The organism is Glaciecola sp. 33A (assembly GCF_002836745.1).
In the GTDB taxonomy this organism is placed as follows: Bacteria; Pseudomonadota; Gammaproteobacteria; order Enterobacterales; family Alteromonadaceae; genus Glaciecola.
Genome location: NZ_PJAR01000036.1, coordinates 115,343 through 173,013, shown reverse-complemented (window position 1 = coordinate 173,013; position 57,671 = coordinate 115,343). Strand labels below are relative to the sequence as shown.

The following is a 57,671-nucleotide window of genomic DNA, read 5'->3' as shown; positions in this document are numbered from 1 at the left end:
TAATTCTGCGGGTGCTTTAATAATATTTTTAGACGATTGTTGATATATTTCAACAGGTTCGCTACCACAAGCACTAAGCAGGAAAACGCCAGCTAAAACAGATAGGTAATTACGCATTAGGTTTACCTCCTGTGATATTGATTTGAATTCGAACGCTCATACCAGGCAACAAATTAATGTCGGGTGCCGTGGTAAACTTAACAATGGCAGGAAAGTATGAACTTTTACTCCACTGCGCGCGTTTTTCAGATTGACTTGAAATAGCCTCAATATAGCCTTCGAATGATTTATTAGGGTAAGCGTCAACTATTAACTCCACCTTTGTTTTGTCCTTTAATCCGACCGCATCAATTTCATGCACCCAAGTTTCAATTTGAAAGTCGGTTGTTGCTTGCACATCCATGACTTTCCAGCTTGGTTGTAGGTTATTGCCCGCGGTTATTTTTTGTTGGGTCCACGGGTGCATTGCATACGTAATAGGTCCCGATATTGTTGCTGTGACATTCATTTTTGCGAGTACCTCTTCAAGATAAGCAATCTCTTCTCTTACCTTCTGAATATCAATGTTTTTCTTTTGGATTTCTGTCTCACGTTCTTGTGCGGCCCGTCGCAGGGCTTCCTCGGCTTTTACTTGTTCTAGCATCGCACGCTGCAGAGCTAAGTCATATTGACCTTTTTCATATTGACTCACATCAGAAGCGGGCACAGAAGCCTCAATTTGTGCTTTTTCAACTCGCATTATGGCTAATGTCAAGCTACCTTGAGCGTCGGTAAATTTGCGATCTTGCTCCATTCTCATTTGCTCTAGCTCAAGCACTTGACGTTCTAGTGACTCTATATTCTGATCAAGTCTACTTTGTTCGTTAGAGCCATCAAATACAGCAATTGTATCGCCTTCTTTTACTATCGCACCTTCTTCTTCCATCCATTGAATTTGAATTTGCCAACGACTCGATTGTGGCGCATTAATAACTTGTTTAGCTGATGAGCTGACTTGACCCGTTAATAGCAAATCGCTTTGCGCTTGAACCGTTACTGACAGCAAAGCTAAACTCAATAATTGAGCTATGCGCATTACTGTTAACTTAGTAAAATATATTTTCATAAAACCGACCATCAGAAGTGACTCCTTTCAGTATTGATATAATTTCTCAGATTAACTTATTATTTTACCGTCTTTCATGCGTATTGTTCGCTGGGCATAAGCCGCAATATCATTTTCATGCGTTACCATCACAATAGTTTGTCCGCCCTCATGCAGTTCAGTCAATAAATGCATGATTTCTTTTGAGGTTTGACTATCCAAGTTTCCGGTTGGTTCGTCGGCCAAAATAACACTTGGTTTGTTGATGAGTGCTCGTGCAATAGCTACGCGCTGGCGTTGTCCGCCTGACATTTCATATGGTTTATGGTTTTTCCGATGGCTAAGGCCAACGCGCTCGATTAAGTCAAGTGCTCGGCTATTTGCCTCTTCAGCATTGATCGATGAATAACGAAGGGGTAATTTGACATTTTCGATAACATCGAGTTTGGGTAATAAGTGGAAAGTTTGAAAAATGAAACCAATATGTTCGTTTCGAATCCGTGAAAGCTCATTGTCGGTTAAGCTGGCGACATCTTTACCATCAAGTAAATATTTGCCAGAAGTAGGGGTATCCAGACATCCTAGGACATTCATTAATGTCGATTTTCCGCTGCCAGAGCTGCCCATGACAGCGACGAATTCGTTTTGTTTAATGGTTAAAGAAACATCGTCTATTGCAGTGACAATTTCTTCTCCATTTTTGAATTGTTTTTTTATCGAATGAATTTCAATCATAGTGTTATAACACTTCCCTGTGCGGCTTGTTTTTATGTGACTCACTGCTATAAGCTTTTTTAATTATATAGCATACCTTTAAACGCAGCTAATAGGTACGTAGGGAAGTAAAATAGTGATTAGTTTTTAATGTAAAGATAACAATTAGCCCAGTTTTGGGCTCAATGAGAACAGTACGCGGCATACTTATATACAGCTTGCCCTATTGACGGCATTACAGGGCTTTATAAATTATGAGATATTAGCGTGTTTAAGCACGTGGTGGGGAGATAACCGTTATTCACTTGGTGAGCGTATTTTAAGCCAACCTTTATTGCTGTCATCTCGCCTATTCTGCAATCGACTGAGGCGACAGCAGGTAAAACATCGGTAGCATTTTTCAACGGCATCGGCGTTTAAGGCCATTTTATCCTTAGCCAATAAGTCGCGCTCCCAAGGTTGGACGCCTAAATTGGCACAACCACCTAATTGTAATGAGCAGTGAGTCTACTGCGCAAAACCTCAGTGAACCTTAGGTGAATTTTATCTGACGTGTATTGTGTTTAATTGATGCTGCGTTTCCAGTTCAAATAGAATGACTGAGCATCAAAACTCTAAAGTATGAAACTAGCTGCGTGATAAGTATGCTATTAGTCCAAATATGGCAAAGAATGCAGGTTGATGAACAAGATAAATCACCAGGCTATGTTTACCTGGCAATGCTAACCATGTGTTTTTTTCGATATGTTTCAGCGGATCATTTTGCAAAAATGCGGTCGAAGCAAACCAAATACCAATGAACACCACGCCTATCCAAGGAAACAGACTGACATAGTCGTTTGAATATGAGGGCAGGTAACTGCGGATATAATTGAATGGCCAAATGGCAGATACCCAGCCGATGTTATAGGTGGCAATTATGCAGAGTCCAATAAGCAGGGATATGCGGGGTTTATTTGCAAACATAATGCAAAGCAGGCTGGCAACAGCAATGAAATGCAACACACCAAAATAAATATAGTTTTCAGGCACCATTAACAATGAAACCAAACTGATAGCCAAAGCACTGGCAAAAATTTGAATAAGTCGCTTAGTAAATTTTTTCCAATTGATGGCACGTTGATATGATAAATGCAGCGATGCGCCTAAACAGATGAAGAACGAGCTAAGGATAATGTGCCGAAAAGTTCGCCATCCTTCGCCATCGGGTATGTCCCAGTCAACATAACCGAAAAATTTGAGGTCATATATAAAATGAAATACGACCATAAGAACAATGGCGACTGTACGTAAAACGTCAATACTGAAAATTCGATTATTCAATGAGCTAACACTCCATCTCTAAAACAAATCTTAGGGTATGATCAGTTCAGTTACCATTCAACCCCGCTACAAAGCCTAATTTCGATTTGAGTTGGCGCGGATCCTCAAACCGTTTAACTCCCATAAAAGCTGGGCCAATGCCAAAAAAGCTCGCGGTTAGAGTATATGTCAATAGCCGGTTGAATTTCAGGTATGCATTGATATCGATAGGTTAACCTAAATTCACCTTGCCGTTTCTCATTTGTGTCATCGCCCCAGTTTCAAGGTCAAATAGTGCCTCCCAATAATAGTGACGTACTCAGAAATACCGCGTCCGTATGCAATGCGTTGTAGTAATTCGCTACCATCGTCATTTTTCCTTGAGCTGAAACGACATTCGAATCCACGCTCAAAAGGGAGCATATAGGGGTCATAAACCTTATCGACGGATTCAGATGCATCGCTTTAGAAGAGTAATACCGTCCTTGTCGGGTAAGCCTAAATTGAGGATCATTATTGAAAATTCGTTACTAGCAAACGAACCTAAGGCACTTTGGGCTTTGGCATGTGAGTAATAGCATAACCGTTGTGTTGCAACGATTTACCTAACTCTTCGGCTAGTCGGGTAATATCTTCAACTAGTAGTAGTCTCATACGCTGAATTTATAAGTGGGTTATGTCTGATTTTATAACAGAATACTTAAGTTATGCTTAAGCTTTTATGGTGGGTGTTGAGTGCAACGATTTTTACACAAAAAAAAGCTGGGCAATGCACCCAGCTCGAAAAACCTCTTAAACAACTTTCGTTGAATAAACAGGCAGGAACTCTTTAATTAGTCTGCGGCACAACAAAACCATCTAATAAGATAAGTTGCGGTGCATCACCTTCCATATCGCCATCCACTGCGAATGCAGTATATATTTCACCCGCGACTAACGATAAAGTACCGGTTTCAATTGCTTCAGTTTTTGTACCTGTAGGAGTTACAGTAACAACATAATCTCCAGCTGCTAGCTGCACGTAGCCAGTCTCCGCTAATGCACCAGTTGCATAAGGTACGTCAGAAAATGCAGGTGAGACGTCCGCAATTTCGCCGTCGGCTGTAACGTATATATCAACGTTAGGTGTCGCTTGTGACGCGTGAAAAATGCGCACTTGAGCTGCTGTTGCGATTTTTCTTGGGGTATCAATAATTAAATCTAAATCAATGTCCGCAAGGGTATTATTAGCTATTGCGGTGTAGCGCATACCAGCTGTTAACGTAATGGCAGCGTCATCAATTACAACGATGCTGTTATCAGCGTCAGCTGCGACATCAATAAGGTAGTCACCAGCAGCAACTTCTATGTAGCTTGTTGCGCCTTTAAAAGGGGCACCATCAAATAAAGTTAACGCGTTATTCGCAATAATGTCTACTGCTGGTGCGTCCGCAACAGCGTGCACAGCGCGAATTTCAGCTGGCGTGTCCTTGTCTAATATGGTTGCAGAACCCGCACCCGTAGCGACTACAAGAGATACCGGAGACCCACCAGTTACCACATTTTGTGTGGCCGAAATTAATAAGTCAGATCCGTCTGCTAGTGACAACGAACCAGAGTCAAACACAACAGTTGTTGAGCCCGCTGGTGTAATTCTAATTTGGTAATCGCCCGCAGGTACTTCAACCTGACCGGTAAATTGTTTATAAACGAGGGTAGCAAGCGGTTGCTCTGTTGATAACAACGTGTTCGGCGCAGTGACGTATACATCCACTTCGGGCGCATTTGGAGCCGCATGTACAACTTGCGCTCGCACGTTTCCAGCGGTCACTGGGGTGAGTGTGTTTTCGACCACTAAAGCCTCTAGTGTGCCTTGACCAACTGAACCGATGGCTAAAATAGTATACGTTTGACTACCGACTAAGACCGGCGAAAATGTCAACACATTTGCGTCATCGCCCGGTAAGTTAGCCTCTACAGAAATTTCATAAGTGTTAGGTGCAATTGGAAACCAAGCAGTGGCGTCTTGATAATCAAGGTCTTGTTTTTGACCTATCGGTGTGCCACCTATAATAATATCGACGGTTGGGGCATCAGGAGAAGCGTGTACGACGCGGACGTTGGCGCTAGTCGCTATTTCAACCGGTTCGATAGCCTTATCGTCATCGCTGTCTAGCCAACAGCCTGACAACAAAAATGCTGAACAAATGACAGGCAGCAGCAGTTTACTTTGTGGTGTAATTTTCATGATCGTTCCTTTTTCATTGTAAGATATTGCGTTTTTTAAAAGCAATTTTGTTCACTACACAAATATATACTGCAAATGTTTTTGATCGGTTTAGCCCAAATTACTGTTTTTAAGTTAAACTTTTGTAATAAAACATTTCATGAATTTTACGCGAGGTCACCATTAACTACTTTCGAACCATCAAGCCGTCCAACAAAGACTTATTTTTCTTACCTTTAGGTGGGACAGGAGAAATAGGCATGAATATGAATTTATACGGGCATAATAATAAATGGCTGATGGTTGATTGTGGCGTTACCTTCAGATCCCCCCTAGATAGAATAGATGATCAAAACCCATCTGCTAAATTGTTTGATATGATTGCACCTGATCCTGTCTTTATTGAAAATAGACAAGAGAGTTTGTGTGGCATTATTATCACTCATGCGCACGAGGACCATGTGGGTGCTTTGCCCGCATTATGGAATAAATTTAAATGTCCGATTTACACAACAAAGTTTACTGCCGAAGTACTGCGCCGAAAACTATATATGACCGACATTGCCGAATTAGTTAAGATTATTGTTGTTGAGCCGGGCAGTACAATTGATATCGGACCATTTACCATAACATGGCTGTCAATAACTCACTCATTACCTGACGCGCAGGCATTATTTATTCAAACTGCAGTTGGCTCTATTTTCCATACCGCTGATTGGAAAATAGATTTTAATCCAATAACCGACCAGCCTTTTGATGCAGCACCCTTTAAACAACTTGCTAAGTTGAAGCCAACGGCAATGGTGTGTGACTCGACTAATGCCTTGCGTCCAGGGTACTCCTTGTCGGAAGGTGATTGTGAACTGGGATTACTGCGAACGGTTCAACAGTGTCAAGGACGCGCTATTGTTACTTGTTTTGGCAGCAATGTCGCTCGCCTGATTAGTTTGGCAAGAGTCGCCGCAAAAACAGGCCGATACATGACTCTATTGGGGCGCTCACTCGAAAATATGTACAGCATTGCCCGCAGCACCGGTTATTGGCCTGATGAATTGAAAATTTCGCATCGTCGAGATATTGGTTATTTACCAAAACACGAAGTACTCATTGTTGCTACTGGTAGTCAAGGAGAGAGCAGAGCAGCATTGGGTAGGCTAGCTGGGGACAATCACCCAGATTGCGAAGTAGAATCAGGTGACACCGTGATTTTTAGCTCAATTACCATCCCGGGGAATGAAAAAGCAGTTGATAAAATGGTAGAAAACTTAAAAACAAAAGGACTTATTGTCATCCAATCAGCACTATCTAAACACACAATACATGCATCGGGTCACCCAAATGAGCGCGACTTACGTGATATGTATGAGTGGGTCTCGCCTAAGGTTGCTATTCCGGTACATGGCGAACCCAAACATTTGCAAGCGAATGCGTTAATCGCCCAAAAACAAGGTGTTCAAAAGCAGCTTGTGGGATTAAATGGCGACCTATTCCAATTAGCACCGTCTATTAAGATAATTAAGAATGCAGTTAAAGTGGGCCGAATAGACATAACTGAAGTGAATAAATCAATTAAACCTTGATACTGTATTATGCTTATAGCATGCCTTAGCTGCAGGCTAAATGTTAAGTTGAACCTGTCTGTGGTTAACTATGCACTCATCAAAAATGGAGTAAAGCCATCATGAGTATTGATACGTATGCTTATTCAGCCAACGTCAATAATCGCTGTATAAAGCCCTTAAGTAATGACCTCATTGTGGCTGAGTTAACAGGTATTTTATGTGCAAAAAATATCAAAGCCGATCCGAAAAAAAATGCGCATTTTAGAAAAGGATGGCGCTCTGGCGGCGGCAGTGCCTTGGCTGTTATATTTCCAGAAACACTATTGCAGTTATGGCAAAGTCTGCAAGTTTGCGTTAAAGCCAACACTATTATTGTGATGCAAGCGGCCAATACCGGATTAACTGAAGGTTCGACACCGAGTGGCAACGACTATGACCGCCCAGTTATTGTGATCAACACATTAGCCATTGATAAACTCTTTTTGATTAATGCAGGTGAGCAAGTTGTCAGCCTTCCGGGGGCTACATTACATCAGCTAGAAAAACAGCTAGGAAGCATAGGTCGTGCTCCTCATTCGATTATAGGATCATCTTGTTTAGGTGCATCTATTGTTGGTGGTGTAGCAAATAATTCAGGCGGAGCTTTAGTGAAACGCGGCCCCGCCTTTACGGAACTTTCGATTTATGCGCAAGTAGATGAACAGGGCGAACTGATACTAGTTAACCACTTAGGAATTGAACTTGGCGATTCTCCAGAAGCTATATTGACAAATTTGCAACACGGGGAGTTTGCAACTACTGCGGTTGCTCAAAGTGATAAAATGGCGTCCGATAAAGAGTATATGGAGCGTATCAGAGATGTCGAAGCCGACACACCTAGTCGCTTCAATGCGGATAAAAGAAGGCTGCATGAGTCAAGCGGCTGCGCAGGGAAGCTGGCAGTATTTGCGGTCCGTTTAGACACTTATCCGGTTGCAGAACGCGAACAAACGTTTTACGTAGGAACAAACAACACCAAGGAATTAGCCCAACTCAGGAAATTGATGTTATCACGCTTAACCAATCTGCCCGAAGTAGGCGAATACATGCATCGAGATACTTTTGATATTTCACAAAAATATGGCAAAGATACTTTTTTAAGTGTTCTGCATTTAGGAACCGATCAATTACCTCGTCTATTTTCTATTAAGGGACGTATTGATGCTGCGCTGAACAAAGTGAGCTGGTTGCCAAAGGCAATAACAGACAAATGTATGCAGGCTTTTAGTCGTTTTTTCCCTGAGCATATTCCACCGCGTTTACTCCAGTATCGTAAAGATTATGAACATCACCTTATTCTCAAAATGAGTAATGAAGGGATCGCAGAAGCACACAGTTTCTTGTCAGATTTTTTCAGTAAATCGACAACAGGTAGCTTCATTGTATGTGATGAAAATGAAGCAAAACGTGCTTATTTGCATCGTTTTGCGGCAGCAGGAGCAGCTTTGCGATATCACACTTTGTTTGCAAAGAACGTGGGCGATATTTTGGCGCTGGATATTGCTTTGCCGAGAAACGAAATTGACTGGCTTGAAAAATTACCTGAGGAATTGAATAAGCAGATTGATAAGAAACTCTACTACGGTCACTTTTTTTGCTATGTATTTCATCAAGATTACATTTTGAAAAAAGGAGTCGATGCGCAAAAATTGAAGACACAAATGTTAGCTCTTTTGAATAGTCGAGGCGCCAAATATCCAGCAGAACATAATGTTGGACATCTATATTCAGCAGAGCCAGATTTAAAAGCCTTTTACGAATCACTCGATCCAACAAATACCTTTAATCCAGGGGTAGGTAAAATGCAAAAAACTAAACGCAACTGCGCCTGCGGCTTTTAAGCAATGGCATACAATTTATAATGAGTGTCATTTGGTAATATGACGAGAATTCAGTAATGACATCAAGCGCTGTCAAAATAAATAGAAAGGGATGTCTTTTAAATATGACAAGGCACGGTATTTAATATAATTTGTATGGCTGGCTAATAAAAATCACCGCGTCGATTGAGCCTATTTGTAATGTTGACGCCAGCATTAGGCGATCCAAAGACAATGAACACGTATAGATGCAGATTATAAGCGCGTGCTTGGGTACATTTAACCTTTACCCCTCATTCAGCAATAAGCGGAACTTACCTTTCTTTTTTGGTCCTTTTATTTTCATCTGTTTTTTTTCTTTTTCTAACTTTACTCAAGGCGCATCAAAACCTGTGTTAGATAATCCTCGTCTATCACACCTGAATACGTCGGATGGCGTGAGTCAAAATACGATTCACGACCTGCATATCGATTCATATGGTTTTTTATGGATTGCAAATGAAGAAGGTCTGAATCGTTATGATGGCCACCGCGTAATTCAAATACCAGGTATCCACGGTGAATTTTTAAGTAACCCCGTATACGATATTTACGAAGATAGCCGCAGTAATCTCTGGATCAGTTCAGGCACAAGCGGAGTACTCAGACTCAATCCGCAAACCAAAGAGTCAGAAAATATTGTCTCGGCGCGCTATTTAGACGATCCTGAATGGATACAATATGCTGAATATATAACCGAAGCCGAACGCGGGAATATTGTCATTGCTTTGAATCATCAAGTCGACTTGTATCGTTATGAAACGGGTCGAGTGGCCACGCTATTTTTACTCAATGAGGTTGATATTGCGCGCAGCGTTGTGATCCGAACAGCCTATAAAAGTGGCGATATGTTACTTGTCGGTACCTCAAGAGGATTAATCGCTAAAAATTTACTCACAGGTAAAATCAGTACTCTTGAATTTTTGCCGACAGAATTGCAAGACGATGTAAACAGCCAAAACGTAAAGCAATTGATAGAAATGCCCAATGGGCAATTGTGGATAGGCACTGTCAAGGGGCTCTATCAAATGTCACTTGCGGCCTTAAAAAAATTTGTTATTAGTGATTGGTCCGCCCCGTTATCAAGCACTATCGATTCGCAAGAAAACATATGGAGCTTACGCTTTTTCGACGACGATTCTATTTACGTAGGAACTGAGCGCGGTTTATTTAAAACAGATATGTCTGCTTCACCTCTCTTATTTATGTTTGAGCCACAGCAAAATATTGAAGATATTTCAGATAAAAGTGTCAAATCTATCGCCACCGATAAAAATGGCAACGTTTGGATTGGTACACAATTCAATGGCGCTATGTTCTGGTCTCCAAAAAGTACTTCTTTTACGTCAATATCAAACAGCATTAACACCAAGCCTGAAAATAGATTAAGCCACAATAATGTTCTTTCGTTATACCAAGAAGATAAAAATACACTTTGGATAGGCACAACGAATGGGCTAAATAAAATAAATTTAAATACAAGTTTAACAGAGCAGTTTCTGGTCTCGAATTCTGAAGTGACTAATGATAGACAATCCTATATTGAGCAGATATTTAGCATCAATAAAAACGAGTTGTGGATAGCAACCGGTGCCGGTTTGCGGGTTTTCGATAGCATGACCAGTAAAATCAAGGACTTTACTAACTTTAAGCCTGAGCAACAGCAACTATTTGAAAGTGACTCATATGGTTTAGTACAAGGGGGTCGATCGATTATTTGGTCATTATCTGATGATGGCTTGATTAAATTTGATTCGCTAAACTGGACTGCGCAACTGTTTACATTTAACGAATTAGGGCTTAACGGTAACACCATACACATGATAATTGGTTACGATATTCGCACATCAAGTGTATTGCTAAGCGCCGCCGGAAGCCTTGTTGGCTTTAATACGGACTCCTTGAAAGTCAGTGTTTTACATTCTATTAAAAAAGAGGGTGATTCACTTAGTATGTGGCCAAGCAGTTGGTTAAGAGATTCAAAAAATAATTTTTGGGTATCTTATCCCGGTAAAGCGCTGTATCAACTGAATGGTGATAACTTTGAGCAGATTAATGAATTCAATTCAGCTAAGGCATTGTCGACCAATCTTATTTACGGGCTTGCACTAGATGCTAGGGAACATCTTTGGTTCAGCTCGCACTCCGGGCTGCATAAATTTAATCCGCAGAATATAGATTTATTTACATACAAGTACATGCAGGGAGTGTCCTCAACAGAATTTAATGAAGGTGCATTTACCACTCTATCGGATGGTCGCTTAGCCTATGGTTCAACAAAAGGAGTGACGCTATTTGACCCCATAAAAGTGTCTTCTTTGTATAATGAAAAACACAGGGCACCAGTTATTACAGAAATCGAACTATCGTCTAGAAAACTTTATCTTCCTTACACCACACTCAATAATAGGGAAATTGTGCTAAAGCATGATGATATGGGGTTAATTGTGCATTTCTCATCTTTAAACTTCAGTATTGTTGAGTCAGACCGTTTTAATTATAGGTTGGTAAGCAACGATAAGGTAATTAATTTTCCGGGTACGGTTTCAAACAAAATAGAAATTTCGATGCTTGAGTCAGGAAGTCATGTATTGGAAATATACGAGCTAGGTGACAACATAGATGCGTCACAAATCGCAAAACTATATATTCGAGTTGAATATGCGCCGTTTTGGTCTCCCTTCGCTATCGCAGTTTACGCTATTTTAGTATTCTCAGGACTGCTATGGTTTGTCATTAGGCGCAATCGAATTCAAGCTGTTTTAGCTTCAGCTAATGACCAGATTAGTCTCTATAATAATAGGTTAACCAGTGCCCTTAAGGCCAGTAATTCTGATATATGGGAGTGGTCTTCTGTAAGTAAGATAATACATACTTCGCGCCTCCAAAATGAATTAGGCTATGCGGTTGATGGCAATGCTGTTGAATTTGAAAAGCATCTATCATTAATTCATGAGGTTGACAGGCTCCAATATCTGTCAGCATGGAGACAGTTTATTCGGCGTGAGGACGAGCAATTCGACAATACTTATCGCATGAAACACGCTAACGGCGATTATCTGTGGTTCAGAGATGCAGGTAGTATTTCTAGTCCAGAAAATGAGGCGATTACTGTCACCGGCACGTATACGAATGTGACTGAAAATATAGCCTCAAAAGAGCGTTTAAAGTTTTTTGGGGATGCATTTAAACACACACGTGATTGGGTCATTATTTTTGGTAGGAATAAGCAGCCTTTAGGCGCTAATCCTAGTTTTTATAGAGCCTTTGGAATTAGTGAGCAAACTGAGTTCAAATCTCAATTGACACATATCATGGAGCAACAAGAAGGAATGAAACGTAAATTCATTTCCAAACTAGCCACCTTGAAACCGGGAGAGCACTGGAAAGCTGAATTGGAGTTTGTCGTTGCTGATAGTAAAATTACAACCCTCACTGATGTTAATGCAATTGCCAGTGAGAATGATCATAGATTAATAGAATATTATTTAATTATAATGACTGACATAACAGAACAAAAAGAAGCGCAAAATAGTTTAATTAAAATAGCTAATTATGATGTGCTCACAGGGCTTATTAACCGCACTTTATTGATTGAAAAGCTAAAAAGCGCAATATTGTATGCAAAAAGACACAGTACTAGTTTATCGCTTGTGTTTATTGATTTGGACCGATTTAAACCTATCAATGATACCTTTGGCCATGCAGCAGGTGACAAGGTTATTGTCGAAATAGCCCAACGAATAAAGCATAAACTTCGTGACAACGATATTGTTTCTCGATTGGGTGGGGATGAGTTCGTTGTGGTACTTGAGGAGACGCAAGATCGACAAAGCGTCAACAATGTAGTGCAAGACCTACTCAAGCTGTTAGAGCAACCTATCTATTTAGGCAGCCACTCTGTTAGCGTTTCTGGAAGCGCTGGTATCGCGATGTATCCGGTTGATGCAATCGATGCAGAAAGTCTATTGAGAAACGCTGATGTCGCGATGTACAGCGCTAAAGAGTCAGGGAAAAATGGTTACCAGCACTTTACACCAGCAATGAATGAAAAAGTGCAGCAAGCTATGTTGTTACAGAATAAACTCAAAGTTGGCGTCGCCAGCAATGAGTTTGAAAACTATTATCAACCGATTGTTGATACTAAAAACAAAAAAACGGTTGGTTTTGAGATGCTAATGCGCTGGCAGAGTGATAATCAATTTATTTCGCCAGTGACGTTTATTCCTATAGCCGAGCAAATTGGTTTAATCGTTGAAATGACAATTCAGGCAATCGAACGCGGCCTAGCTGACGTTGCAAAGTGGTATGAGCAAGGTTTTGATGGTTATATGGCGATAAATTTATCAGCTAAACAATTCTCTACTCGTCCTGATTTTGAAAAGATTCTACAGTTACTGAAAGACTATGCCTTGCCTGCATCTTGTTTACGCTTTGAAATCACCGAAGGTTTGTTAGTTGACAATAATCACCACACTTTGGACTATATGCATGAAATGAGAGCCTTAGGCTTTAAAATATCATTGGATGATTTTGGTACGGGCTATTCCAGTTTGCGCTACTTAAAAGATTTTCCAATAGACGTATTGAAAATTGATAAATCTTTTGTAGATGATATTGGCATTGATAAAGGCACTGAGTCTATTATTGAGTCGACTCTCATTATGACTAAAATGTTGAATATGGATACTGTGGCTGAAGGCATCGAAACAAAACAGCAAGTCGATTATTTCAGCAAGACCGATTGCCATTTCTTACAAGGTTTTTATTTTTCCAAACCTGTCAGTCATGGTCAATGTTTCAAATTGTTACAAAAAGACTGGTCATACAAGTTCTCTTCACAATTAGAAACTGTCCAATCTACCGTAAAGATATGATTTTGTTATATTAAGCTCTAATTTACATCGGCATTCATGTTTGTAACAAAACAACTATTCGTAAAAAATTGATAATAACGAATGTAAAAATCGGTTGTATATTCCTAATAATCACGCATTATTATATCTATGTGAATAACTTGTAAATGACTGGATGGATTATGCCAACAGATACTGCCAATTTGATTCCTCAAGAAAGTGTGGTTTCACCTTTAACAATGCTCTACAAATGGGAAAAAGAACAGCCCGACATTCTCTACATGACTCAGCCGAAAGGTGACAATCAACTCACTTTTACTTGGAGTGAGACAGCACAAGAAGCACGTAAAGTTGCGGCTGCTTTGTTGGCAAAAAATTATCCAAAGGGTAGTCGTATTGCCATATTGTCTAAAAATTGCGCGCACTGGATGATTGTTGACTTAGGAATTATGATGGCGGGCCATATTTCTGTGCCGATTTTTTCGACAGCAGGACAAGAAACTATCAGTTATGTACTTGAACACGCTGGTTGTCCGCTTGTTTTTGTCGGTAAACTAGACAATACCGAAGCGCAAGAAATGGCTGTGCCTTCCAGTATCGAAAAAATAGGCTTTCCTTATCCAGGAGCTGTTGGTCAATCATGGGAAGAGTTCACTGATATTGAACCGTTAAGTGAAAGTCCGCTTCCGGACATGAACGAAATTATGACAGTCATATATACTTCTGGTAGCACAGGACAACCAAAAGGGGTTGTTCACACTTACCAAACTATTTGTTGGGCAGCCTGCAACTCATTAAGTGCGTTATCGGTAAATCAAGACGATAGAATTGTAAGTTATCTGCCTCTTGCTCATATCACTGAACGAGTATTAGTTGAGTTAGCTAGCTTTTACGCTCGTATGCAAATACGCTTCGTAGAATCATTGGTCACGTTTACCAGAGATGTGAAAGCGTGTCAGCCCACGTTGTTTATTTCTGTGCCACGTTTGTGGACTAAATTTCAATTAGGTGTATTAGCCAAATTGCCACAAAAAAAGTTGAGTTTCTTACTTAATATTCCTTTTGTAGGCAAAAAAATTGCCAAAAAGATCCGTAGCGAAATGGGCTTAGGTTCAGCGAGATTGTTGGCGTCGGGTTCTGCTCCTTTGGCACCTGCAACTATTGAGTGGTTTCATACCATTGGTATAGATATTTGTGAAGGCTGGGGAATGACTGAGAATTGTGCTTATGGCACGAGTAGCGTGCCCTTTAGAACCGAAAAAATAGGGAGTATAGGAAAAGCTTACGACGGTGTGGAATTAAGAATTGCTGAGGATGGTGAGATCCAAGTAAGCTCGCCATGCAACATGGTTGGTTACTATAAAGAACCAGAGAAGACAGCGGGTGTGTTTACCAACGACGGTTTTTTACGTACCGGTGACAAAGGCGTTATTGACGCTGAAGGTTATGTGAAAATTACCGGTCGATTAAAAGACATTTTTAAGACAGCAAAGGGTAAGTATGTCGCGCCTGCTCCAATTGAAGCAAAGTTAATGGAAAATCCAATTGTAGAGCAAGTTTGTGTTACCGGGACTAACCTACCTCAGCCGATTGCTTTACTAGTGCTCTCTGAGCAAGCAAGGGAACATAATAAGACGGGTATTGTTGAGAGCTTGCGAAATACGCTTACTAAGGTCAATAACAGTCTTGAAAGTCACCAAAAATTGGACAGAATTATTATATTTAATGAAGAATGGTCGATTGAAAATGATTTACTAACGCCAACGCTAAAAGTCAAGCGACATATAATAGAAGAGAAATTCAAGTCTATAATTTTAGCAAGCCACATAAAAGACATCGTTTGGAACGATTAGTTTTGTAGGTATTGTGTAAACCAAGGTCGCGAAAGCTACCTTTTTTTAATGTGTTACATAGCCCGCGGATTTTCGAACTCTCTATGCTTGGCAGCGCCATGGCTACTTCCTATGTAAGTAGCCATTTTTATTTCTGACGACAAAAAGACTTAATCCGGATATCTTTTTTCTAGTTGCTGATAAATAGCATCTGCATAGGCATTTAACTGATTGTCAGTTTCTTCTAGTACTTCCACTAAATGTTCATTGTCTTCCTTACCGTGCCAAATTTTAATATATGTGCCCTCTTTATAGCCATGATCCTGCCGGAAGAAGTTCAAAATATTTTTACCAACATATTGTGAAAATAAGGCGCTTGAATCCATTTCAGCTTGTTCCACAATTTTTAGAAACAATGCCACGTCAAAACGTTTAGCAACGCACAAGCCCGCCATGAGTTCTAAATTTTCAACCAACGTTGCCTGACTAAAATTAATCTTGTTACCATCAAATACCACCGCTATATGCGATCCTAAAAGTGCTTTCTCAATGGCGTTTGCTGTCGCGCTAATGTTTCCTTCATGCTGAATAATTAGGTGAGACAGGGCAAAGTGCCATATATCCACTAACTCCATTTGTACTTGAGGAAGATCTAATTTTTGTGCCTTCCACCATTTCCATCCATGATGTTCAATGGCTTCTACTGATTCGATCATTGCGGCTCTTAGATAGCTATAACCGGCGTTTAACCATTGCGGATTGACCTTTTTGTTCATGCCATTTTGGAGGTTAAGCATGGTGTTAAGTTGAGTACTTGTTAACATCAATCTTCCTTTCAATTTTAGTTAAGTTGAGAACCCAATAATAGGGCCGCAGATTTATAGGACAATATTGTAGCTGTTTCATGCCGACTTTAATACTGCATTTGAATAGCGCACAAGCCGAGCACTAATATAGTGCATAAAATAACATTTATGCACTGGAAGGCATCATTGAGGTGATGGTGACAAGGTGTAACTATTTTATACTTTTGATTTTATTGACTAAAATAAGTTGGCAATGATTTTGCTACATAATTGGTGTTGTGTGTGTTCATTAAACATCCTTTGTATTATTAGTGTGATGCGTTGGCATGGAACACCTTTTGCTCGGTAGACAATGTCCTTTGTCTACCGAGTTTTTTCTACCTCTTTTTATAGCAATATTTATCACGTCACAGTGTTAAGGATTGCTAATTCATGTCATAGTATAAACATCTTCTGTTGAACAATAATAAGAAAAATTAGTCTTGCTAACACTCTATCCTTCAAACAAATTAGAGCATTTAAGTTATCTGCTACAGGCTGTTATGAGTAACAGCGAACAAGCAATTTTGCAAGCGAAAACAGTGTTAGTAGAAAGCACGGGTATGCAGCATTGGCTCAATTTACAGTTGGCTGAGCATGCGGGTATTGCAATGAATATAGACTATCCGATGCCAACGCGTTTTGTGTGGCAACTTTGTCGCGATATTCTTGGTCATGACAAGGTACCAATGCAGTCTACATATAAGCGCGAGGTCATGCTGTGGCGCATTGAAAGGTTACTCAGCTCAGATGCATTTGAACAGCAAAATTTTGAAGCGGCACTGACTGACTACTGGCAACAAGAAAGCAACACAACAGCCGAGTATAAGCGAGTCAACATCAGTAGATTGATTGCTGACACACTTGAGCAATATCTTATGTTTAGGCCAAGTTGGTTGCTTGCATGGGAGAAGGGGGAGTCAGTATTAACGCCATCCCAATCTAAAGGACGCAGTGGTCAAGAAGATGTTAGTTGGCAACAGCAAAATACAGTTGCCCTAAAACATGAAGCTTGGCAGCGCTGGATTTGGTGCGAGCTAGCAAAAGAAGAACCAAATCATCCGGTTAGACTTCAGCTATTAGCGTTAGAGCAACTAGACAAGAAAAGCCATCTGTTGCCAAGCGAAGTTTACTTCTTTGCGATAAACACAATGGCACCGCAAACGCTCGCATTCTTCAATCAAATAGCACAGTACACTCAAATTCACTTTTTTCACTTGAATCCGTGCGTAGATTATTGGGGCGATGCCGTTTCAGACAGAACATTAGCAAAGCAACTACAACAGGGCAAAATTGATGCTTGGGTTGAACAACAAGCGATTAACCCATTGCTGAGAAACTTGGGACAGCAAGGTAAAGATCTATTCAATCTATTATCGCAATCGTCGCATTATGAAATAAGTGCATTTGATGCCGATTATCCACAGCGACATTTAACACCGACCTTATTACATAAAATTCAACGCGATATTTTACAAGGGGAGACCGTTGAAGCGTCTCACTCGGTAGACGCAACAACGTCGTCCGAGGCCTTGCAGGATCATTCGTTGGTCGTGCGTTCATGTCACAGTGCATTGCGAGAAGTGCAAGTACTGCATGACTATTTGTTACAGCAGTTTAGTACAGACGATAACCTTAGCCCGCGCGATGTGCTCGTTATGTGTCCGGCAATTGAAAACTATTCACCTTACATAGAAGCTGTATTTGGTAAAAGTATCACGGAGCTTAATGACGTTGATAAACAACGTATTCCATGTTCGATTGCTGACCGTAATCCATTGGATGCAGACCCGTTAGTTGCTGCGTTTATGCAGTTGATGTCGCTGCCTGACAGCCGCTTTAGTGTGACTGAGTTTTTGAGTTTTGTGCACCTTCCAGCGGTGATGAAAAAATATAACATCAACACATCAGAACTCGATCTTTTTGCTTATTGGGTGCAGCAGTCGAATATTCATTGGGGATTGGATGCTGAGCATAAATCGTCCATATTGGGCATTGATAAAGCCAATGACGTGTTTACTTGGCACTGGGGCATGAGTCGTTTGTTAGAGGGGTTCAGCCATGCAGACACCGACCTCTTGATTGATGATAAATTATTAGCTTTAAATGAAGTCGAGGGGCAGCTTAGCGTCACTTTTGGCAAATTGCTGCACTTGCTGGAGAAGTTGGCTAACTATGGCGATTCTCTTAAGCGTTCGCGTACTATGGATGAATGGAAAGTGTTTCTGTTTGCGATGAGAGATAGTTTATTTGATGCAAGTTCTGTCGAGCAATACGCTTCGCAAACTATCACAACCACATTAGGCCAATTTTTTGAACATTATCAAATGTCATTTTCTGACAATCTGGGTGTATCTGCAATTGTCGACATACAGGCAGATAATGCCGGTTCGGCGAATAGAAAATGGAGTTACCAAACGCTTCGCCAAGCACTGCAAAATGCATTTACCTCACCGGACAGTCAAAATCAGTTTATGACCGGGCAAGTGACTTTTTGTTCGATGATGCCAATGCGTAGTATACCGTTTAAAATTATTGCAGTTTTAGGCTTGAACGATGGTGAATTCCCTCGGCAATCGACCTTTGTTGATATGGATTTGGTTAATCATTTAGGGCGCCAAGTTGGCGATAGGTCACGCAGAGGTGATGACAGATATTTGTTTTTGGAAGCCATTTTGTCAGCCCGAACTGCATTATATCTTAGCTACCAAGGCCGAGGTATACGAGATAATAAAAGCAGAGAGTCAAGTTTGGTGTTAAGCGAATTTTTAGCTTACTTAAAAAAATACCATCAATTTGATCAAGTCAGCCAGCAACCATTGCATCCTTTCAGTATTAATGGCTTTTTGTCGCAACAAAATAGCAATCAACATTTGTCACCAAAAGTACAACAAAACTTTGATAAGGGTTGGTATAGATTGATGGCCAGCTTGAATTCGGTAAATAATGCGCCGCCTGCTATCGCTCCAGCTCCAGTCCAGCAGGTAAAGCATGACCATGAAGTGTCAACAATACAGGCAACTATGGATGGACTTCCGCAACAGGAATTGATTACAAATCAAAGCCCGCAATTAGGCGTTAAACAAAAAGTGAGACTGGCTGATTTGGTCAGATTTTTCAAAAAGCCTGTCGAATTTTTTGCAAATAATAGCCAAGGCCTCTGGCTGGATGATATTGAATCAAGATTATCCGATACTGAACCCTTCATTGAAAATGGACTAGATGTTTATTTAATGAAGTCTGATTTTATTGATTGTTTGCTAGAATGCGAGAAAGCTGGTTTCCCACAAGAACAAAAACAAGACGTGTTGAATACAATGAAAACGGGCTTGATGTTATCAGGCAAGTTTCCTGATTATCCTAATTCTGAGGCACTCATTGATGAAAACGCCGAGCACAGCCAAAAACTGGTTAAGGAGCTGTCTAAGTATGTATCAGAGGAAGTCCTCAGTGGGCAGTTGAGTATGTCGAATACGTTGATTGATTTTCATTTTGATTTATCAAATTTGCGCGGCGCAGTTGACTATAGCCTAACGGGTAATAGCAGTCGTCATCTTATAGGTACATGGATCAAGCATCTTATTGTGTGCGCATTGACTAAGCCACTCACTTCATCTAACAACGAGGTGGCTGATGAAACTGACGTTGTTGAGCCCAATTTAAGCAGTTATACAATTTGCATTATTAAAACTCCACAGTCAAAGGTAGTGTCGATAAAAACAGAAGAATTTACCTTTATTGAACAAGAGCAGGCACGTGCTTATTTGTCTAATTTGTTGGATATTTTCAATCGTGGCAATGCAAGCCCTTTGCTCATTGCGCCTGACCTTGCTGACAAACTAATGTCGGGTATACAATCTGATCCCGATTTCATACCCGACATTGCATGCGCTGACGCGTACTATCAACATCCTGAAATTGCAAACATATGGTCGACGTTTTTTGATGCAGGAAATTTTCCTTCACAGTTTGTAATCGATAAATATTTTACGCATTATTTTCCCCATTATGTTGAAACAGACAGACAAACTATACGCGACTTGTTATCTATTTATCAGCCTTTAAAAAAACACATGAGCATTAAAAGCAGCAAAAAGGCGAGGACATAATTTATGTTACAACTTGATCCTCTTAACCTTGAATTGCATAGTCGCCATTTAATAGAAGCGAGTGCAGGGACTGGTAAAACATTTAACATCACGCGTTTATACGCGCGCTTAATCCTTGAAAAAAAATTGTCAGTACAAGAAATTTTGGTAATGACCTATACGCGAGCGGCCACTGAGGAAATAAAGGGTCGAGTCGCCACATTTTTGCTGGAAATTCATGATGAGTGGCATGCGGATAAACAATCGCATTTCACACAAACGCTAATCAGTAGAGTGGGTCTTGAGGAAGGTGATGCGTTGCTAACCGCGGCACTTTTATCACTCGATGAAGCCTCTATATTTACCATACATGGTTTTTGTCAACGGGTATTACAACAATTTGCTGTCTCGTTAAAGGCCGATTTAGAACTGGAGTTAGTCACCGATCCTACGGAACTGCTGTTACAAGGTGTGCAAGACTATTTAAGAGTAGCGACCAAAAATACAGCCAGTTTTGCCCTGTTATCCACAAAGAATTGGCATATCCCTGATAACTTCTTTAACGAATTTAGGTCAGCAATTTCTTCAGATCTAGCACTGACTCAGGTGACAATGGCTCAAGTCCAGGCAGATGAAAGTGCAAACTTAAGACGTCAACTGTATGCGCAAGTGGATGTTATTAAACAGCTATTTAAGCACTTGCAACAAAACCAAACTGCGGTGTTCGAGGCTGCCGTTTTCGGTCATAAGGATGAGAGCAAACGCACACAAGAGTGGCATCTGATCATGGCTTGGTTTGAGACGTTACTAGGGTACATAACGCTCAATGAGGGTGTGAATATTAATGCCACTGCTCCCAAACTACCATTGCAGCAAGATGCTGGCTATGTAGATGATAAGCATGTCGACTTGCTGCAAGTTTTAAGTGTGCCACCAGAAATGGGTGATTTTATTAATGGCAATCGCTTCCGATCCTCACCTGAGGCTAAAGTCATCTTGGAGCCACTAAAAGCACTTAGAGCTGAGATTAAAAAATGGCTTGAACAAAGCGCAAAGCAATTAGAAAAGAATGCGCAATTGACAGCAGTGCTTGGGGTTGTGAAAGAGGGAGTCTACGCTATTCGTGAGCGGGTTGAGATGGCAAAGAAGAAGGCACATGTTGTGTTATTTGACGATCTCATTAGTGTATTTTCAAATGCCCTGCAAACTCAGGATGCAAATTTACTTGACTCAATCCGACGTCAATTTCCGGTTGCATTAGTGGATGAATTTCAAGATACCGACCGTCATCAATATCAAATACTCGACCAACTTTATCCGAAGGCAGACAAAAATAGTTTGTTATTGATGATAGGTGATCCAAAACAGGCGATTTATGGGTTTAGAGGCGGTGACATTTTTGTTTATCTTGCCGCTAAGCAAGACGCCGACCATGTGTGGTTGATGGACACTAACTGGCGTTCTAGTGCACAAATGGTGACGGGTTATAATCGGCTGTTTTGGGGGCATTCATTGTTGAAAGAGCAATCCCGCCCGGTGTTTGGTTTTGACATTGAGTATGAGGTCATAAAATCCACAGCACTGTCAAAAGCCGCCAGTGCACCTTTGTTTGACCCTTTAGTTGCAAGAACCGCAATGACCTATATGTTATCTTCGGATGGCGCTAAAACCTCAAGTGGTAATGACAATATCAAGAGGAAAAAGGTTGAGTTAGAACAACAAGTATTAGATTGGAGCTCACTTGAAATAATGCGCTTGCTGGTCGATGCTAAAATTGGTGACAACAAGGTTGTCCCAGCCGATATTGCGGTATTAGTAAAAGACAGGATAGAGGCAACGCTGGTTAAAAACAGTTTGGCTGCGGTTGGCTTAACGTCAGTTTATTTAAGTGATAAAACGCCACTGTTTTCAAGCTCTCAAGCGACGGAGTTGTATAGAGTATTGGATGCGATTTTACATAGTACAAACAGATCAACCTTGGTTGCGGGCGTGAATAGCTCGTTGTTGAGTCGGGTTATTGTTAAACACATGTCACCGCAGGATCAGCAAAAAAAATTGCTTGAATTACATGGCGACTTAGCGCACCCCGAATGGGAAAAACTGGTCGTTAGTTGTTTTGAATTTAAAGAAAAGTGGGCGCAACTTGGCATTTTTAGTCTTTTGTTGACACTAATAAAAGAAAACTATGAGCCACAAACTTCACCGGAGCGAAGTGTAACAAACATGATGCATTTGGCTGAGGCGATGGCTAAAAATGCTGTTCTCAATAAGTTACCCGAACAGCAACTGGCTTGGTTGAGCCACCAGATATTTGATCACGTTGCGGATGAAGAAGTGCAATTGCGTCTTGAGAGTGATGCCAATTTAATAAAAATAGTGACGCAACATGGTTCAAAAGGGTTAGAGTATCCTATTGTGTTCGTTCCTTTTGGGAATAAATATAAAGACCCACGTAAAAGAAAAAGAAGTACCATTCAACATTTCAAATACCAAGATATGCAAAATGCACAATCGATTTATCAATTAGGTGCAACGCACGCGAGCTTGGATGAATATGCGAAGCAAGAGCATGCTGAAAAAATGCGCTTAATCTATGTCGCGGTGACTCGAGCAGAGTATCGTTGTTACTTGGGGATAGTAAACGACATTAGTAATAGTGAGTCAGCGCTAAATTTAGCCTTAGGCATTCCCAATGAAAGCCTGAACGATTGTAAATCTGAAGTCCCTGCTCATTTACAGGTGATGGATTGGCTGACTACGCATGTGTTTGAAACCAACGATGCAGTATCTGCGAATGGCGCTTTGCACAGCAGTAGCTGTGCTGTGAATGTTGATATAAGCCCCGTTATGTCAAGTACTTATCAAGCGCCTGCTGAAATTCCGGTGCCCGTTTTTGTGGACGCAAAATTAGCTAAACGGTCGGCATGGATAATCAGCTCATTTTCAAATTTGTCGCGCTTTCACAAAAGCGATAATAACAGTTATTACGATGTAGCATCGCCGAATCAAATTTCCTTGCATGCAATTGAAACAGAGAATGAACATAAGATTGTTAGTATTGAGACGAGAACAGATGAGCTGCTAGATCAGGCCTCAGCGCAAACATCACACAATACCAGTGAAAATTTGTTGGCCATCAGGTATCAACTCGAAAAAGGTGCGGATACCGGAAACCTGTTGCATGATATTTTAGAGCAAGTTGATTTTCATTCACCTGATTGGGGAAGTGCTTCAACTGTCGCATTATCAAAGTATAAGGTCTTGCAAGAAAAAGAGATTGTGGCGCTTTTTGAGTGGCTAGATTGCTGTCTAAAGACGCCGCTTATTAATGACTTCTGTTTGGCAGACTTAGCCGTTAAGCATACGTTACGCGAAGCCGAATTTTACTTCCCAATGCCGCACTTAAAAGTGAGGCACGTGGCAAAAGTACTGCAACAATACCGCCAGCACTTGAGAAAGAATAGAGGTTTGTCTGCGCTAAATATATCGATGGCTGATATTCCTGAGCTCAGCGGGATGATGCATGGGTTTATTGACCTCATATTTGAGTATGACGGCAAGTACTTTGTTGCTGACTATAAATCGACTCATTTGGGCGATTCCGCGAGGCACTACAGCACTGAGAAATTGCATGAAAACAATCAACAGCATTTGTATGACTTACAATACTTACTGTACTCATTGGCCCTGCACAAGTATTTAAAGCAGCAGCTTGGCGACTATTCTTTTGAAACCCATTTTGGCGGCGTTTTTTATTTATATTTGCGTGGTATGTCACCTGACAATCAACTTGCCGATGGATCTAGCGGCGTGTTTTTTGATAAAGTAGACAAGCAGTATATAGACTTGCTCGAAAACCTGTTTGAGCCAACTAAGGCAGAGGGTTAAAAGCATGTTGTTTTCTCTGCCTTCATCAATAGCAAAACAGACCGGTTATTCGTCGTGCTCTGATTGTTTGCTAGCGTTGCATGATATTCAATCCATCGATTACTATTTTGCTAACAATGCAATTATCAAACGGCTTGAGGTTGATGCCGAAAATGATTTTTTCAACGATCAAAAATCACTTGAGCAACTCTTTCATGTGCTATTGGCACTCTCATATTTTCAAAGGCAAGGGCACAGTTGCCTCGACATTGCTGCGATCGCAGAAAAGACCTGCTGGTCAGAGGCAGATGTTACTCAATATGGTTCAAGTTTTAACCAACAGGGTGCCAAACTTAAAGCCGGTTTTGTGTTTGTAAGCGCGGCAAAGCTCAGTGATGTTATTCAACGTTTTGAGACCATTTCTCCGTCAAGAAACGACATACAATGGGATGAACCGAATTTATATAGTGGACGATATGCAAACTACGAAAATGAAGTCGCTGATTTTTTTAAACAACAACAAACACAGTTCTTAGTTGATTCTGAACCTGCGTTTAGGAGCCTAAAACAATGCGCTGATGAACTTTGGCCAACGCTATTCCCGGCTAAAGCGGGTCAGGGTATTGACTGGCAGCAGGTATCTGCAGCCAATGGGCTTATTTCGCAAACCTCAATTATCAGCGGTGGCGCAGGGACAGGTAAAACCTACACTGTTGCTCGACTATTATTATCTTGGCTGTACACACAAAAGAAGGATTCATCAACTCGGGTGAAGTTGATGCTAGCCGCCCCAACAGGAAAGGCGGCACAACGCTTAAATGAATCTATTTTGGTTGAATTTACGCAATTACTTAATTCGAATAAAGAAAACCAAGTGATGACATTGATTACTGACTTAATGCCGATGATCCAAGCAAAAACAATTCATCGTCTACTTGGCTTAGGGATGTATGGTATCGAGCCAAAGTACAACCACAAAAAACAATTAGATTGTGATTTTTTGGTGATAGATGAAGTGTCTATGATTGATTTAGCCATGATGGCTAAGTTGTTACGTGCACTTCCTAAAACTGCAAAATTAGTCTTAATTGGAGATGCAAATCAGCTTCCGTCGGTGGAGAGTGGTGGATTATTAAAGGACTTGGTTAATCAAACTGCTTGGCAGGATGCTGCAATACTAGGCGACTATTCGGGGATTTATAGTCAATCACATAAGCAATTACTAAGTGAATTACTGCCTGGTTTTGCGACGAACATTCGTCAGAATAAGATGAATGCGGACGAGCATAGTGAACTTGAAGCGAATAGTTGCGCAAGTACGAACGCGAATAATGGAAATTCAATCTACTGTAATCACGTTACATTTTTACAAAAAAGCATGCGTTCGCAAAATGAAATAACGCAACTGGCACAGAATATACTGCTGGGCCAGTTGGCGCCTTTTGCAGAACTGTTGTCGGGCGCTAAAATTGATAGTGAAGCGTCTAATTTTGATAATAAGCAAACAACAGCGCAATTATCACTGCCAATAACAGAGCCAGAAACGCCGGTTATTACCTGGCATGAAGATGCTTACACGCAGGCAGGGACGTTAAAAAACACATTATTAGAGCAAATTGCGCAGCGTTATGCGTGTATATTTGAAAGTCGTGATGTCGATCAGGCGATCCAGCGATTAAAGCAATACAGACTGTTGTCTGCGACTAAAAAAGGTCGCCTGGGCACAGAGTTTATGAATACTCAAATTGAACAACAACTAAGAAAACGTTTTTCACACATTGATGTTGGACAAATGTATCGTGGCATGCCAATCATGATTGTTCAAAACGATTACCGTTTACATTTATTCAACGGTGATATTGGTGTTATTTGGAGCAATGAAGACGGTCAATTGAGGGCATGCTTCCCAGATCCCGATATGCCTGAAACTCACCAGTCATTCAGTTTTATTTCGCTACCTGCGTTTGAATTAGTTTATGCAATGACAATTCATAAAACTCAGGGCTCGGAGTTTGAGCACGTTGATATTTTACTTCCCAATATAGTGGCCAACAACGCGATGCTTCATAGTAGCCAGCATTTGAGCCGAGAATTACTTTATACCGGAGTCACTAGAGCAAAACAAAGTATTGGTATTATAGCTAGCTTGCCGGTGCTTAACGATTGCATAGGAAAAACATCAACACGATTTAGTGGCTTAAAACGAAAGTTGACTAGCTAAATTTGGATACTAATTTAGCCGTCTAATTAAATTCCTAGCGTTTTATTTTTACCACCACAGGGCTCTTAGTGTCAGGTACAATGGAAAAGGTAAGAATTTGTTTAGAGTTATTTAAGTCAGTATTAACGGTGTGCACTTTTACGGTTTTAGAAAAGAATAATTGGTTTTTGTTAACGCGCATAAAGTGCTGGGCATCAAAATAGTGTTGTTGGTTTAAACAAGCTAACTTAGTCAATGACGAGCGTTCAATCCAACCGATTTGTTGGCTTGGAGCAACAATACTATTTTGTAAAGTGGCGATATCTTCTCTAAAGGTAAGACTAGCGCCAAACACGGGTAGATCTGATAATGTTATCTCTGTTACTTCGTCTGCAACCAAAGATAAGATTTTGTATTTTGACTTTTCTTCTAAGTTGCCATTAGCTTCAGAGTGAGGCATAGTTTCTTTCCCTTAGACACCTGTGATTTTACTTCTAAGCATACGCAGTTGGGCTTGCGACAACGCATCTTAGTTGTGAGAGTAAATAAAAAGGTGTTGTTAGCGTCATAAGTGAGATCAAATTCTAGGTTAAATATTTATCTTTGCTGATGATTCAGATCAAGCAATGTGCACACAAAATAACAAAAATAACAAAAATATAGAAATTATAGAAATTATAGAAATTATAAGGAGTGGTGACAAATGAGTTTGACGAAGTGCATGAGTTCTGTCTTTGTTTTAGTTTTGCTATGCTTATCACAAGTAGTTCAGGCGCAAGATAAAGAAGACTTTTTACAGGCTAAACAAGCAATGTCTGGCTTTGTAGAAATTGTATATTCTAATAGTGACGACAAAGTTTACTTGGCATTAGATGTTGCTCAACTTAATCAAAAAATGCTATTTCAAAGTAGCTTACCGCACGGCATTGGTTCAAATGATATTGGACTAGACCGAGGTCAGTTAGGAGACACTCGTCTAGTTGAGTTCCAACGTTTTGGTAACAAAATATTATTGAAGCAACTTAATACCGATTATCGCGCAAGTTCAAGCAACGTTGCCGAACGTAACAGTATTGATGAAGCTTTTGCTGATTCAGTTATCGCTGGGTTTGAAGTTGCACATGAAAGCGCTGGTAAAATCTATATTGATTACACCGCTTTTTTGTTATCCGACGTGCATGGTATTACCGAGCAGTTAAGTCAAACCGGACAGGGTAGTTATTTAATAGATAGCGCTCGTTCTGGCATTTATTTACCCAAAACAAAGGCATTTGCGCGTAATACTGAACTTGAAGCACTAGTTACCTTTGCCGGTACGCCAAAAGGTCGATACATTCGACAAGTAACGCCTGATGCAAAAAGTGTTTCTGTACATCTACATCATTCGTTTCTCGCTTTACCTGACGATGGCTATAAACCACGCGTTTTCCATCCTTATTCCGGATTTTTGAAACACAGTTTTCATGATTACTCAGCACCCTTGGATGCTGAAATCGAACAGAAGTTTATTCCACGCCACCGTTTGTCAAAAATGAATCCTAATGCAGAGATAAGTGAACCGGTAAAGCCGATTATTTATTATTTAGACCCGGGTATCCCAGAGCCAGTTATGAGCGCATTAAAAGAAGGTGCGTTATGGTGGGATCAAGCATTTGCTGCTGCCGGTTATAAGAATGCATTTCAAGTCAAAGTACTGCCTGAAGATGCCGATCCGATGGACGCGCGCTATAACGTGATCCAATGGGTTCACAGAGCGACGCGAGGTTGGTCTTACGGTAGTTCGGTTATTGATCCGCGGACAGGTGAAATCATAAAAGGGCATGTGACGTTAGGTTCGTTGCGAGTAAGACAAGATTTCTTAATTGCACTTGGTATGACGAGTCCTTTTGATGACCAAAGTACAGGAAAAGCCAATACAAATTCACAGTTAGCGATGGCGTTGGACCGTATTAGGCAATTATCGGCGCATGAAGTTGGTCATACCTTAGGCATCGCACATAACTTCGCCGCAAGTGAAAATAATCGTGCGTCGGTGATGGACTATCCACATCCACTTATCAGTTTGGAAAATGGTGAAATTTCGCTCGAAAATGCATACGACAAAGGGATCGGTGATTGGGATAAGTATGTCATTGCTTATGGGTATCAGGATCTTGCTGATGCCGATGAAAAGAAAGCGTTAAGCGCATTAATTTCGCAAGCAAGGAAGAGTGGCTTTTTATATAAATCAGATCCTGATACTAGAATTAGCGAAAGAGCATCAAGTGATGGTCATTTATGGGATAACGGTAAGAGCCCAGTTGACGAATTTGCAAGGATAAGTGCGGTCCGAAAGTTTGCCTTATCGCGCTTCGGTGCTAATTCATTGCCAGTCGGTGCCGACTTGTCTTCGCTTGAGGAGCGTCTCGTCCCGATATATTATTCACACAGATATCAGTTGGATGCACTAGTAAAACAAGTGTCCGGCGTTATCTATGAATATGAGCAAAAAGAGCTAAACGCACCACTCAAAGGCAGTGCGTTTGTCGCTGGAGAAACGCAACTTAAAGCAGCCGAAATGGTTGTCAATGCAGCGTCAGCGGATTATCTAGCAATACAGCCAGCGCTAGCAAAACTGATTAACCCCAAAGCTTATGGTAGCAGTCGAAACAGAGAAAGTACCAATGGTAGAATGGGGATTGTGTTTGACCCAGTCAGCGCAGCTGAGGCAGCATCAGCTTATGCTATCACTACTTTGTTGGAGCCAATAAGGTTAAACCGATTGGCGTATCAACATTCTTTGGATACGCGGATTCCAAGTGCTCAAAAAGTGCTTAACGTGGTATTTGAGACGTTAGTGAAGACGAGCTCTGAGGGTATTTTGGAACAACGTATTAAGCACGTTGCGCTAAATGTTTTCTTTGATGTTTTGAATGCCGATGAATTGTCACCCGAAGTTAAGTTAGCGATGCTAGGCGAATTATTACAGTATCAGAGTTGGTTAGCCGAGAAAGACAAAAGTGCTCAAGGCAAGGTATTACTGAAGTACATTGAGCATTATTGGACGTCGAACGAATGGTTGGGAAGTTTTGCGGTTAAGCAATTGCCACCGGGTTCTCCCATTTAGTGGTTTTGAGCACTCAAATAACTCGGCTGTAGCGCATATTATGCGCGTGCTGAGATAAGTGTTGATCAAAGCTCATACAGATATTGCGAACCAAAAGCCTGCCGCGGTCTGCAATTCTGATATGAGTGTCATTCATTGAAATTAGCCCGTCACGCTCAAATCCACTTAAATCTGCAATCGATTTAGCAAAGTAATCATCAAAATCAATTCCAAATTGTTCGGATATTTCTTTTTTACTAAGCTGAAAATTACACATTAAGGAGTGAATGACGGCTCTGCGTGCTTTATCATCAAAATTTAATACTAGGCCTTTTATTAAAGCTGATTGTTTGTTTTCAATTGCCTCGTAATACGTTTTTAGATCTTTGGTGTTTTGCGCATATATGTTCTCAATGCTGCTGATTGAAGACACACCTAAGCCCAACAGCGCATTATGTTGTTTTGGCGTATAGCCCTGAAAATTTCGATGCAGGTGACCCGCGTTTAAGGCTTTACTTAATTCGTCATTAGGTTTTGCAAAATGGTCCATGCCGATAAACACATAACCTGCTTTGGTTAAAAACTCGATACCGAGGCGTAATAAATCAAATTTTGCATGTGCGCTAGGTAACCATTCATCTTTAATTTTTCGCTGTGCCGGGAACTGCTGAGGCATATGTGCATAACTAAAAAGCGAGATTCGATCAGGGTCAATTTCGACGACTTTTTGCAAGGTCGTTAAAAAGGTATCAAAGGTTTGCATAGGTAAGCCATAAATCAAATCTAAATTGATTGATGAAAAGCTAAACTCTTTAGCCCGAGTCACCAATGCGTTAATGAATTCAGTACTTTGTACACGATTTATTTTTACTTGCACTTCTCTATTGGTGTCTTGAACGCCAATACTTAAACGGTTGAAGCCAACGGCAGCTAAATCATCTACGTAACTCAATTTAATCTCGCGAGGATCAATTTCTATACTGGCTTCGACATCTGCATTGAAACGAAAGTTATCCTGTAAGTGCGCCATCAGTCTGGCCAATTGCTGTTTGTCTAAGAAACTGGGAGTACCGCCACCCAAATGTAATTGGCTTATTTTATAGTTAGTAAATTGCGCACCACGGTGGCTAATTTCTTTAAACAGAAATTCAAGATATTTGTCGGCCCTATCCTTTTGGCGGGTCACTATTTTATTGCAGCCACAGTAATAACAAAGAGAATGACAAAAGGGAATATGTAAGTATAGGGATAAATGCTGAGCGCTTTTACTGTTAGATTTTTGCTTAATCTGAAACTCAAAATCGGCATCAGTAAATTCGTCATGAAATGACAATGCGGTAGGATAAGACGTATATCTTGGTCCTGCTGTATTGTATTTATTCAGTACTTTTTTATCGAAATACTTAAGATCTGCCATATTATCTCCTACATTATTAATTGATTGATGCAAGATTATAGGTCAAGACTGTTAGTATGAAGTTGATCTCAAACAGGTTTCCATACAATTCATGAATAACCCTATATCACAACAATCAATTACCCTTATGCTACCAAAGAACATAACATTTTGTTTACACTTAAAAGGAACAATACATGGCTCAATTATATCTCGTTCGTCACGGTCAGGCGTCCTTTGGCGCAGCAGACTATGACAAGTTGAGTGACATCGGACATAAACAGTCGTTGTTATTAGGACAGTACTTTGCAGAGCGCGATATTGCATTTGATAGTGTGGTAACGGGCGATATGCGCAGGCACAAGGAAACGGCTGCAGGTATACAGAAAGGCGGTGAAACTGCGATACCTGTTATTACCGACTCGGGTTGGAACGAATTTGACTTTGACGCAGTTGTGAGTGCCTATTTAGCCGTTAATCCTCTGATGCGTCCTGCTGACGATTCGCCAAGATCCGAATTCTATCGCTTATTAAAGAGTGCGATGTTCGCTTGGTCTCAACAGGAAATTGGTAACAACCTACCTGAATCATGGGATCAATTTACAGGCCGTGTTGCAGATGCAGTAGAGCGTATTTGTGCATCAGACGCTAAGAATGTGCTGGTGGCAAGCTCAGGTGGCGCAATTGCCATAACGATGATGAATATGTTGGCATTAACAGTAGATAAAACGGTTAACTTTAATTTGCAAATTAAGAACACGAGTATTAATCATTTTTTCTTTAACCGTGAAGGTATTCAACTAAGCAGTTTCAATAATGTGGGGCATTTAGATTTGCCGGAGCATAAATCATTAATTACATACAGTTAATAAACTAAATAACTAGCTTAAGCATGGGGCGAATATGAACTTTGATTACACTGAAAAAACGCAAAATTTAATTGATAAATTGCAGGCGTTTATGGATGAAAATATCTATCCAAATGAAGCTATTTATCATGACTTGGTGCACCAATCCGAAAATCCATGGGTCACTCCGCAATTGATGCATGACCTAAAGGTAAAAGCCAAAGAAGCCGGTTTATGGAATTTGTTTTTACCGAGCGAATATCTACCATATGGCGCAGGGTTAACGAATCTTGAGTATGCACCACTTTGTGAATTGATGGGCCGTGTATTGTGGAGCTCAGAAGTATTCAACTGCAGTGCCCCTGATACCGGTAATATGGAAGTATTGGCAAAGTATGGTAATTCAGAGCAGCAAAAAAAATGGCTAGAGCCCCTGCTAAATGGTGAACTGCGTTCGGCATTTGCGATGACAGAACCCGCAGTGGCCTCTTCAGATGCAACCAATATTGAAACGTCAATTCAGCGTGAAGGCGATGAGTATGTTGTTAATGGACGCAAATGGTATACCAGCGGTGCAATGAACGAAAACTGCAGGATAATGGTGGTAATGGGTAAAACTGACACCACAGCGGCTAGGCATGAACAGCAATCTCAAATTTTAGTACCTCTAGATACAGCTGGTGTGACTATCGTTCGCCCGATGTCCGCGATGGGCTACCTCGATCAGCCAGTTGGTCATGCCGAAATCCTTTTCGAGAACGTACGGGTGCCAGCTAGCAGCTTACTCGTGGGTGAAGGTAAAGGTTTTGAAATTGCTCAAGGTCGTTTGGGTCCGGGTCGGATCCATCACTGTATGCGCCTTATTGGTTGTGCTCAACGAGCATTAGATGAAGCATGTGCGCGAGTTGAAGAACGTATTGCTTTTGGTCAGCCCTTGAGCAAACAGCAATCTGTACGCGAGAGTTTAGCGCAGATGTATTGCAAAATTGAACAAGCTAGATTACTGACATTAAAAGCGGCAGACCATATGGATAAGTATGGCAATAAAGTTGCGAAAAATATTATTGCCGCAATTAAAATTGTTGCTCCTAAAATGGCCTGTGAAGTAATTGATGAAGCGATTCAAATTCACGGTGCAGAGGGAACGTCACAAGACACAACCTTGAGTGAAAAACTAGCTTATGCGCGCACTATTCGATTGGCTGATGGCCCTGATCAAGTGCATATGATGCAATTGGGTAGGAATTTAGTTCAGCAAATGTCTGCCAAGAATAAGTAAATCAAATTCATGAGCTTTAAAATCACACCAGACCTGATAACACTTCAAGTATATTGCGATCGCAATGTGCCGGAAGTAGGTGCGCTGCTAACCCTCGAAAAATTCAGTGGAGGGCAATCAAATCCGAGTTTTAAATTGACTACGACGACAGGTGAATTGGTATTACGGCGACAACCGTTGGGCCATTTGCTTAAATCAGCTCACGCGGTAGATCGCGAGTATAAAGTTATCCGGGCTTTGCAATCAAGCAACGTTCCGGTGCCAAAAGCCATACACCTTTGCACCGACAAGGAGGTTATTGGAAGCCAATTTTTTATAATGAGCTTTGTCACCGGCGATATATTTTGGAATGCCGCATTAGCGACATTAGATGAACGACCTTGTTTCGGTGAATCACCAAATTCAAAACGTGCAAAAATATATGACCAAATGAATTTAGCATTAGTGAATTTACATCGTATTAATCCACAGGATGTTGGCTTAGCTGGCTTTGGCCGACCGGGGAATTATTTTGCCCGTCAATTAGATAGATGGACAAAACAATATATTGCAGCCAAAACAGAAGAAAACCATAATGCGGAATTTCTGATCAAATGGTTAGGTGAAAATTTACCTGATGATGATGGTTTAATATCGATAGTGCATGGCGATTTCCGTTTGGACAATATGATATTTTCTCAGGATAGCCAAGATCTATGTGCGATCCTTGATTGGGAGCTATCAACCCTAGGCCATCCTTATGCTGATTTGGCCTATCAATGTATGCAATTAAGGTTACCTGCAAATATGGGTAATGTGCCAGGCTTGGGCGGTGTATACAGAGAAGAGTTGGGTATACCGAGTGAAGAAGATTATGTTGCACTTTATTGCGAACGCATCGGTATCGACAAGATAGACAATTGGCAGTTTTATATCGCATTTAGCTTTTTTCGACTACTCTCTATAGTCCAAGGCGTCGTAAAACGAGGCAAAGATGGTAACGCTTCAAATCCAAAAGCCTTGGAACTAGAGCATCTATTAACACCATTATCAAACCTCGCAGTGCGAGCTATAAAGGAAGATTATTAACATGAAAGCGATTGTTTGCAATGAGTTTGCACCTGTTTCACAACTAACACTACAAGACATGCCCGATCCTACCGCCTCCAAAGGTAATGTTGTTGTTGATGTCGCCGCAGCAGGTGTTAATTTTCCTGACAGCTTGTTAGTACAAGGTCTGTATCAAATGAAACCTGACTTACCTTTTGTCCCTGGCAGTGAAGTTGCGGGCACTATATCTGAAATAGGTGAAGGTGTGCCTTATTTGAAAGTGGGTCAAAAGGTGATTGGTTTATGTATGTTAGGCGGTTATGCTGAAAAAGTTGAATTGCCTGCAACTCATGTTATTCCTTTACCTGATGGCATCCCGCTGGATGAAGCTTCTGCATTAGTAACTGCGCATGCAACCGCGCATCATGCCTTAAAGCAAAGAGCTAATTTATCAAGTTCTGATACTTTATTAGTTACTGGCGCTGCTGGTGGAACCGGTTTAGCTGCAGTTCAAATTGGTAAGTTGATGGGCGCAAAAGTCATTGCGGTTTGTTCGACTGACGAAAAGTGCCAAGTGGCAAAAGACAATGGTGCTGATATTTGTATTAATTACACGGGCATAGATTTAAAAGCGGCGATTAAAGAGCACACCAAGGGCAAAGGCGTAGACGTTGTTTATGAATGTGTTGGTGGAGATATGTTTCATATATGCTCACGCAGTATGGCGTGGAATGGACGACTGCTGGTGATTGGCTTTGCGGGTGGCGAAATACCTAAATTTCCAGTTAATCTGTCGTTAGTCAAAGGATTTTCAGTTGTTGGTGTGTTTTGGGGGTCATTTACACAACATCAACCGCAAGATTTTATGGCGAATATGAAAGAGCTGTTAAGCTGGTATTTACAAGGTAAAATTAAAGTCATTGTGGATGAGCGATTTGCACTAGCTGATGCAGTTGATGCAGTTAATAAAGTGACAGATAGAAAAGTAAAAGGCAAAGTGATTATTACACTTTAAGATTTTTTACCGTTAAGTCAATAGACCATAAACGCATTGAGTTTAATTGCTTATGTAGAGAAGTATGCATAAAAAAGGGCGACTCAGGCGAGTCGCCCTAAGTGACGAAGGATGCTTCGTCTACCATGTTGAACTGGTTTCCAAAATGGTCACTAAAAACGTATTAGATACGTTCTTGAAGAGCGATAGCAATTGGATTGTCAGCCAAACCCTGCTCACTTATCCATGCTTGTAAAGTTTTACCATCGTCTTCTGGAGAAGATAAATCTTTTTTAGGCATCTTTTTAACTAATAGCGTTCCAGCTTCAACTGAATTGTTAAGCACAGCCTCGCGGATCATACTATTACCATTGCATTTTATGCCGGTATAATAGTCTTTCAATTGGAGTCTGAAGTTAGAACGTACAATTCTAATCTTTTTACGTAATTCACTTTTATCGTCAGCAACAACGATGTTGCAGATATTAGCCAATGCTTCTTCAACTTCACTTGCTTGAGATGGTGCTGACACTAAGACAAACGGCAGCGCCACTACAAGTGCGTATAATTTCGTTTTCAACATGATATTTACACCTTTTCAATATTTTAATTCCAAATGAATATACGGACTAAGACCCGTTCGTTCAGTCAGATGCTGAATACTATGGTATTAAAATCAATACTTACTATTTAAACTTTAGTATAAAAAATATAGTAATAACAATAAGTTATATTTTTAGGTGAAAGTAGATATAAGCCTAATATTTTTCTTCTTTAAAGCTTGCAGCCTAATAAGAGCGTGACTTAAACGGAAATTTAAATAACTTGTCAATTCGCATACGTATTTTCGGTGTTAATAGTAAAATGATTGCGTTGAGCATAGCTCGGTGTTCTTCAGTTTAATCCTGCTACATCTATAATATGCCTTGGGCTAAATAATGGGCATGTCGCATGACCGTTAAATTGACTATTAAAAATGGATCTGCCGATTCAATATGCAAACTTAATCAGTCAAACTTATTTTGCTATATAAAATCAATAAAGTGGGCTGATAGCAACATTTGCCATAGTCTTACCCTATTAGTCAAATTTGGGAAAAGTCATGTCGAACGAAACTACTTCAGTAAGTCCAATTACTTATGTTCAAGAGCAGCATTTTGCACTCGTAGGGTTAAACAGCGCTCCTGTAAACGCTTTATCAAAAGCGGTAAGAGTCGGTATTATTGAAAGTGTTGAGAAAGCCTTGAGTGACGATAAGGTAAAAGCAATCGTACTGCATTCGCACTTACCGCTATTTAGTGCTGGCGCGGACATCTCAGAATTTAGTGGCGGTGACTTGTCTCCGACGTTGCCAGAAGTACTTGAGGTAATTGAACGATCGACCAAGCCAGTTATTGCAATTGTGGGTGGTAATGCCTTCGGTGGTGGACTCGAACTTGCGCTGTCGTGTCACTATCGAATAACTCACGCTAAAAATAAAGTGGGTTTGCCTGAAGTACATCTGGGTATTTTACCCGGTGCAGGTGGAACGCAAAGATTACCTAGACTAACAGATTTGAAAACTGCATTAGATATGATTGTAACTGGCACGCCGACTCCTGTTACTGCTCTTGGCAATGTCTTCGATCTTATTGTGGATTCTGCAGAGGATCTGCAAGGCGCTGCAATGAACTTTGCGAATGACGTTGTTGAAAAGGACATGCCAGTGAAAAGAGTGTGCGATATTGACTTAGCGATGAGCGACGATATCGAAACATTGTTTGCGCAATATAGCCAAGGTGTCGCTGCAAAATCAACAGGATTTTTTGCGCCGGGTCAGTGTGTGTTAGCAGTAAAATCTGCTTTTACGCATGATTTTAAATCCGGTCTTGCTCGCGAAACGGAATTATTCATGGAGTGCATGACAACATCTCAAGCCCGAGCACAACAGCATTTCTTTTTTGCTGAAAGAGCCGCATCCCATGTTCAAGGGATTGCAAGGGACGTAAAAGCCCGCGATATTAAACAAGTCGCAGTGATTGGCGCCGGCACAATGGGTGGCGGCATTGCGATGAATTTTGCCAATGCTGGTATCCCGGTGATTATGCTCGAGCTACAGCAAGAGGCCTTGGATAAAGGGCTTGCGCTTATTCGTCGAAACTATGAAAATTCAGCTAAAAAAGGAAAGTTAACTTCAGAGCAAGTTGAGCAGCGTATGACGCTATTAACGGGCACGACCAGTTATGGCGATTTGTCTGATGTGGATTTAGTTATTGAAGCGGTATTTGAAAAAATGTCTGTTAAAAAAGAAGTATTTGGTATGTTGGATGAGGTATGTAAACCGGGCGCCATTTTAGCTTCAAATACCTCTACACTTGACTTGAATGAAATAGCGGCTTCAATCTCTCGACCGCAAGATGTTATTGGTTTGCATTTCTTTTCACCGGCAAACGTCATGAAACTGCTTGAAATCGTGCGCGGAGAGAAGACCAGCGATGAGGTTATCAAAACAGCAATGAAATTAGCTAAAATTATCCGTAAGGTTGGCGTTTTAGTCGGTGTTTGTTTTGGTTTCGTGGGGAATAGAATGATAGAGCCATATGGCAGAGAAGCTAACCGCCTCATGCTTGAAGGAGCGACACCTGAGCAAGTTGACAGAGTCATCGGTAAGTTTGGACTTCCAATGGGGCCTTTCACTATGGGAGACATGGCAGGTTTAGACATAGGTTATTTTGTGCGTGAATCGCGCAGAGAATTTATTGCGCATGATCCAAGTTATTGTATTGTGGCTGACAAGTTAGTTGCACAAGGCCGAGTTGGATTAAAAGTAGGTAAGGGTGCCTATTTATACGAGCAAGGAAGTCGTCAACCAATACCTGACCCTGACGTTATCGAGATGGCGAAGCAAGAAGCTAAGCGATTAGGTATTCAACAACGTGAAATTTCAGATCAAGAAATTTTAGAACGTTGTATATACCCATTGATTAATGAGGGAGCAGATATTCTTAAAGAAGGCATCGCCGCGAAATCCAGTGATATCGATGTTATTTACGTATACGGTTATGGATTTCCAGTGTTTAGAGGCGGTCCAATGCAATTCGCTGATGAGATTGGGCTAAAGCAAATTCGTGATCGCATGAATTATTATAAGGAAACATTAGGTGAATATGGACAACATTGGTTTACGCCTTCACCACTATTAAACGATCTCGCTGATGCGGGCCAAATGTTCGCTTCAGTGAAGTAAGTTAAGTAAAATATGATAAATAACTGACGTTAGCAGTTATCTGAAAGCACACAGAGGATACTATGCAGAATTTTAAAGCACCACAAAGAGATACTTTATTCGTGACCAATGAATTATTTGGTTTTGAAGAGCATTACCAACGCCTAGGCTTCGAAGATGCCACTGATGACCTAGTTCGTGCGATTTACGCTGAAGCAGCTAAATTCGCAGAAAACGTGTTAGCACCGATCAACGCGTCAGGTGATGAAGAAGGTTGCCAATTTAATGATGGTGTAGTGACCACACCAACAGGCTTTAAAGAAGCTTATAAGCAATATGTAGACGGTGGATGGCCCTCAATGTCTCACCCTGTTGAGTATGGTGGTCAGGGACTTCCATATTCACTTTCTACCTCAATGGCAGAATGGTTTTCGGGCGCAAACCACAGTTGGGCAATGTATCCAGGCCTGAGTCAAGGTTGTATGGAAACACTCAAAGCTCATGGTACTGAAGAACAGAAGAAAATCTATCTCGAAAAGTTAGTCGAAGGTAGCTGGACCGGTACGATGTGTTTAACTGAATCACACTGTGGCTCTGATTTAGGTATGCTTAAATGTAAGGCTGAACCAGCAGAAGACGGTAATTATAAGCTGACCGGAACGAAAATTTTCATTTCCGCAGGTGAACATGATATGTCTGACAATATTGTGCACATTGTGTTGGCTAGGTTGCCTGATGCACCAGCGGGGACGAGAGGTATTTCACTGTTCATAGTACCAAAATTTAATGTTGACGCGAGTGGAAATATTACCGATCGTAATACGGTTAAATGTGGTTCTATTGAGCACAAGATGGGCATTAAAGGCAGTGCAACTTGCGTTATAAACTTTGACTCAGCAAATGCTATTTTGATTGGAGAACCCAACCGTGGTTTAAATTGCATGTTCGTATTCATGAACATGGCAAGAATCGGCACAGGTGTCGAAGGTTTGTCTGCAACTGAAGCCGCTTTTCAAGGTGCATTGGCTTATGCGCAAGACAGAACACAATTTCGTTCAATGTCAGGTGTAAAAAATCCAGATGGAGCTGCTGACCCTATTATTGTTCATCCCGATGTTCGACGTATGCTGCTAACGCAAAAAGCATTACGTGAAGGTAACCGAGCACTTGCCATTTATTGTATGCAACTCGTTGATATAACGCAGCATGATCAATCGGTAGAAGAAAAGAAATTAGCAGAATCAAAACTGGCATTATTAACGCCTATCGTAAAGGCGTTTTTAACTGAAACAGCACAAGAAACAACAAGTTACGGCATGCAAGTATTTGGTGGCCACGGCTATATAAAAGAATGGGGCATGGAGCAGTTGGCTCGCGACACTCGTATTTGTACAATGTATGAAGGCACAACGGGTATTCAAGCTATTGATTTGTTAGCGCGTAAGATTATGGGTTCAAAAGGTGAACTTTTAAACGTGTTCACTCGTGAAATTAAAAGCTATTGCGCGACTATTCGTGATAAGAAGCAATTTAATCATTGGTCAAACGCAATTGAATCACACGTTGATGAATGGCTACAAATGACTCATGACATCGGTTTGACCGCGGCAAAGAACCCTGATGAACTGGGCGCAGCGTCGGTTGACTACCTTATGTATTCTGGTTATGTCACTGTGGGTTATTTTTGGTTAAAAATGGCAGTAGTGGCGCAACAGAAAATTGACGAAGGGACGTCTGAAGTTGATTTTTATAATGCTAAATTACAAACAGCAAAATTCTATTTTGATAGAATGTTAACCCGCACTAGATCATTAGTGTCAGCGATTAGCTCAGGTTCAGAAAACTTAATGCAGATGGATGCTGAGCACTTTTATCAAGGCTAAGTAAGCATTTGTAAAGAGCATATAAAAAAGACGAACACGTTAATGTGCTCGTCTTTTTTTTAAAGGCAAATGCCTTAGCTTGGTTTTTCGTCAAATTAAAAGGTGATGTAATGATCTCAGAGCATGAGGTAGTATTGCCAACCACGACTATTCAATCTCTTAGTGCCAACGCAGGCGACATCAACACTAAGGCTGTGTCGGTATTTTATCATGGATTTCCAGAGCACATTATGAATCTGCTAAATGCATTTTTAACGCAGGTAGTGGTTGATATTGATAAATGAAAACTAAAAAACGAGCTAAATAAGCTCGTTCTTTTAAGTCAGGCGCAGCTATAAATGTTTGTATGTTTTGGCTACTTCCATGATTTGTTCACGCATCCAAATATGAGCAAGGTCATGATCGGCGCTAACGTGCCAGTATAAGTAATATTCTACGGGTGCAATCTCAAATGGCATTTCGTAAATTGACAAATCGTAATGTTTAGCCAAGTGATAGGGCAAACAAGCAATTAGGTCGGTTTTAACAATGGTACTTGGCACCGTTAAAAAGTGTTGACCACGCATCACTTCTTTACGCCTTTTACCTAGTTTATCCAATTCCATGTCGATAGGGCCAGCTCCTTTCTTACGATGGGATACATTAATATGTCCCAACTGCAAGAATGTCTCTAAGTCCAAACCATTTTTAAGTAAAGGATGATTTTTTCTAGCAAGCACGACAAAACGATCGGATGCAATTTTATGTTTTAGTAAATGCGGGTCAGTGAACGCTGAAGCATCAGCAAAAAAGTCTAGGCTACCACTTGCCATCGCTGAGACCACGCTGGTTCTTGCAATCTCATAGTTAGTTAGCGTGATATTAGGGGCGCGATCCTGTAAAAGCCCCATGAGTCGCGGCATAATACTCACTTCTAATAAATCACGACTGGCAAAGTTGAAAGCCTTGTGAGCTGTAGATGGTTCAAAAGTGTGTGAATCTTGCACGCTTTTACGCAAAAGACCGAGTGCCTCGCGCGCAGGCCCAATGATATTCTGTGCTACTGGTGTTGGTGTCATACTATGTCCTGTTCTTACGAACAAGGGGTCGTTCAACATTTCTCGAAGGCGGGCGAGGGAGTTACTTACCGCGGGCTGGGTAATGCATAAAACGTCTGCAGCCTTAGTTAAGCTGCCAGCGGTGTAAATGGCATCAAATACACCAAACAGGTTGAGGTCAATACGATTCAAATTCATCTTATAATTGTTCCCTATAGTGCGATATTGTTATTTTCTATTCGACAAAACTGATTAAATCTATCATTAATGACCGCGCATACATTAATATAACTGATAGTATAAATCGAAATTAATACAAATTAGTAATAAAAATAGGAATAATATGGAATTTTCACAAATAAGTGTTGGTGATAAGTTACCTGAAACTACTTGGTTTAAAATTACTCAGCAAAAAATTAATGAATTTGCAGTGGCCACAGGTGACCATCAATGGATCCACATTGACCAAGAACGGTGCGCAAAAGAGAGCCCATTTAGCACCACGATTGCACATGGCTTTTTGTCAGCATCATTGATACCAATGATGTTTGAACAAATCATTACTGTCGACCCTACACGCAATACAATGATTAACTATGGCATCGATAGTTTACGATTTCTTGAGCCAGTCAGAGTTGACGATTATATAAAATATCAGTTTACGGTGGCAGATATAGAGCAAAAGCCGATGGGGAAATTGTATAAAGTTACCGCACAAGTGGATATAAAAAACAGAGACAAACCCGCTTTAGTAGGGACCTTTCTTACTTTATTAACAGGTAAGTAGCAAACTTCGTTGACACAAGCTCACTGGTTCCTATGATCGCTATTGGCCGAATGGAAATCGTGAAAGATGGCGCATCCTTTGTAACTGTTCGTGCTAGTGGTAACCAAGATTTGGTGCCAGAAGAATCGACCGCATTTAACCTAGGATTTTTGTTAGAGCCGATTGATGATTTGTCGATAGAGCTTGATTATTGGAGTTTTGATTTTACAGACTTAATTCAACAACATTGGTGTGTTGAGTCCAGAGCTGCGTCTCAACTTTGGTCTAAATTGGAAAACTGATAGTTACTCTGCAAACTTTTTTGTAGGTTATATTAGTAGCTATGATGACGATCAAAATGTGGATGCTGTCACTGGCAATTTCCTAGAGATAGACAGTCACGCCGCCCCGATGCCCTGCTCAATATCGACTTAGGCGCCAGATATATGCTCGATTAGCAGTGCAGTTTTAAGTGCTCAGTTAGCTGATTTGTTAATGCAAAAAAAAGCCAACACTGTGTGTTGGCTTTTTAATATGGTTGCGGGAGCAGGATTTGAACCTACGACCTTCGGGTTATGAGCCCGACGAGCTACCAGACTGCTCCATCCCGCGATTGTTCTGGTCTGAACCGGCTTTGCCGTTTCAAGAGGGCGTATTATACATAGCTAATTTTGCTTAGCAACCCCGTGTACGTGCAAATTCATCATTTAGCCTCGTTCTATTAAGGTGCTACTATTAATGTGCTACTACTAAGGTGACATCATTAATATGCGTTAATATTTGCTAAAAGAGATAAAAAAAAGCCAATACAATGTATTGGCTTTTTAATATGGTTGCGGGAGCAGGATTTGAACCTACGACCTTCGGGTTATGAGCCCGACGAGCTACCAGACTGCTCCATCCCGCGATTGTTCTGGCTTGAAGCGCTTTGCGTCTCAAGTGGGGCGTATTATATATAGAAAATTCTGCTTGGCAACCCCAGTTTCACAATTTTTTTAAAATAAACCTTAAGTGCATAAATAAAATACGGAATGGGTTTATATTGCTTTTTTATTAAGCGTATTCCTAGTTTATTAGTTTCTATATCACCTAGTGTTCTCTTAACGTAGACCGCTAAACTGATAGTGTTAATTTAGTTAATCTTTATGTTCTGCAAAGGTCCATTTTTTCTGCCATCTTAAAGTCCAGTTCACTAATGCCACTCACGTCGTGAGTTGTTAGCTCGACTTCAACTTTATTGTAAACATTAAACCATTCCGGATGATGTTTAAGCTTTTCTGCCCATATCGCGATTTGCGACATCCATCCAAACGCACTAATAAAATTTGTAAATTTGAAAGTTTTGCAGAGTTTTTCGTTTTTGATAGCCCATTGATCATCAACTGGCAAATTTTGATTCAGCTGCGTCAAAGCCAATTCGACTTGTTCGGTAGTATATTTTGCAGGCATCGTAGATATCCTTCATTAGTTAATGGTTTGCCCGAGGTTTGTACAGACTGATACAGCTTGAGTAAAATTTCAAGTAATTGGCAGAAATAAGAAGTGAACAGTTATATTTGCGTATATACAGCAACGCAGTTATACTACTCGCAAGTTTTGAGGCGGGCTCCCTGCACATAAGCAAATTATCAGGTTGTAATAAGCTAATAATTTTCTGCATAGTAGCGTCTAGGTCAAGCGTCTGAAGGGCTGTAGGCATTTTGGGCATTAACATGAAGTATTTGTGAGCTCCGCTTGACCGGGGCTTTCTTGTATCTAGCGTTTAGAAAAATAAACGCGATAGAGTAAAGTATGGGCTATATGCCCTTTTTTTGTTTTTGGAGTGTTAATTTGTCGCAACTTGAGCGAAAACTGACAGAAATGCTAATCGCCCCCGTTGAGGCTTTAGGCTTCGAGTTGGTTGGTGTAGAATTTGTGAGGGCAGGAAAGCATTCAATTTTACGAGTGTTCATTGACCACGAAGATGGTATTGACGTAGATAATTGTGCGGATGCGAGTCATCAAATAAGTGCTGTATTGGATGTTGAAGACATAATTACAGCGGAATACAACTTAGAAGTATCATCACCAGGGATGGACAGGCCGCTTTTTAATTCTGCTCATTATGCATTGGTTGTTGGTGAGACTATTACTGTGAAGTTATCAATACCGCAAAACGGCAGACGTAATTTTAAAGGACTTTTATTAAAATGCGAAAATGACACCATTTTAATAAAAGTCGATAATGATGAGTTTTCTTTGGCTATTGCTAATATTGAAAAAGGCAATTTAGTTCCAAATTTTGATTAACTATTGGGGAGTGTTTGCTTCTACTCGGGGCAATCTGTGAGGCTTATAAAATGAGTAAAGAAATTTTGTTGGTGGCTGAAGCCGTTTCAAATGAAAAACAAGTACCAAGAGAAAAAATATTTGAAGCATTAGAGTTTGCTTTAGTTAGCGCCACTAAAAAGAAAAATGAAGGCGATATTGAAGTTCGTGTAGCGATTAATCGTGAAACGGGTGATTTTGATACTTTTCGTCGTTGGTTAGTTATTGAAGACGATAGAATACAAGAGAACCCGTATGCTGAAATGACAATTTCAGCTGCGCAAATTGACGAGCCAGACATTCAACTAGGTGACTACGTTGAAGAGCAGATCGAATCAATTTCGTTTGACCGTATTACAACACAAACAGCGAAACAGGTTATTGTACAAAAAGTACGTGAAGCTGAACGAGCTCAAATGATTGCTGAATACGAAGACCGAGTCGGAGAATTAGTTACTGGAACGGTTAAAAAAGTAAATCGTGATAATGTCATCATAGACTTAGGTAATAATGCGGAAGGCGTTATTTACCGAGATGACATGCTGCCTCGCGAAACTTTTCGTCCAGGCGACAGAGTGCGTGGATTACTTTACGTGATTCGACCTGAAGCAAGAGGTGCACAACTCTATATTAGTAGAACACATCCTGATATGTTGGTTGAATTGTTCAGGTTAGAAGTGCCAGAAATTGCAGAAGAAACACTAGAGATTAAGGCTGCAGCGCGTGATCCAGGCGCGAGAGCAAAAATCGCTGTGAAGACTAATGACAAGCGTCTAGATCCAATTGGTGCTTGCGTTGGGATGCGTGGTTCTCGTGTTCAAGCCGTATCTGGTGAATTAGGTGGTGAGCGAGTTGATATCGTGTTGTGGGACGAAAATCCTGCCTCTTTTGTTATCAATGCAATGGCACCCGCTGAAGTTGCTTCAATCGTTGTAGATGAAGATAATAAAACCATGGATGTGGCTGTTGAGGCAGATAATCTTGCTCAAGCAATCGGTCGCAGTGGTCAAAACGTTCGCTTAGCGAGTCAATTGACTGGTTGGGAACTTAATGTAATGACAGTTGAAGCCCTAAATGCAAAGCATGAAGAAGAAAATACGAAAGTATTAGGGATATTTACCTCAGGTTTAGATATTGACGAAGAGTTTGCATCGATTTTAGTTGATGAAGGCTTTACGTCATTGGAAGAAATTGCTTACGTACCAGTAAGTGAATTATTGGCGATAGATGGTTTAGATGAAGATACCGTTGAAGAGCTGCGTGGAAGAGCGAAAGCTTGGTTAACGACTCGCGCACTAGCAAACGAAGAATCATTAGAAGCATGCGAGCCAAAGCAAGAATTACTCGACCTCGAGGGCATGAACAGACATGTTGCGTATGTTCTTGCGAGTAGAGGCATCATCGATTTAGAAGGGCTTGCAGAGCAAGGTACCGACGAAATTAGTGATATTGAAGAATTAGACGATGAAAGTGCGGGTAAGCTAATTATGGCTGCACGTAATATCGTTTGGTTCAGTGAAGAATAGGTCAACAGGGGATAGTAAAGAATATGGCAGAAGTATCCATAGAAAAACTCGCCACAGATATTGGCACAACCGTTGATCGTTTGGTTCAGCAGTTCAAAGATTCTGGTGTAACAAAAGCCGCAGGTGAAATTGTTACTGAGGAAGAGAAAAAAATATTGCTTGATCACTTGAGTAAATCTCATGGTGGTACAGGTGTCGAAGGGCCTAGGAAAATGACACTTCAACGCAAGACGACTAGCACGATTAGCCTAGGCAAATCGAAAGCAGTTAAAGTTGAGGTTCGTAGAAAGCGCACTTATGTTAAACGTACTGACTCTGAAGAGCAGCGTTTAGCCGAAGAAGAGGCGGCAAATGCTGCCACTGCGGCACTGGCTCAATTAGAAGCAGAGAAGAACGCAGCAGATGCTGCCAAAGCAGCTGCTGAAGAGAAAATTGCGAAGGCAGCCGAAGCACGCAAAGTGCAAGAAGTAGAGCGCGCAGCTAGAGTTGAAAAAGCCAAGAAAGAAGCTGAAGAACGCAAGAAGAATGAGCCAACTATGTCCCCAGAGGAAAAGAAAGCTCATGATTTAGCTCGTTCGGAAGAAGAGCGTATTAGAAAACAGCAAGAAGAAGAGATTCAACGCAAACTTGAAGAAGATGCGAAGAAGGCAGCTGAAGAGGCGCGCAAACTTGCAGAAGAAAATGATATGCGCTGGAAAGAAGAAGAAATTCGTCGCAAGAAGCAAGAGGCTGAAGATGTTCACGTTCATTCCAACCGCTATGCACAAGAAGCGGAAGATGAGCAAGATATGAAAGTGGAACGCACTTCTCGTCGTCGTAAGAAGTCGAAGAAGAATGCGGGTGAAGATCTTAAGCACGGCTTTAACAAGCCTGCACAGCCGGTTGAAAGGATTGTTAAGATTGGCGAAACCATTACCGTTGGTGAACTAGCTAGCCGCATGGCTAAGAAAGGCACTGAAGTCATCAAAGCGATGATGAAAATGGGTGAGATGGCGACAATCAATCAAATACTCGACCAAGATACTGCCGTATTAGTGGTTGAAGAAATGGGCCATAAATATGAGCTTGTTAATGACAATGCACTTGAAGATGAGTTGATTGCTGATTCAGCGCAAGGTGACAAAGATACACGTGCGCCAGTAGTGACTATTATGGGTCACGTTGACCATGGTAAAACGTCCTTGCTTGATTACATTCGACGCGCGAAAGTTGCTGACAGTGAAGCTGGCGGTATCACTCAGCATATTGGTGCCTACAGTGTCGCAACCGATAACGGTCGTATCACTTTCTTGGATACACCAGGACATGCCGCTTTTACGGCAATGCGTGCACGTGGCGCGGTTGCAACTGATATTGTTATATTAGTTGTTGCGGCTGACGATGGTGTCATGCCACAGACAAAAGAAGCGGTTCAGCATGCTCGTGCAGCTGGCGTACCTTTAATTATTGCCGTTAACAAGATGGACAAAGAAGGTGCAGACCCTGACAGAGTAAGAAATGAGTTGTCACAACTCGAGGTTATTTCTGAAGAGTGGGGCGGTGAGCATCAATTCGTGTCTGTTTCAGCGAAAACAGGTATGGGTATTGATTCATTACTTGAAGCTATTTCATTGCAAGCTGAATTGCTTGATTTGAAAGCGGTGGCAACGGGTCCTGCTCGCGGTATTGTTATTGAGTCGCGCTTAGATAAAGGTAGAGGCCCTGTTGCTTCTGTTCTTATCCAAGAAGGTGAATTAAAGGCGGGCGACATCTTATTGTGCGGTGAAGAATACGGTCGTGTTCGAGCGATGCGTGATGAGCATGGACAAGAAATAAAGCTTGCAGGTCCTTCTACTCCAGTTGAAGTTCTTGGTCTATCTGGTGTGCCAATTGCTGGCGAGAACGCGCTTGTTGTTCAAGATGAACGTAAAGCACGAGAGGTTGCTGCAAAACGCCACACTAAACAGCGTGAAGTTAAATTAGCTAAGCAACAAAAAGCGAAGCTAGAGAATATGTTTGCGAATATGGAATCCGGCGATGTTAGTGAATTGAACGTGGTGCTCAAAGCCGATGTTCAAGGTTCAATTGAGGCCATTGCAGAAAGCTTAATTAACCTTTCTACCGACGAAGTTAAAGTGAACATCGTGGGTAGCGGCGTAGGTGGTATCACAGAGACTGACGCAAGTTTAGCGGCGGCATCAAGTGCCATCGTGGTTGGTTTCAACGTTCGTGCCGACGCTTCTGCGCGCCGTGTCATTGAAGCTGAAGAAATAGATTTACGTTACTACAGCATTATTTATGAACTGATTGATGAAGTTAAAAAAGCGATGAGCGGAATGCTTGCGCCTGAATTCAAGCAGCAAATCATGGGTCTTGCAGAAGTACGTGATGTATTTAAATCGCCGAAGATTGGCGCAATTGCCGGTTGTATGGTCACCGAAGGTGTCATTAAGCGGGCGAATCCAATCAGAGTACTTCGAGATAACGTGGTTATTTATGAAGGCGGACTTGAATCATTGCGTCGCTTTAAAGATGATGTTCAAGAGGTTAAGAAAGGTATCGAATGTGGTATCGGTGTTAAAAACTATAACGATGTTAAAGTTGGCGACCAAATAGAAGTATACGAAGTCGTTGAAGTCAAAAGAGAACTCTAGAAGACCGCTTAGCGAAAAAATCATGCATTGTGTTTGTAGCTGATTGTTATAAATAATGTAGAGAAACCAAATACGGGGGCTTTTAGCCTCCGTTTTTTTCATTGCGCAATGTGTGTGTAATTGAAATCAGGAGAATAAAATGGCGAGAGAATTTTCTCGGACAGATAGAGTAAGTCAGCAAGTTCATAAAGAGATTGCTAGTATCTTACAAAATGAATTTAAACATCGTGAACCTGAAGTAGGTATGATCACTATATCAAGTGTTGAAGTTTCTCGAGACCTTGCACATGCTAAAATCTATGTGACTTTCTACCATAATGATGAAGATAAAATAAAGGATGATCTCGTTAGACTGCAAGATGCAAAAGGATTTATCCGTACTTTGCTTGCCAAGCGTATACGTATGCGGGCTGTTCCTGCTGTTCATTTCTTTAGAGATGAATCTATTACTGAAGGGATCAGAATTTCTACCTTGGTCAATCAAGCCAGAGCTAAAGATGAAGCAAAGGCAAAAGACGCCTCTGAAGACGAGTAGAGATAAAAGCAGAACATGGCAAGAATAAAAAGAGGCAGGGCGATTAATGGCGTCGTTCTTGTTGATAAGTACACCGGTGAGTCATCTAATTTTATCTTACAGCAAGTCAAACGCTTATACGGGGCAGCGAAAGCGGGTCATACGGGTGCGCTTGACCCCCTTGCAACAGGCATGTTGCCTATCTGCTTAGGAGAGGCAACTAAGTTTTCTCAATTTCTGTTAGATGCAGATAAAACGTATATAGTGACCGCAAAGCTAGGTGAACGTACCGATACCTCAGACTCAGAGGGCGACGTAGTAGAAACGAGGCCCGTTAAAGTTACACGGGAGCTAATTGATTCTGCTGTAGAGGCGTTTCGAGGGGTAATTAAGCAAGTACCATCGATGTTTTCAGCACTTAAACATAAAGGTAAACCGTTATATTCTTACGCTAGGCAAGGTATCGTTATTGAGCGCGAAGCTCGTGAAATTACTATTCACTCCTTAGTTGTGCTGCGCTACGAAAATAACCAGTTGGACATGCAAATAGCCTGTTCAAAGGGCACATATATTCGCACTTTGGTAGATGATTTAGGTCAAGCACTGGGTTGCGGTGCGCATGTTACGATGCTTCGTCGTACCAAAGTGGCGGACTACCCGAGCAAAAACATGATTACTGTTGAAGAATTGCAATCCCTGTCTGAAGATTTATCAATAGACAGGCAGTTTCGTACTTTCGATAAATTGGATGCCTTGTTATTACCGACAGATACTGCAGTCTCAAATCTTCCTGCTTTTAATGCCACTGACGCTAGCATTGAGCGTTTTTTGCATGGACAAGAGATCCTTGAAGAAAATCAATTTCCTATAAACGATCTGGTTAGAATTTATAGGGACTCGGATAAACGCTTTTATGGCATGGCAGAAGTCGATATGGCTGGAAATCTGCAACCCAAACGAGTGGTTGTTTACAAAGAAAGCTATTTCGGCGAAAACTAAGCTAAAGCACTTGTGTATTATCGCTTCACGGGTATAATACGCCCTCTTTTTGGCATGACTGAATTAGTGATCGGCATGCTGTTGTTTAAACCATCTATCTATATTGGAGATAACTATGTCACTAACTACAGAAGAAATCGCAACAATCATATCCGACTTCGGCGTTAAAGAAGGTGATACAGGTTCACCAGAAGTTCAAGTTGCCTTGTTAAGTAATAACATCAACAAACTTCAAAGCCACTTTAAACAGCATAAGAAAGACCACCATTCACGTCGTGGTTTGCTACGTATGGTTAGTCAGCGTAGAACATTACTTGATTACTTAAAAGGTAAAAGTGTTGAGCGCTACCAAAGTCTTATTAAGCGTTTAGGCATACGTCGTTAATTCGATAGTTTAACGTTAGATATAGAAAAAGCACCCTCGGGTGCTTTTTTTGTGTCTGATAAAGAGTAAAATACAGTCCCATCATGACCAATTGACGTCGATAAACGTCGCTACTTGATTACGTAGAGGCTGTTCTGAGTGGCGTTATTTACACTGTTCTTTTGGCAATCTCTTGTAGTAGGGACTCTAAATCCGCGATCTTTTCAAGCAGTGTTGAATTTTTTGCCTCTACATTCCTAACCTTATCGCTCAGGGCTCTTAGCTGTTTCATCTGTTCACTTACTTTTTCACCTGCTTGCTCAGCATTAACATTTACTACCAACATATCGTTGGCTTGAGTAGTGAGTTTTTCATTTAAGCCGTTTATGCGGCTCAACATTTGTTGAACATTAGTTGTCGCGTCTGTTAAATTCACTTGAATGCTTTTAATATCAGTTCCAAGGTTCCCTTTTGTGCTTACTAAGTCATTATTTAAGGCCTTTATATCTTCTTGATTGCGTCTCCAAGCTGAAGCCCACAATTTATCCATTTGCCCCCATAATTCTTCAGTCCTTTCGGATAACTCAGTGACTTTAACGCTAAGCGCGACAGTTGAGTTACCCATTTCTTCGTCAGTTGCAGATAAACGTTGTTCAAGTGACTTCAGTCTGTTGTCCGCATCAATCGCTATCATGTTAGCTTGTCCAAGCTGCGCATATAGATAAACGCACGCTGCACACGCGGCAATGGCGACAGCGAATACAATTGATGTAAATAGATGTGAACCACTTGCTATTGAATGAGATACTGGTGGCTCTAAGGTGGCTTTACCTGCTGGACGACGCTCGTCTACTTCTATGTTAATGGGCGCAAAATCTTTATCATTTTGTGACATATCTATGCTTTCTTCTCGTGTTAATCCTCTGCTGGTATGGTAGATCAAAACGTCAAAATATTCATGTTTAAATTTATTCAAATTTCACCGTTTTGATGTAGATCCACGGATTTATAGGTATGCTTTTCGTGTCGTAAACATGACTTACTAGTATGGACACCTATACTACAATGACATATATTGCATGCCGAGTTCTTAAAACGTCGAATTACTATATGAAGTTGACCAGTAAAATATCGTTTACTTTAGGTGTGCGAACGCTGATCTTGGTATTAATGCTAGGATTAGTGATGTCCTTTTTACAAACCTATATCGACTTTAAGAATCGACGGGCCGAAGTCAATTCCTCGATTGAATCAATCATCGATGCATCAAAGGATTCTGCTAAAAACGCCGTTTGGAAGCTAGACAATGATTTAGCCGCTTTAGTTATTAAAGGCTTAACCTATTTTAATCACTTTTCATATGTCGCTATCTTAGATGAAAGTGATAATGTTTTAGCCGAGTCACATAAAAAGCAGCTAGAGCAATCCAACAAGGTTCTCTCCTTTTTCTCAGTCCCAAATATTCGAGAATATGTTGTACCCTTAACTATTTCTGAACTGTCTTCGGTGAACGGTAGTGAGTTGCTATTGGGAACAGGGCAAATGCGGATCCGAATTAATATTCATTCGTCACTTAGTGATGTATATGACCGCGCGGTGGTCACTTTTATTATCTCGCTTGCTGGCTATATCGTTATATCGTTTGCATTGGGCTTGCTCTATCATTTGAGTTTAGCTGCTCCGCTTATGCGTTTAGCGAGTCGCTTCGAAACAGTGAATACGGCTTCTTTTACTGAGCAATCCATCAGCAAGCTTAAAGGCCACGGATCGGATGAATTTAGTAAAATTATTGATTCAGCTAATGATTTATTAGGTCGAATAGCATCAGCGCAAATTCTCCTCACTCAACGCAGTCAGCGCTTTCGACTTATACTGGATACTGCTCCAGCAATTATTTATTCATTGGACAATGAAGGAAAATTCGTCTTCGCCAATAAAGCGACAGCGTTATTCTATGGCTACTCAATATTTGATTTGAAAGGAAAGCTGGCTTCTGAAATTATTGAGCCTGTTGACTCAGCGTTAATGGAAGTTTTGAACACGTTCTTAGACAACAATTCTCGACAGATGAATAAAGTGTTTGAGGCCTACGATTCTCAAAAAGTGAAATGTGTAATGGAAATGTCATTCGTGAAATTTCATACCTACGATGGACAAAGTATTTTGGTTGTGGGGAATGATGTTACGAAACGCGTTGAAGCCGAAGAAAAAATTGAAAACTTAGCTTATTGTGATTCACTTACAAATTTACCAAACCGCAACAAAGTATATGAAAAGTTAAACTCGCAAGAAGTTGCGATCGCAAACAGTCAATATCAAGTTGCCATATTGGCAGACTTAGACCAATTTAAACGAATTAATGACACCTTGAGCCACAGTGTAGGTGACCAACTTATAGTGAAACTAGCTGAGCGCCTAACAATCGAATTTAAGGATATTGGTTTTGTTGCTCGCTTAGGTGCTGACGAGTTTCTGCTGCACAGCGAGCAGCTGTCTAATAATCGAGAGATTGCAAATACAACGGCGGTTGAACTTGCTGAAAAACTAAGAAGATGTATCAATCGAGAAATCGATATTGGTTCGCATCGCTATAATTTATCCGCAAGTTTAGGCGTAGTTGTGTTCAAACATGGTTTTGAAACAGCGGATGAAATCCTTCAGTATGCAGATACTGCTATGTACGAATCTAAAAAATCGGGGCGCAATTGCTCAACATTATTTATTGATAAAATGGCAACTGAAGCGGCTGAATTACTTAAATTAGAACGTGATATCAGTAACGCAATTTTTAAAGACGAATTCTTTTTTGTCCTGCAGCCGCTCATATCCTCTGTAACCATGGAAGTGACCTCAGCAGAGGCACTTATCCGCTGGCAACGCGATGATACAATTGTTGCACCCAATGAGTTTATTCCATTTCTTGAAGAAAGCGCGATGATTATTGAGGTTGGTGATAAAATGCTGACAAAGGTATGCGAATTCTTAGTGCAATTGAAACAGCGAGGACTGTTAACTGCTTCGTTTAAAATCGCTGTCAACATCAGTGGAAAGCAGTTGTCGGAGGCTGATTTTATTGACAAAGTAACCAATGTGTTGAGAAAATATCAAATTGCTGGACACTATCTTGAATTTGAAATTACCGAGAGTGTCGCCTTAGATAACCTAAAAGACACCATCAATAAAATAAATGAATTAAAACAAATTGGTATTAGTTTTAGTCTGGACGATTTTGGTACTGGGTATAGTTCACTTAGCCATTTAAAAGATTTACCAGTTGATAAATTAAAAATTGATCAGTCTTTTATTAATGACATTAATGTTGATAAACAGGATGAAAACCTAGTTAAGGCAATTCTCCAACTGGCGGTCAATTTAGGTATTGTTACTGTTGCTGAAGGCGTTGAAACAAAGGAGCAAGTAGAGTGGCTGAAAGAAAATGGCAGTATGTTGTTGCAAGGGTACTACTTCAGTCGCCCGATTTTACCTGACGAATTTATTGAAAAGTATTTAACCTCCAAAGACAAAGTAACAATGGTATCACAGACGTAATACGAGTGCCCAATGCAGTCTGTTTGCCGAACCACTGACTGCCTGCTTAGATAGTTAGTCCCTCAATCAGTTAATCAATTTACCCTCAGTTCGCTGCTCTCAATATCGTTCGGATAGCATTTGCTAGCGTTATGCGCCTGATTGGTTTGGTTAAGTAATCGTTCATGCCACTTTTAAAAGCGATGTCATGATCCTCCTGCATTGCATGTGCAGATACACCAATTATGGGTACGCTTGTATTACCGCTTTGCCTTATAAGCTTGGTTGCCTCTATACCATCTAAAACAGGCATTTGAACATCCATTAACACCAAGTCATATGCTTCGTATGCTTTCACTTTCTCAATAGCTTCCTTACCATTATTAGCAATGTCGTAGGTCAGTCCTAAACTTTTTATCATTTCACCCATTAACATTTGATTGATCGCGTTATCTTCAACTAACAGTATGTGTCCCTTGAATTTGCTTATTTTTGGAGTAGCAGATTGTTCTTGTAAAAGCAGGCTTGGTTTATTATCAATATTGGTATGACCATTCAAAATTGAAACAAAGTGATTAATGTCGTTAAATGAAAAAGGATGAGTTAGCACCGGGCAACCCCATTTTTCTTGTAGTTCCTTAGCTAACCCCGATGGGTAGGTTTTTGTTATGCAGCCAAAGGTGATATTGCGTTCATGCAAACGTGTAAACATTGAATTTAGAGAGTGCGCGCGTGCAAAATCATCAATATCAAATATAAAGACAGTTTCCTCGCGATCAACAATCGCATTAATCTCTTGGTATGACTTATACAGCGACGTAGGCGCAATTATGTTGAGGTATTCTTGGTAGAAGAAATGGGAAGAACCTTCAGACACAAAAACTAGCGACTTTTTAATTCCTGTTAAGGTAGTACAAAATGTATCACTGCCCTCTTGAATAAGTTTGAATGAGCAAGTGAAGGTGCAGCCTAAACCGAGTGTCGAAGTTGCTTTTACTTCGCCATGCATTAAAGAAGTTAATTGCTTAACGATAGAAAGACCGAGACCCGTTCCGCCATACTTTCGACTTATCGAATTGTCACCTTGTGTAAATGGCGTAAATATCGATGTGAGCCTACTTTCCTCTATACCAACACCTGTGTCCTTTATTTGCACCTCCAAAAAGCAGATCCCTAACTCTGTACTTTCTTTCCTTAAAAAAGATATAGATATCGTGCCTGAATGAGTAAACTTGATCGCGTTATTGGTTAAATTTAAAATCACTTGTGAAATGCGCAGTGGATCACCAATAGCCTGGATAGGCAGGGTGGGTTCAATCAATATCTCTACATTGAGTTTTTTCTCTGTTGCTGGCGATACTGAAAATGCAGTGAGACTATCAAACAGTTGGGTCAGACAAAATGACGCGTTATCGATTTCGAGTTTACCGGCCTCAATTTTTGAGAAGTCCAAAATATCATTGATGACATTCAGTAATATCTGACTTGAATACGCGACTTTTTGTAAGTTATCTCGAACTTCTTTAGAAAGGGGGCGTTGCAGCAAGATATCTACCACCAAGTTGAATTTTATTCAGTCTACTTTCGACTCCTACAAACAAAGTATTAAAGCGTTTCACTGCGGAATCACTTCCGGTATCTTTAAATATTAGGACCTGTCGTTGTAAGTCTAAAATATCTCTTTCTAATTCGCGGACTAGCTTTTCTTCGGTAATGATTTCTTGATAATTAGAAAATGCTCCAATTAACTGACCTTGGTTGAGTTTTGCAAACAATACTTGGCTCAGTAAAATTAATATAAACATTAACAAAAATAATGTCACTTGGGCTTTTAAAGAAAGTCTCATATTATTTCTTCATTTTGCTAGGGGCTAGGAACTAAGAAAGTCATACCACTTTTCCAAACTGTAATCGTAGGTAGGCATAACTGTGTTTCACACTGCAACGTTTTCAAATCTTTGTTCATAACTTCCGCCGGACCGGTCCTTTTTTTACCGAGACTTTGCCATCAGTGCCGGTTAAATCGCGAGGTGCTATTTTGCTTTTGTACCAGTAGTCATATTCGCCCGCCGTAAGAAACGGTTTCGACCTGTTCGGGTTGGAGATATAGTAACCTTGACGTGCAATAAACGGGCCTGCCCAGCCAGATAGCCACCAGTTCATGTACTGATATGCAAGCCCTTCCCGGCATTTTTTCACTTGCGAAGATAGGCACATTACGCCATGCCAGCCTCTATATCCTTCTTTAGGAGCTGCAAAACATGAGTGCCTAATATCCGAAGTTGTGGTCGTGATTTGCCGATCGCGAAGCTTGAAAAAGGAAGAACTGTTGCGGCACTAACTAGGGCTGCAGATTTGAGAATGTGTCGGCGTTGCTCATCTACGTTGCTATTCATAAGACCTCTTATTGGCTATAAAACTCAATTTGAAGATGACTACAGAATGTAAATGCAGAGCAAGCTAGCATGCTTTAATTGACTTAATTCGCATGATAGTGCATATTTATTGAGCGAAGTTATAAGGTTTTTTATTACTTTAAGTTTTTTTAATATAATAACAATGCCTATATGTAATGTCTTTCTTCATGAGCACTGATATCGAACTTTTTTAATCATGCAAGAATAAATTTTTAACGTTTTATGCCTCCTTCTGCAGTTGTATTTAAACGGAAAGTAATCGAACAATGACTATTGCCGCCATACCACCAGATGAAATGAACCGTTTAGATGCCTTGTATAGGTATGAAATATTGGATACCGAAAATGAAAGTGCATTTGATGAGTTGACACAATTGGCGTCAGAGATCTGTGACACTCCAATCGCATTAATTAGTTTGATAGATCCAGACAGGCAGTGGTTTAAGTCGAAAGTAGGTTTGGACGCAGAAGAAACGTCCAGAGACATTGCTTTTTGCACTCATGCAATTAACCAAGAAAAGGTATTTGAAGTAAACGATACGTTTCATGATGAGCGCTTTAAAAATAATCCATTAGTCACTTCAGATCCAAATATTCGGTTTTATGCTGGCGCACCACTGATAACTCCAGATGGCCATGCCATAGGCACTATTTGCGTCATTAGTGATAAACCCAAGAAGCTGAATGTTCATCAACGTAAAGCAATGGAAATTCTTAGTAGGGAAGTTATTTCTCAATTGGAACTGCGTCTAAAGGTGATTCAATTAAAAAAAGCCAATCAAAGAACAACTGAATTTCTATCCAGATTAAGTCATGAATTGCGCACTCCTCTTCATTCCATTGTAAGCCTAAGTCAATTAATGCTGGCAGATAATGAGTCATACCTCTCAAAACAAAATACAACTTATCTACAACATATCGATTTCAGTGGTAAGCAATTATTAAAACTAGTTGATTCAATCCTCGACATTAGTAAAATTGAGGAAGGCAGTTTTGAGCTTTACGAGAGAATAACCAATTTAAAAGATTTCTTTTTTAATATACAAGGTGTTACCTGTTCGTTAGCCAAGGAGAAGGGCCTTGATGTTAATTTTAACCTGACTTTAAACGACATTAATCGTATTAAGATTGATGATCTGCGCTTGAGTCAAATTATGTTGAATTTAATTAGTAACAGTATTAAATTTTCAACAGCAAAACAGTCAATATTTATAGATATAGTCGTCAACAAAAGCAAACTCGTTATAGCAGTAAAAGACAATGGAATTGGCATATCTGAAAAAGATATACCTTTATTGTTTAATAAATTTCAACGAGTAGGCGACAATAACACTACAGAGGGCGCTGGCCTTGGTTTAATGATTACTAAGAATCTAGTAGAGCTCATGCATGGCAATATAAAACTAT

Annotated in this window: 40 protein-coding genes, 2 tRNA genes and 2 pseudogenes (2 of these 44 running past the window's edge); 25 read left to right on the top strand and 19 right to left on the bottom strand. The window is 40.6% G+C overall.

Going from position 1 to position 57,671, the window contains the following annotated elements; translation table 11 throughout:
* The 6 genes and pseudogenes from CXF81_RS07935 to CXF81_RS07905 all read right to left on the bottom strand — a co-directional run.
* Positions 1-117, bottom strand: partial view of an efflux RND transporter periplasmic adaptor subunit gene (locus tag CXF81_RS07935; RefSeq protein WP_101180826.1) — the 5' end (the start) only. The gene continues 867 nt to the left of window position 1, outside the view; the window shows 117 of its 984 coding nt (coding positions 1-117); it begins with the start codon at positions 115-117; its stop codon lies beyond the left edge, outside the window.
* Positions 110-1,105, bottom strand: coding sequence for an HlyD family secretion protein (locus CXF81_RS07930; protein WP_157825524.1), 996 nt, complete (start codon positions 1,103-1,105; stop codon positions 110-112). Before CXF81_RS07930 ends, CXF81_RS07935 begins: the two co-directional genes overlap by 8 nt.
* A 51-nt stretch (positions 1,106-1,156) precedes the next feature.
* A complete protein-coding gene (locus CXF81_RS07925) occupies positions 1,157-1,819 on the bottom strand; it encodes an ABC transporter ATP-binding protein (RefSeq protein WP_101180824.1) in 663 nt (220 codons plus the stop codon).
* 378 nt (positions 1,820-2,197) lie between these two features.
* Positions 2,198-2,296, bottom strand: a pseudogene (locus CXF81_RS20545) (DUF4266 domain-containing protein); the annotation flags it as partial.
* Between the two features lie 129 nt (positions 2,297-2,425).
* Positions 2,426-3,121, bottom strand: a complete 696-nt coding sequence (locus CXF81_RS07920; RefSeq protein ID WP_101180823.1) for a heparan-alpha-glucosaminide N-acetyltransferase — start codon at positions 3,119-3,121, stop codon at positions 2,426-2,428.
* Between the two features lie 808 nt (positions 3,122-3,929).
* On the bottom strand, positions 3,930-5,327 hold the full coding sequence (locus CXF81_RS07905; RefSeq protein WP_101180822.1) for a DUF4397 domain-containing protein: 1,398 nt from the start codon (positions 5,325-5,327) through the stop codon (positions 3,930-3,932).
* A 239-nt stretch (positions 5,328-5,566) separates the two neighbouring features.
* Here CXF81_RS07905 and CXF81_RS07900 point away from each other — a divergent pair, with 239 nt between their 5' ends.
* From CXF81_RS07900 to CXF81_RS07885, 4 genes are all read left to right on the top strand, one after another.
* Entirely contained in the window at positions 5,567-6,886 is a 1,320-nt protein-coding gene (locus CXF81_RS07900; RefSeq protein ID WP_101180821.1) for a ribonuclease J, read from the top strand.
* 101 nt (positions 6,887-6,987) lie between these two features.
* On the top strand, positions 6,988-8,748 hold the full coding sequence (gene dld / locus CXF81_RS07895) for a D-lactate dehydrogenase (protein ID WP_101180820.1): 1,761 nt from the start codon (positions 6,988-6,990) through the stop codon (positions 8,746-8,748).
* A 371-nt stretch (positions 8,749-9,119) separates the two neighbouring features.
* Entirely contained in the window at positions 9,120-13,643 is a 4,524-nt protein-coding gene (locus CXF81_RS07890; protein WP_198556348.1) for an EAL domain-containing protein, read from the top strand.
* 161 nt (positions 13,644-13,804) lie between these two features.
* The gene (locus tag CXF81_RS07885) at positions 13,805-15,475 is read left to right on the top strand and encodes an AMP-binding protein (protein ID WP_101180818.1); all 1,671 of its coding nucleotides are present in this window, start codon (positions 13,805-13,807) and stop codon (positions 15,473-15,475) included.
* A gap of 149 nt (positions 15,476-15,624) precedes the next feature.
* Here the strand turns inward: CXF81_RS07885 and CXF81_RS07880 are convergent, their stop codons facing one another.
* Positions 15,625-16,278 carry a dUTP diphosphatase gene (locus CXF81_RS07880; RefSeq protein WP_101180817.1) on the bottom strand — a complete coding sequence of 218 codons (654 nt, stop codon included), beginning with the start codon at positions 16,276-16,278 and terminating at the stop codon, positions 15,625-15,627.
* A gap of 524 nt (positions 16,279-16,802) precedes the next feature.
* On the opposite strand from CXF81_RS07880, the gene recC reads away from it, so the two are divergent.
* Genes recC through recD form a run of 3 tightly spaced genes read left to right on the top strand, consistent with a single transcriptional unit; the run spans position 16,803 to position 26,475 of the window.
* On the top strand, positions 16,803-20,408 hold the full coding sequence (gene recC, locus CXF81_RS07875; protein WP_232771841.1) for an exodeoxyribonuclease V subunit gamma: 3,606 nt from the start codon (positions 16,803-16,805) through the stop codon (positions 20,406-20,408).
* Positions 20,409-20,411: 3 nt separating this feature from the next.
* Positions 20,412-24,275, top strand: coding sequence for a UvrD-helicase domain-containing protein (locus CXF81_RS07870; protein ID WP_101180815.1), 3,864 nt, complete (start codon positions 20,412-20,414; stop codon positions 24,273-24,275).
* 4 nt (positions 24,276-24,279) lie between these two features.
* Positions 24,280-26,475 (top strand): exodeoxyribonuclease V subunit alpha, encoded by a 2,196-nt coding sequence (gene recD, locus CXF81_RS07865; RefSeq protein WP_101180814.1) that lies wholly within the window; start codon positions 24,280-24,282, stop codon positions 26,473-26,475.
* A gap of 34 nt (positions 26,476-26,509) precedes the next feature.
* On the opposite strand, the gene CXF81_RS07860 is transcribed toward recD, so the two are convergent.
* Positions 26,510-26,914: a hypothetical protein gene (locus CXF81_RS07860; RefSeq protein ID WP_101180813.1), complete on the bottom strand. Its 405-nt coding sequence runs from the start codon at positions 26,912-26,914 to the stop codon at positions 26,510-26,512.
* A 243-nt stretch (positions 26,915-27,157) separates the two neighbouring features.
* Between CXF81_RS07860 and CXF81_RS07855 the strand changes: the two genes are divergently transcribed.
* A complete protein-coding gene (locus CXF81_RS07855) occupies positions 27,158-29,560 on the top strand; it encodes a zinc-dependent metalloprotease (protein WP_101180812.1) in 2,403 nt (800 codons plus the stop codon).
* Positions 29,561-29,573: 13 nt separating this feature from the next.
* Here CXF81_RS07855 and hemN read toward each other — a convergent pair whose 3' ends face one another.
* Positions 29,574-30,956 carry an oxygen-independent coproporphyrinogen III oxidase gene (hemN, locus tag CXF81_RS07850; protein WP_101180811.1) on the bottom strand — a complete coding sequence of 461 codons (1,383 nt, stop codon included), beginning with the start codon at positions 30,954-30,956 and terminating at the stop codon, positions 29,574-29,576.
* 176 nt (positions 30,957-31,132) lie between these two features.
* Between hemN and CXF81_RS07845 the strand changes: the two genes are divergently transcribed.
* The 4 genes from CXF81_RS07845 to CXF81_RS07830 are packed head-to-tail and all read left to right on the top strand — an operon-like array spanning position 31,133 to position 35,106.
* Positions 31,133-31,804 carry a histidine phosphatase family protein gene (locus CXF81_RS07845; protein WP_101180810.1) on the top strand — a complete coding sequence of 224 codons (672 nt, stop codon included), beginning with the start codon at positions 31,133-31,135 and terminating at the stop codon, positions 31,802-31,804.
* A gap of 34 nt (positions 31,805-31,838) precedes the next feature.
* Positions 31,839-33,062, top strand: a complete 1,224-nt coding sequence (locus CXF81_RS07840) for an acyl-CoA dehydrogenase family protein (RefSeq protein ID WP_101180809.1) — start codon at positions 31,839-31,841, stop codon at positions 33,060-33,062.
* A 9-nt stretch (positions 33,063-33,071) separates the two neighbouring features.
* Positions 33,072-34,130, top strand: a complete 1,059-nt coding sequence (locus tag CXF81_RS07835) for a phosphotransferase family protein (protein WP_101180808.1) — start codon at positions 33,072-33,074, stop codon at positions 34,128-34,130.
* A gap of 1 nt (position 34,131) precedes the next feature.
* Positions 34,132-35,106: an NADPH:quinone oxidoreductase family protein gene (locus CXF81_RS07830; protein ID WP_101180807.1), complete on the top strand. Its 975-nt coding sequence runs from the start codon at positions 34,132-34,134 to the stop codon at positions 35,104-35,106.
* Positions 35,107-35,269: 163 nt separating this feature from the next.
* Here CXF81_RS07830 and CXF81_RS07825 read toward each other — a convergent pair whose 3' ends face one another.
* Entirely contained in the window at positions 35,270-35,668 is a 399-nt protein-coding gene (locus tag CXF81_RS07825; RefSeq protein WP_101180806.1) for a DUF3718 domain-containing protein, read from the bottom strand.
* Between the two features lie 519 nt (positions 35,669-36,187).
* Between CXF81_RS07825 and CXF81_RS07820 the strand changes: the two genes are divergently transcribed.
* The 3 genes from CXF81_RS07820 (at position 36,188) to CXF81_RS20035 (ending at position 40,457) form a co-directional block, all read left to right on the top strand.
* Positions 36,188-38,311, top strand: a complete 2,124-nt coding sequence (locus CXF81_RS07820; RefSeq protein ID WP_101180805.1) for a 3-hydroxyacyl-CoA dehydrogenase NAD-binding domain-containing protein — start codon at positions 36,188-36,190, stop codon at positions 38,309-38,311.
* A 62-nt stretch (positions 38,312-38,373) separates the two neighbouring features.
* Positions 38,374-40,173 (top strand): acyl-CoA dehydrogenase C-terminal domain-containing protein, encoded by a 1,800-nt coding sequence (locus CXF81_RS07815; protein ID WP_101180804.1) that lies wholly within the window; start codon positions 38,374-38,376, stop codon positions 40,171-40,173.
* Between the two features lie 110 nt (positions 40,174-40,283).
* Positions 40,284-40,457: a hypothetical protein gene (locus tag CXF81_RS20035; protein WP_198556347.1), complete on the top strand. Its 174-nt coding sequence runs from the start codon at positions 40,284-40,286 to the stop codon at positions 40,455-40,457.
* A 48-nt stretch (positions 40,458-40,505) separates the two neighbouring features.
* Here the strand turns inward: CXF81_RS20035 and CXF81_RS07805 are convergent, their stop codons facing one another.
* Positions 40,506-41,408, bottom strand: coding sequence for a LysR family transcriptional regulator (locus CXF81_RS07805; protein WP_101180803.1), 903 nt, complete (start codon positions 41,406-41,408; stop codon positions 40,506-40,508).
* Between the two features lie 145 nt (positions 41,409-41,553).
* Between CXF81_RS07805 and CXF81_RS07800 the strand changes: the two genes are divergently transcribed.
* Both CXF81_RS07800 and CXF81_RS20285 read left to right on the top strand, forming a co-directional pair.
* Positions 41,554-41,997: a MaoC family dehydratase gene (locus CXF81_RS07800; protein WP_101180802.1), complete on the top strand. Its 444-nt coding sequence runs from the start codon at positions 41,554-41,556 to the stop codon at positions 41,995-41,997.
* 50 nt (positions 41,998-42,047) lie between these two features.
* On the top strand, positions 42,048-42,278 hold the full coding sequence (locus CXF81_RS20285; RefSeq protein ID WP_232771840.1) for a TonB-dependent receptor: 231 nt from the start codon (positions 42,048-42,050) through the stop codon (positions 42,276-42,278).
* Positions 42,279-42,511: 233 nt separating this feature from the next.
* Here CXF81_RS20285 and CXF81_RS07790 read toward each other — a convergent pair.
* The 3 genes from CXF81_RS07790 to CXF81_RS07780 form a co-directional block, all read right to left on the bottom strand.
* Positions 42,512-42,588 (bottom strand) — tRNA-Met (locus CXF81_RS07790).
* A 218-nt stretch (positions 42,589-42,806) separates the two neighbouring features.
* Positions 42,807-42,883 (bottom strand) — tRNA-Met (locus CXF81_RS07785).
* Positions 42,884-43,119: 236 nt separating this feature from the next.
* Complete coding sequence (locus CXF81_RS07780) at positions 43,120-43,425, bottom strand: 4a-hydroxytetrahydrobiopterin dehydratase (RefSeq protein WP_101180800.1); 306 nt, start codon at positions 43,423-43,425, stop codon at positions 43,120-43,122.
* Positions 43,426-43,806: 381 nt separating this feature from the next.
* Here CXF81_RS07780 and rimP point away from each other — a divergent pair, with 381 nt between their 5' ends.
* The 6 genes from rimP to rpsO all read left to right on the top strand — a co-directional run bounded on the left by rimP (position 43,807) and on the right by rpsO (position 50,340).
* Positions 43,807-44,265: a ribosome maturation factor RimP gene (rimP, locus tag CXF81_RS07775; protein ID WP_101180859.1), complete on the top strand. Its 459-nt coding sequence runs from the start codon at positions 43,807-43,809 to the stop codon at positions 44,263-44,265.
* Positions 44,266-44,315: 50 nt separating this feature from the next.
* A complete protein-coding gene (gene nusA / locus CXF81_RS07770; protein WP_101180799.1) occupies positions 44,316-45,809 on the top strand; it encodes a transcription termination factor NusA in 1,494 nt (497 codons plus the stop codon).
* A 23-nt stretch (positions 45,810-45,832) separates the two neighbouring features.
* Positions 45,833-48,442, top strand: coding sequence for a translation initiation factor IF-2 (gene infB / locus CXF81_RS07765; RefSeq protein WP_101180798.1), 2,610 nt, complete (start codon positions 45,833-45,835; stop codon positions 48,440-48,442).
* A gap of 139 nt (positions 48,443-48,581) precedes the next feature.
* Complete coding sequence (gene rbfA, locus CXF81_RS07760; protein ID WP_101180797.1) at positions 48,582-48,977, top strand: 30S ribosome-binding factor RbfA; 396 nt, start codon at positions 48,582-48,584, stop codon at positions 48,975-48,977.
* Between the two features lie 15 nt (positions 48,978-48,992).
* On the top strand, positions 48,993-49,955 hold the full coding sequence (gene truB / locus CXF81_RS07755) for a tRNA pseudouridine(55) synthase TruB (RefSeq protein ID WP_101180796.1): 963 nt from the start codon (positions 48,993-48,995) through the stop codon (positions 49,953-49,955).
* A 115-nt stretch (positions 49,956-50,070) separates the two neighbouring features.
* The gene (gene rpsO, locus CXF81_RS07750) at positions 50,071-50,340 is read left to right on the top strand and encodes a 30S ribosomal protein S15 (RefSeq protein WP_101180795.1); all 270 of its coding nucleotides are present in this window, start codon (positions 50,071-50,073) and stop codon (positions 50,338-50,340) included.
* A 148-nt stretch (positions 50,341-50,488) separates the two neighbouring features.
* Here rpsO and CXF81_RS07745 read toward each other — a convergent pair whose 3' ends face one another.
* Entirely contained in the window at positions 50,489-51,295 is an 807-nt protein-coding gene (locus CXF81_RS07745) for a hypothetical protein (RefSeq protein WP_157825522.1), read from the bottom strand.
* A 209-nt stretch (positions 51,296-51,504) separates the two neighbouring features.
* On the opposite strand from CXF81_RS07745, the gene CXF81_RS07740 reads away from it, so the two are divergent.
* Positions 51,505-53,868 (top strand): bifunctional diguanylate cyclase/phosphodiesterase, encoded by a 2,364-nt coding sequence (locus tag CXF81_RS07740; RefSeq protein WP_232771839.1) that lies wholly within the window; start codon positions 51,505-51,507, stop codon positions 53,866-53,868.
* Between the two features lie 85 nt (positions 53,869-53,953).
* Here the strand turns inward: CXF81_RS07740 and CXF81_RS07735 are convergent, their stop codons facing one another.
* The 4 genes and pseudogenes from CXF81_RS07735 to CXF81_RS07720 all read right to left on the bottom strand — a co-directional run bounded on the left by CXF81_RS07735 (position 53,954) and on the right by CXF81_RS07720 (position 56,243).
* Positions 53,954-55,393 (bottom strand): response regulator, encoded by a 1,440-nt coding sequence (locus tag CXF81_RS07735; RefSeq protein ID WP_157825521.1) that lies wholly within the window; start codon positions 55,391-55,393, stop codon positions 53,954-53,956.
* Positions 55,371-55,694, bottom strand: coding sequence for a hypothetical protein (locus tag CXF81_RS07730; protein WP_101180791.1), 324 nt, complete (start codon positions 55,692-55,694; stop codon positions 55,371-55,373). Before CXF81_RS07730 ends, CXF81_RS07735 begins: the two co-directional genes overlap by 23 nt.
* Before the next feature lie 24 nt (positions 55,695-55,718).
* Positions 55,719-56,106: pseudogene (locus CXF81_RS20280) on the bottom strand (signal peptide prediction); the annotation flags it as partial.
* Positions 56,064-56,243 carry a hypothetical protein gene (locus CXF81_RS07720; RefSeq protein ID WP_101180790.1) on the bottom strand — a complete coding sequence of 60 codons (180 nt, stop codon included), beginning with the start codon at positions 56,241-56,243 and terminating at the stop codon, positions 56,064-56,066. The gene CXF81_RS07720 and the pseudogene CXF81_RS20280, both read right to left, overlap by 43 nt.
* A 287-nt stretch (positions 56,244-56,530) precedes the next feature.
* On the opposite strand from CXF81_RS07720, the gene CXF81_RS07715 reads away from it, so the two are divergent.
* Positions 56,531-57,671, top strand: the 5' portion of a protein-coding gene (locus tag CXF81_RS07715; protein ID WP_101180789.1) for an ATP-binding protein. 473 nt of this gene lie beyond the right edge of the window; the window shows 1,141 of its 1,614 coding nt (coding positions 1-1,141); it begins with the start codon at positions 56,531-56,533; its stop codon lies beyond the right edge, outside the window.

Bases quoted from the DNA above. Each gene is read 5' to 3' on its own strand.
- CXF81_RS07930 (WP_157825524.1), bottom strand. From the start codon at position 1,105: ATGAAAATATATTTTACTAAGTTAACAGTAATGCGCATAGCTCAATTA.
- CXF81_RS07925 (WP_101180824.1), bottom strand. From the start codon at position 1,819: ATGATTGAAATTCATTCGATAAAAAAACAATTCAAAAATGGAGAAGAA.
- CXF81_RS07905 (WP_101180822.1), bottom strand. From the start codon at position 5,327: ATGAAAATTACACCACAAAGTAAACTGCTGCTGCCTGTCATTTGTTCA.
- CXF81_RS07900 (WP_101180821.1), top strand. From the start codon at position 5,567: ATGAATATGAATTTATACGGGCATAATAATAAATGGCTGATGGTTGAT.
- dld (WP_101180820.1), top strand. From the start codon at position 6,988: ATGAGTATTGATACGTATGCTTATTCAGCCAACGTCAATAATCGCTGT.
- CXF81_RS07885 (WP_101180818.1), top strand. From the start codon at position 13,805: ATGCCAACAGATACTGCCAATTTGATTCCTCAAGAAAGTGTGGTTTCA.
- CXF81_RS07880 (WP_101180817.1), bottom strand. From the start codon at position 16,278: ATGTTAACAAGTACTCAACTTAACACCATGCTTAACCTCCAAAATGGC.
- recC (WP_232771841.1), top strand. From the start codon at position 16,803: ATGAGTAACAGCGAACAAGCAATTTTGCAAGCGAAAACAGTGTTAGTA.
- CXF81_RS07870 (WP_101180815.1), top strand. From the start codon at position 20,412: ATGTTACAACTTGATCCTCTTAACCTTGAATTGCATAGTCGCCATTTA.
- recD (WP_101180814.1), top strand. From the start codon at position 24,280: ATGTTGTTTTCTCTGCCTTCATCAATAGCAAAACAGACCGGTTATTCG.
- CXF81_RS07860 (WP_101180813.1), bottom strand. From the start codon at position 26,914: ATGCCTCACTCTGAAGCTAATGGCAACTTAGAAGAAAAGTCAAAATAC.
- CXF81_RS07855 (WP_101180812.1), top strand. From the start codon at position 27,158: ATGAGTTTGACGAAGTGCATGAGTTCTGTCTTTGTTTTAGTTTTGCTA.
- hemN (WP_101180811.1), bottom strand. From the start codon at position 30,956: ATGGCAGATCTTAAGTATTTCGATAAAAAAGTACTGAATAAATACAAT.
- CXF81_RS07845 (WP_101180810.1), top strand. From the start codon at position 31,133: ATGGCTCAATTATATCTCGTTCGTCACGGTCAGGCGTCCTTTGGCGCA.
- CXF81_RS07840 (WP_101180809.1), top strand. From the start codon at position 31,839: ATGAACTTTGATTACACTGAAAAAACGCAAAATTTAATTGATAAATTG.
- CXF81_RS07835 (WP_101180808.1), top strand. From the start codon at position 33,072: ATGAGCTTTAAAATCACACCAGACCTGATAACACTTCAAGTATATTGC.
- CXF81_RS07830 (WP_101180807.1), top strand. From the start codon at position 34,132: ATGAAAGCGATTGTTTGCAATGAGTTTGCACCTGTTTCACAACTAACA.
- CXF81_RS07825 (WP_101180806.1), bottom strand. From the start codon at position 35,668: ATGTTGAAAACGAAATTATACGCACTTGTAGTGGCGCTGCCGTTTGTC.
- CXF81_RS07820 (WP_101180805.1), top strand. From the start codon at position 36,188: ATGTCGAACGAAACTACTTCAGTAAGTCCAATTACTTATGTTCAAGAG.
- CXF81_RS07815 (WP_101180804.1), top strand. From the start codon at position 38,374: ATGCAGAATTTTAAAGCACCACAAAGAGATACTTTATTCGTGACCAAT.
- CXF81_RS20035 (WP_198556347.1), top strand. From the start codon at position 40,284: ATGATCTCAGAGCATGAGGTAGTATTGCCAACCACGACTATTCAATCT.
- CXF81_RS07805 (WP_101180803.1), bottom strand. From the start codon at position 41,408: ATGAATTTGAATCGTATTGACCTCAACCTGTTTGGTGTATTTGATGCC.
- CXF81_RS07800 (WP_101180802.1), top strand. From the start codon at position 41,554: ATGGAATTTTCACAAATAAGTGTTGGTGATAAGTTACCTGAAACTACT.
- CXF81_RS20285 (WP_232771840.1), top strand. From the start codon at position 42,048: ATGGAAATCGTGAAAGATGGCGCATCCTTTGTAACTGTTCGTGCTAGT.
- CXF81_RS07780 (WP_101180800.1), bottom strand. From the start codon at position 43,425: ATGCCTGCAAAATATACTACCGAACAAGTCGAATTGGCTTTGACGCAG.
- nusA (WP_101180799.1), top strand. From the start codon at position 44,316: ATGAGTAAAGAAATTTTGTTGGTGGCTGAAGCCGTTTCAAATGAAAAA.
- infB (WP_101180798.1), top strand. From the start codon at position 45,833: ATGGCAGAAGTATCCATAGAAAAACTCGCCACAGATATTGGCACAACC.
- rbfA (WP_101180797.1), top strand. From the start codon at position 48,582: ATGGCGAGAGAATTTTCTCGGACAGATAGAGTAAGTCAGCAAGTTCAT.
- truB (WP_101180796.1), top strand. From the start codon at position 48,993: ATGGCAAGAATAAAAAGAGGCAGGGCGATTAATGGCGTCGTTCTTGTT.
- rpsO (WP_101180795.1), top strand. From the start codon at position 50,071: ATGTCACTAACTACAGAAGAAATCGCAACAATCATATCCGACTTCGGC.
- CXF81_RS07740 (WP_232771839.1), top strand. From the start codon at position 51,505: ATGTCCTTTTTACAAACCTATATCGACTTTAAGAATCGACGGGCCGAA.
- CXF81_RS07730 (WP_101180791.1), bottom strand. From the start codon at position 55,694: ATGAGACTTTCTTTAAAAGCCCAAGTGACATTATTTTTGTTAATGTTT.
- CXF81_RS07720 (WP_101180790.1), bottom strand. From the start codon at position 56,243: ATGAATAGCAACGTAGATGAGCAACGCCGACACATTCTCAAATCTGCA.